Below are 57,671 nucleotides of genomic sequence, written 5' to 3'. Positions count from 1 at the left end.
GGGAGGTGCTTCGCGCAAGTCGGCGGCGACCACCGCTGTCCGCGCCTCGAGGCGTGCCAGGAGGTCCTCGGACGCCCGCGGGGCGGGAGCCGTGTCAAGCCGGCCGAGCAGCGTGACGAACTCGGCGCACTCGCGGCAGCTTTCGCTGTGCGTACGGGCCTCGGTGAGCATCGTTGGGTCCACTGGTTCTCCGTCGCGTGCGGCGGAGAGCACCTCACATACCTGCGGACAGTTCATGCTCGACACCTCCCTCCGGGGCGAAGAGGACTGCGGCGAGCGCACGGCGTGCGCGGAAGACGCGGGACTTGACGGTGCCGACGGGGACATCGAGCGCCGATGCGGCCTCCTGGTATGACAGGCCGAAGAGCGTCACGGCGCCGAGTGCGTCACGATCTTCGGGAGCGAGCGTCGCCATCGCAGCCTCGAGCGCGCCTGCGAAGACCACGTCGTCGGCGAAGTCGGCGGCCGGAATCGGCTCGAAGGTCACGGGATCCACCGGCTGCGGTATGCGGCGGCCGCTGCGCGCCATGTCGAGGCACGCATTGTGCGTCACGCGGTAGAGCCACGTGCTCAACCGGGAGCGTCCGTCGTAGCTGCCGATGGTGCGGAACACCTTGATGAACACCTCCTGCGTCGCGTCCTCCGCGGCATGCGGATCGCCGAAGAAACGCAGCGCATGACCGTACACAGCGTCGGCGTTCCCGCGGATGATCGAGGAGAACGCCGCCTCTTCTCCGCGCGCCGCCGCCTGCGCCAGCTCAAGGTCGCTCATCTCGTGAGTGACCAACATCCACTCCTTTAAGACGCGGCCGACCTGCATCGGGTTCGTTCAGGCACCAGCATACCCCTCGGCCTGCTAGAATCCGCGCATGGCATTCTTCGACTTCACGGTGAGAGCCACCGACGCCACCACTGCCGCACGCGCGGGTTCCTTCGTGACCCCGCACGGTACCGTTCCGACCCCGATGTTCATGCCGGTCGGGACGCGCGCGACCGTCAAGGGCGTCACCCCCGATCAGCTTCGCGGTATCGGGGCGCACGTGGTGCTGGCGAACACCTACCACCTGTTCCTGCGGCCGGGCGCGGAGGTAGTGCGGGACGCGGGAGGGTTGCACTGCTTCATGGGGTGGGACCGCGTGATCCTCACCGATTCGGGAGGCTTCCAGGTCTTCAGCCTCGCCGACACCGTGAAGGTCACCGACGAGGGCGTTGGCTTCCGTTCGATCCTCGACGGCGCCAAGCATTTCTGGACCCCCGAGGACAACATGGCGATCCAGGAGGCGCTCGGCGCTGACATCATCATGCAGCTCGACCAATGCCCCCCGTACCCTGCCGAGAAGTCGTTCGTGGCCGACGCGGTCCGCCGTTCGGCCGAGTGGGCGGAGCGGTGCAAGATAGCGCACACCCGGGAAGACCAGGCGCTGTTCGGCATCGTGCAGGGCGGCGTCTTCGACGACCTCCGGGCCGAGAGCGTGGCGCGTCTGGCCGAGGTCGGCTTTCCGGGCTACGGCATCGGGGGCTACTCGGTGGGGGAGCCGCACGACCTCATGCTGGAAAGCCTGGCTCCCGTGACCGAGTTGCTGCCGGCCGACCGGCCGCGCTATCTGATGGGAGTGGGCAACCCCACGACCATGCTCGAGGCCATCGCGCTCGGCGTGGACCTCTTCGACTGTGTGCTGCCCACGCGTACCGCGCGGATGGGGACCGCGTTCTCCTCGGAGGGGCGGATGAACCTCCGGAACGCGAAGTACACGCGGGACTTCGGTCCGCTCGATCCGGCGTGCTCGTGCCCGGTCTGCAGCACGTACACGCGTGCGTACCTCAGGCACCTCGTCTCCTCGAAAGAGATGCTCGGCTCCACGCTGCTCTCCATACACAACCTGCATGTTCTGATCGATCTGGCGCGCCGTGCGCGCGAGGCGATCGAGTCGGGCACGTATGCGGCGTTTCTTGCCGCATGGAGGAGTGGCCCGGGCGCCGACGACTACTGATGAGCGATCGCGCTCGGGCAGTGGCGCACGCTTCGCGTGATGCTATGATGCGTTGATGCGCGCGCGCTGTCGCGCGCTGTCGTTGTGTGACCGGCGTTTCGGAGGTCCTCCCATGGAGCAGTACGGACAGTTGCTTTCGCTCGCGGTGATCGCGCTCGCCTTCTACCTGCTGCTGATACGACCGCAGCAGAAGCGCAACAAAGATCACCAGGCGCTGATGGCGTCTCTGGCGGTTGGCGACCGGGTCGCCACCATCGGCGGCGTCTATGGCACCGTTCGGACGTTGGATGAAGGTCGCGTGGGCGTGGAGGTAGCACCGAACGTGGTCATCGAGTTCGACCGCGCGGCCGTGGCCAAGAAGCTCGAGCCCGAGGTGCCGTCGCTCGATTAGGAAGTGCCGCATCGGCGGCCAGCACACAGAGTCCGAGAGCGCCTGCCAGGGCGTGACGGGTGAGGAGTGAGCTCAACACGATGGAGTCCAGATCTCGCAACATCATCGCGCTGGTGGTCATCGCCGTGCTTGCAGCCGTTTCGCTGTGGCAGGTGTGGCCGCCCTCCGAGAAGATCACCCAGGGTCTCGACATCAAAGGAGGCCTGTCGGTCATCCTGTCGGCTGAGCCTCTGTCGGGCCAGACCATGTCGGAAGACACCATGCAGCGCGTAGAGGACATCCTCGTCGAGCGCGTGAACGGTTTCGGCGTCAGTGAGGCGACCGTGCAGCGTCAGGGCCAGACTGCATTCCTGATCCAGCTGCCCGGCGTCGACAACGCGCAGGAGGCGCTCAAGCTCCTCGGCGAGCCCGGCAAGCTCGAGTTCATCGACTTCTCGAGCATCACCGACACCGCCACGGCGGGGCTCATCCTCCAGCAGCTTGAGGCGCGCTCGTCCACCGAGCCGACGGCGACTCTGCCGAAGCTTACCGACGAGCCCTACGTGGGCACGTACGAGGCGTTCATGACCGGTGAGGTCATCACCGATGCGCAGATCTCGACGGACCAGTACGGCAACCCCTCGGTGAGCGTCACGATGAGCAAGACCGGCGTTGAGAAGTGGGCCGAGGTGACAACCCGGCTGTCCGCGAGCCAGGGCCAGGTCGTGATTGTTCTGGATGGCATTGCCAAGTCGGCTCCCGCCGTGCAGGAGCCGATCCTCACTGGCGATACCGAGATCAGCGGCACATTCACGGTCGATGAGGCCAAGGCGCTGTCAGCGGTCCTCCAGTCCGGCGCCATGCCCGCCGATATCGAGATCGACGAGTCGCGCGTGGTCGGTCCGACGCTCGGCCAGGACTCGCTCAACCAGGGCCTGCTGGCCGGACTCATCGGTCTCGCGTTCGTTGCGGCGTTCATGGCGCTCTACTACCGCGGTCTCGGCGTCCTGTCGTGGGTCTCGCTCGCGCTTTACGGGGTCATCTTCGGCGGGGTGCTTGCCGTTCTTTCCTCGCTCAACATCTTCTCGATGACGCTTCCCGGCATCGCCGGTATCATCCTCACCATCGGTGTCGCGGCAGACACCTCGATCCTCATCTTCGAGCGCCTGAAGGAGGAGGTCGAGGCGGGCAAGACGTACCGCAGCGCCGCCAAGTCGGGCGTTCGGCACGCGATCGCGACCTCCATCGACGCCGACGTGGTGACGCTGGTCTCCGCGCTCGCCCTGTGGTTCCTCGCGATCGGCCCGGTCAAGGGCTTCGCCTTCACGCTCATCCTGGGCATCATCATCGACCTCGTGGTGGCGATCCTGTTCACCGGACCGGTGGTGCGCATGCTCGCCGAAGGGCTGATGACCAAGACGCCCGCTCTCTTCGGCGTGAAGGGCGGTGGTCAGCGTGGCTAGGCGCGGCATCGACTTCATGGGCAAGCGCAACATCTTCTTCGCAGTGTCTGTGGCGCTCGTGGTCATCGCGGTGGCCGCGCTGCTCATCAAGGGTCTCACCCTCGGCATCGAGTTCCAGGGCGGCACCGTCATGACGCTCGCCCAGGCCGAGGGCGTGGATACCGAGGCCGTGCGCGATGCGCTCGAGACCGCGGGCGTGCCAGACTCGGCCAACGCCGTCATTCAGCCCACCGATGACGGCGGGTTCATCGTGCGCACCGCCGAGTCCGACACGGGCGCTGCACAGGAGGCGTTCTCGGTCATCCTGGACGAGCTGGGCCTCCCTGCGCAGGACGTCAACGTCACGACGATCGGCCCGGGCTGGGGCGCGAACGTCACCAACGCCGCTGTGCTGGCGCTCATCGTGTCGCTCATCGCGATCCTTGCGTACGTCTCGCTCCGCTTCGAGTACAAGATGTCCGTGTCTGCGGTGCTCGCGCTGTTCCACGACGCGCTCATCGTGCTCGGCATCTACGCGCTGGCCGGTCGCGAGATAACACCGAACACGATCGCGGCGCTGCTGACGATCGTCGGCTACTCGCTGTACGACACGATCGTGGTGTTCCACCGCATCCGCGAGAACGCGGCCGGTCTCTCGAAGCGCAGCTTCATGGACATGACGAACGACTCGATCAACCAGATGCTGATGCGCTGGATCAACACCGGTCTCGTGCAGGTGATCCCGGTACTCGCGCTGCTGTTCTTCGGCGGTGAGACGCTCCGGGACTTCGCGTTCGCCATGGCCATCGGTCTGATCGCCGGCGCCTACTCTTCCGTCGGCCTGGCGAGCCCGCTCTACGCGGTGTGGAAGGAGCGCGAGCCGAAGTTCCAGGCGCTCAAGAAGAAGTACCAGGCGCAAGAGGCCAAGTAGGCGGCGCTCACTCGAACGGACACACACGGGGCCGGCACCTCACGTGAGGTGTCGGCCCCGATAGGTAGAATGGAACGATGAACCGTACGACAGGCGCATGCGCTCAGAGCAGGTGGGACGTCGCCCGGGCCGACGCGACCGCCGTTGCCGCGCTGGCCGCCGCGACCGGGCTCTCGGGGATCACCGCATCGATCCTGTTCGGCCGGGGAATCGACACTCCCGAGGGTGTCCGCCGGTTCCTCGAGCCGTCGCTCTCGCGCGACTGGGTGGGCGCGTTCGATATCCCCGGCATGCCCGAGGCAGCAGACCGCGTGGCCGCAGCGGTGCGGGCGGGCGAGCGCATCGTGGTCTTCGGGGATTTCGATCTCGATGGCATCTCGGCAGCCGCAACAGCCACCCTCGGTCTGCGCGCGATGGGCGGTGAGGCCGAGGCCACGGTGCCCCATCGCTTCAGGGAGGGCTACGGTCTCACAGCCGCGTCGCTCGAGCGGCTTGTCGGCCTCGCGCCCGACCTGGTGATCACCGTGGACTGCGGGATCTCCAACGCTGCTGAGATCGCGGCACTCCGGGGGCATGGCATCGACGCCGTCGTGACCGATCACCACGAGCCGGGCGGCGGCGTGCCACAGGGCGTCCCCGTCGCCAACCCCAAACTCGCAGAAGCTGGCCCCGAGCTCTCGGGCGCCGGCGTAGCGCTGGCGCTCGTGCAGGCCGTGGGTGAGCGGCTCGGTCATCCGGACGTCTGGCTCGAGCTGACGGATCTGGCGATGCTCGGGACGGTCGCCGACATCGTTCCGCTCGTGGCGGCGAACCGGGCACTCGTGGCCGACGGGCTCGCGCGTATGAGGCGCTCGCCGCGCGCGGGTCTGGCTGCGCTCGCCGCCGTTGCCGCCGTAGCGACCGAGGCGATCGACGCCGACCGGGTGGCGTACTCGCTCGCACCGCGCCTGAACGCCGCCGGGCGGATGGCCGACCCGGAGATCGCCGTGCAGCTCCTGCTCGGCAGCGACCCGGCCGAGGCCGAGACGCTCGCGCATGCGCTCGACGAGCACAACCGCGTGCGCCAGGCTGCCGAGAGCGACCTTTACGACGCTGCGTTCATCGAGGCGGAGCGCACGTTCACACCCGGCGATCGCGTTCTGGTCGTGGCGGGCGAGGCGTGGCACGAGGGTGTTCGCGGGATCGTGGCATCGCGCCTCACGAGCCGCTTCGGCGTGCCCTCGCTCGTGTTCTGCATCGAGGACGGGCAGGCCCAGGGCTCGGGGAGGAGCATCGAGGGCATCGACCTGCACGCGGCGATCGCGCAGATGGCGCCGATGCTCGAGCGCTATGGCGGACATGCGATGGCGGTCGGCCTGGCGCTTCCTGCTGCCTCGCTCGATGCATTCCGGCAGGGACTCGACGCGCTGCTGGCCTCGCTTCCGGCCGCAGATTTCATCGCGCGGCTTCCGATCGATGCCGAGGTCCCGCTCGACGCGCTCTCGCGCGAACTCGCAAGCGAGCTCGCGCTGCTCGGCCCGTTCGGCTACGGGAATCGGCGGCCGCTTCTAGCCGTGCGCGGCGTCTTCATGAACAGCCGGAAGCGGGTAGGAAAGGCCGAGGAGCACCTCCGCTTCACGGCGTACGACGGTGTGGCCGCAGTCTCTGCCATAGCGTTTCGCTGTCCCGACATCGCGACGCTTGCGGCCGCCGACACGGCCGTGGACGTGGCCTTCGAGCTCGACTGCACCGAGTGGCGCGGCGTCGAGCGCGTGCAGATGCTCGCGCGCGACTTCACGCTGCACGCGAGCGAACCGGAGGCCCCGGCCGCGGCGCTCGTCGAGGACCTCTTCGAGCACGCCGAGGAGATCATCGCCCGCGGCGAGTACGCGGGCATCACCGACGCCGAGTCGTTCCACACGAAGCTCGCCGGCGTGAGCTTCGAGGGACGGCAGGAGATCGTGGCTCGATTGCAGCCGGGGACGCCGCTGCGCCTCGAGCGGCAGCCGGACAACCCGTACGATGCCAACGCGTGCGCGCTGTTCGACCCGTTCGGCGATCAGGTGGGGTTCCTCAACCGCCGTCTTGCTGCAGTGCTCGCTCCAGTTGTGGATGCCGGCGTCGAGTACGACATCGAGGTCACCGAGGTGACCGGCGGAGCCGACGGCACCTCGCTCGGCGTGAACGTGCTCGTCGCGAGGCGCGGGGCGCTTGAGGAGGCCGACGAGGAGGCACGCCGGCAAGCGCTCGAACTGCGTGCGGCGCTCGCGGCGCTCGGCCCTGCCGAACTCGACGAGGCGCTCGTGCGGCACTTCATCGGCGAGCGAGCGCTCCACGCCGCCCAGGCCGAGGCTCTCGCGCACCTGGCGTCGGGTCACCGCACGCTCGCGGTGATGGCGACCGGGCGCGGCAAGTCACTCATCTTCCATGTGCATGCTGCGCGGGAGGCTATCGCGTGCGCCCGGGCATCTGTCTTCGTCTACCCGCTCAGGGCGCTCGTGGCCGATCAGGCGTTCCATCTCGTCGACGCGTTCGCCGCGATCGGCTGCTCCGTGGCCACACTGACAGGCGAGACATCTCCTACGGGCCGCGACGAGGCATTCGCCGCGCTCGCCGACGGCTCGCTCGACGTGGTGCTCACCACGCCGGAGTTCCTCGACCATCACGCGGCGCGCTTCGCCGAGACGGCTCGCGTCGGGTTCGTGGTGGTCGACGAGGCACACCACGTCGGACTGGTGCGTGCGGGGCACCGGCCCGCGTACGGGCGTCTCGACCGTGCGCTCGAAACGCTGGGCGGTCCGGCGCTTCTCGCGGTCACCGCGACGGCGCCGGATGAGGTCGCCGAGGCGATCGCGTCGGTCCTCGGCGTGACCGAGGTGGTGCTCGACGCAACGGTGCGCGACAACCTGCGGATCGCCGACGGGCGGGGGACCGAGGACCGGGTGGCGCGGATCGCGTCGCTCGCGTCGGCGGGCGAGAAGATGATCGTGTACGTGAATAGCCGCGACACGTCGGTCAAGCTCGCGCGGCAGCTGCGCTCGCGGGTTCCCCGGCTGCTGCACCGGGTGGCGTTCTACAACGGCGGGATGACGCGCGAATCGCGCCACGCGGTCGAGCGTGCGTTTCGTACCGGCGACATCACCGTCGTGGTCGCGACGAGCGCCTTCGGCGAGGGAGTGAACATCCCGAACGTGCGGCACGTAGCGCTCTACCATCTGCCGATGGGGGAGGTCGAGTTCAACCAGCTGTGCGGCCGTGGCGGACGCGACGGCGATCCCGCATCCGTGCATCTGCTCTTCGGCCCCAAAGACGCGCACCTGAACCGGATGATCCTCGAGTCGGCAGCTCCTTCGCGCGATGATCTTGCGGCGCTCTACCTGGCGCTGAAGGACATCGCGGGCGAGGGCGACGGCACGGTCGAGACCACGAACGCGGACCTCGCCGAGCGCGTGAAGCGTAGGCGCCCGAAGGCGACGTTGAACGACAAGGGCGTTTCCACCGGCATCGGCGTGTTCCGGGAGCTCGGGCTGCTCACAAGCGAAGGATACGGCGCCTATCGGCGGCTAGTGCTGCTGCCCGCGCCGGAACAGAAGCTCGATCTGGCGAGTTCCGTGCGGTATGCCGAAGGCCTGGACGAGCTCGACGGCTTCGAAGCGTTCCGCGTCCGCGCCCTCGAGGCGCCGGCGGATGAGTTGCTGCACGCGTTCAATCGTCCTATCCTGCCCACACGACCCCCGCAGACCGAATCGTGACGCTCGGAGACCCTCGATGTCGGTGACGCTCGAAGGCATAGAGGCGCAGATCCGCTCCTACAACCCCTCGGCAGACCTGCAAGGGATCGAGGAGGCGTACAACTTCGCCCTCGAACACCACGCCGGGCAGATGCGCAAGAGCGGTGAGCCGTTCATCAGCCATCCGCTCGAGGTCGCGATGATCCTCGCGGGACTCAACCTCGATACCGCCACGCTCCAGGCCGCGATCCTTCATGACGTGGTGGAGGACAGCGCGGTGAGCATCAAGGAGATCCGCGAGCTGTTCGGCGACGAGGTGGCAGTGCTCGTGGACGGCGTCACCAAACTCGGACGCATCAAGTTCTCATCGCTTGCCGAGGCGCAGGCGAACAACATGCGCAAGATGCTCATCGCGATGGCGAAGGACATCCGCGTCATCCTCATCAAGCTCGCCGACCGGCTGCACAACATGCGCACGCTCGCCGCGCTCTCCGAGGAGCAGCGGCACCGGAAGGCCATCGAGACGATGGAGATCTACGCGCCGCTCGCACACCGCCTCGGCATCAGCTCGATCAAGTGGGAACTCGAGGACCTCGCGTTCTACTACCTCGAGCCGAAGAAGTTCGCGCAGATCCAGAAGATGGTGGCCGAGAGCCGGGACGCGCGCGAGGCGTATCTGCACCAGGTGATCGACCAGCTCTCGAGCGAGCTCGAGGCGATCGGCGTCGAGAGCGACATCTCGGGGCGGCCGAAACACCTGTACAGCATCTACCAGAAGATGACGTACCGCGGTAAGGACTTCTCCGAGATCTACGACCTCATCGCTCTGCGCGTGATCGTGGAGTCGGTCAAGGACGTCTATGGCGCGCTCGGCACGGTGCATTCCATCTGGAAGCCGGTGCCGGGCCGATTCAAAGACTACGTGGCGATGCCGAAGTTCAACATGTACCAGTCGCTGCACACGACCGTCATCGGACCGGCAGGCCGTCCGCTCGAGATCCAGATACGCACCGAGGAGATGCACCGCACAGCCGAGTACGGCATCGCCGCCCACTGGCGCTACAAAGAGGGCGGCCGCGCTGACGAGGCGTTCGACGAGCGGCTCTCGTGGCTGCGCCAGATGCTCGAGTGGCAGACCGAGCTCAAGGATCCGCGCGAGTTCATGGAAGCGCTCAAGATCGACCTGTTCGAGGACGAGGTGTTCGTGTTCACGCCGAAGGGCGATGTGGTGTCGCTCCGCCGCGGTTCCACGCCGATCGACTTCGCGTACATGATCCACACGGAGGTGGGTCACCACTGCGTGGGCGCGAAAGTGAACGGCTCGATCGTCACCCTCGACTACGAACTCCAGATGGGTGACCGCGTCGACATCCTCACCAACAAGAGCTCCTGGCCAAGCCGCGACTGGCTGAACGTGGTGCGCACGTCCTCGGCACGGAGCAAGATCAGGAGCTACTTCTCCAAGGCAAGCCGCGAAGACGACCTCGCGAAGGGCAAGGACGAGCTCGGCAAGGTGCTCCGCAAGCAGGGGATGCATGCGGGGGCGAACGCGCTCGGCAAGGCACTCGACGTGGTGGCGCGTGACATGAACCTCTCCGAGGGAGACGATCTGCTCGCCGCGATCGGCGGCGGCAAGCAGAGCCCCAAGCAAGTCGTCACGAAACTCATCAAGGTGCTGGCCAAAGACGAGCCGGTGCCGGTGGTCGAGCCCGAGGTATCGCTTCCGGTGCTCCAGCCGTCGCGGGCGGCATCGCGCCGCAGGAGCGCCACAGGCGTGCGTGTGAAAGGCATCGACGACGTGCTCGTGCGCCTCGCGCACTGCTGCAATCCCGTGCCTGGCGACGCGATCGTGGGCTTCGTCACGCGCGGCCGTGGCGTGTCGGTTCACAGGGCCGACTGCCCGAACGCACGTGAACTCGTGTCATCGAGCGGCGAGCGGATCCTCGATGTCGAGTGGGACACCGAGGCCTCGAGCACGTATCAGGTCGAGATCCTCATCGAGGCGCTCGACCGGACACGCCTGCTGCAGGACGTCTCGATCGCGCTCGCCGATGCTGGCGTGAACGTGCTGTCGGCAGCCATCTCGACCGACCGGCAGGGCGTTGCCTACCTGAAGTTCCTCTTCGAGCTCGGTCACATGGACCAGCTGCAGCGCGTGCTGAGCCAGGTCCGCGCTGTAGACGGGGTCTTCGACGCGCAGCGCACGATGCCCGACAGCGGCAAGAGGCGGGGTGGCGAGGCGTGAGGGTGCGCCGACTCACGCTTGGGCCGCTCGACACCAACTGCTGGCTCATCGATGACGGAGATGGTGGTCCGGTGCTTGTGACCGACCCCGCCGATGAGGTGGAAGCCATCGTCAGTGCGCTCGATGATGCTCCGGTCGAGGCGATCGTGCTCACACACGGACACTTCGACCATATCGGTGCGGTTGCCGAGCTCATTGGGCTTACTGGAGCCCCCCTTCTCATCCATGAGGCCGATGCGGCCTCGATCACGAGCGCGGCGGGTTCGGGCGGCGCGCTCTTCGGATTCGACGTGAGCGCGCCTGCGGCCGACCGGACCTTCGGCGACGGAGACACGATCGTGGCTGGAGGCGTGATGCTCACGGTGCTCCACACGCCCGGGCACACGCCCGGCTCGGTCTGCCTGTTCTCGGATGGCCATCTCCTCAGCGGCGACACGCTCTTCGCCGGCAGTATCGGCCGCACCGACTTCCCCGGTGGCGACATGATCGCAATGCGCCGCTCGATCGCCCGATTGGCGTCGCTTGCCGACGAGACACGTGTCTACCCGGGCCACGGCCCCGAGACGACCATCGGCCGGGAGCGGCGGGTCAACCCGTTCTTCCCGCGCGCATGAACCACAGGCCCGCCTCGGAGCTGAGAGCCTCCGCGCGCCGGGCGACGACGTCGGCTAGGGCCGAAGACGAGAGGACATGATCGTGCTCGACATCCTGATCATCATGAACAACTACTTCCACGACGTGGCCACTGCCACGCTCATCGGCGCCGCGGTCATCATGTGGACGCTCGAGCGCCGGGCCCGTCGCGGCGCGCCCGGGGATCTCGAGGCGCTCGCACGCGCCTACCCCACGCTCACACGCTTCGCGAATCTCGCGCTGATCTGGATCGTCATCGGCGGCATCCCGCGGGTCATCACGTTCAACACGCACGACCTCGGCGCGCTCGGCGGGGACCTCGTGCCCGCGATCATCGTGAAGCATGTGGTCGAGGTTGCTGCGGTCATCGCAGGTGCGCTCATGTGGCGGCGCGTGAGGCGAAGCGTCGCGAGCGCTGCTTCGCACGACGGATAGGGCGACGTCTGCATCCGATAGGGACGTGAGCCACGGCATGGTCTACACTGTGAACCCGCAGGTATCCCTCCCGAAAGGCGCTCGTCAGTGAACGCTCGTGCACCCAAAGGCACCGCCGACATGCTGCCCGACGTGGCGCGTGCCTGGGAACACCTGCAGCGCACCGCCCAGGAGCTGTTCGCGCGGTACGGGTACGAGCCGGTGTACACGCCGCTGTTCGAGCACACCGAGGTCTTCACGCGCGGGATCGGCGAGGCCACCGACATCGTCTCCAAGGAGATGTACACGTTCCTCGACCGCGGTAACCCGCCGCGTTCGCTCACGCTGCGTCCCGAGGGAACCGCGAGCGTGGTGCGCGCGGCGCTCGAGCACAACCTGACGGCCAACGGCGCTCAATCCAAGCTGTACTATGCCGGGCCGATGTTCCGCTACGAGCGACCCCAGAAGGGCCGCATGCGGCAGTTCTGGCAGATCGGCATCGAGCTGCTCGGCGCCGCCGGGCCGACCGCTGACGCCGAGGTCATCACGGTGCTCTGGCGGTACTTCGAGGCACTCGGCATCCCGGCGGACACCATGCGGCTGCTCCTCAACTCCATGGGCGACGAGCACTGCAGGCCGGCGTACCGCGCGAAGGTGGCAGTGCACATCCGCGACCATTCGGCGGACCTGTGCGAGGAGTGCAACCGCCGCGCGGACACGAACCCGCTACGCGCGTTCGACTGCAAGAACCCCGGCTGCGTGGCCGTGATGGCCGCCGCACCGCTGCTGCGAGACGAACTCTGCGACGACTGCGCGGCGCACTACGCGGCCGTGAAGTCGCTTCTCGACGGACTCGGCATCCCGTACATCGAGGAGCCGAAGCTTGTGCGCGGGCTCGACTACTACACGCGCACGGTCTTCGAGGTCCAGGTGGACGCTGGCCTCGGCTCGCAGAACGGCATCGGCGGGGGAGGGCGGTACGACCGCCTCATGGAGGAGTACGACGGGCCTCCGACACCCGGCCTCGGCTGGGCGCTCGGTTTCGAGCGTACGCTGCTTGCCATGGAGGCCGCCGGCGTGGGCATCCCGGCGCCCGCGCGCGCCGAGGTGTACGTGGCGCGGGTGGACGAGAGCGTGTCCGCCGAAGTGTTCGCGCTCGCGCAGGCGCTCCGCGACGCTGGGGTGGCGACCGAGCTCGACCACCAACAGCGCAGTCTGAAGGCGCAGTTCAAGCAGGCGGACCGGCTGGGCGCACGCTTCGTGGCCGTCGTCGGCCCCGACGAACTGGCTTCCGGCGAGTTCACCTTGCGCGATATGGGCACCAAAGAAGAGACACGTGTGGCGTTCGGCGCGGTCGCGGCCGCCGTGACCGCCGCACTCGGCTAAGAGGAGACCCATCCGGATGTTCGACGCACGCTACTCCATCCGCACGCACACGGCCGGTTCGCTCACGGCAGCCAGCATCGGCGAGACCGTTACGCTCGCCGGATGGGTGGCCAAGCGCCGCGACCACGGCGGCCTCATATTCATCGATCTTCGCGACCGCAGCGGCATCGTGCAGGCCACCTTCGATCCAGACACCGCGGGTGCGGCGTTCGTGACCGCCGAGACGGTGCGTCCCGAGTGGGTCGTGAAGCTCACCGGCATGGTGCGCCGCCGTCCCGACGGTACCGAGAATCCGGGCATGGTCACGGGTGAGGTCGAGGTCGTGGTGACCTCGGCCGAGGTGCTCAACGCGAGCGAGACGCCGCCCTTCGAGATCGAGGCGGGCATCGAGACCGACGAGGTCACGCGCATGCGCTACCGGTATCTCGACATCCGGCGCCCCGAGGTCTTCTCGGCGCTCGCCCTGCGCGATCGCGTTGTGCAGCGCTTCCGGCGTTCGCTCGAGGGCCGCGGCTTCATGGAGGTGGAGACCCCGATCCTCGGCAAGTCCACGCCCGAAGGCGCACGCGACTTCATCGTGCCGAGCCGCATGAGTCCGGGCAAGTTCTACGCCCTCCCGCAGTCGCCGCAGCTGTTCAAGCAGCTGTTCATGGTGGGCGGCATCGAGCGCTACTACCAGATCGCCCGCTGCTTCCGCGACGAGGACCTGCGCGCCGACCGCCAGCCCGAGTTCACGCAGGTGGACATCGAGATGTCGTTCGTCACCGAAGACGACGTGCTTGCACTGATGGAAGACGTCATGCACGAGGTCATGAAGGAAGCCGACGTCGACCTCCAGATACCGCTGCGCCGCATGACGTACGCCGAGGCGATGGACCGTTTCGGCTCCGACCGCCCGGACACACGCCTCGGCATGGAGCTTCACTGCCTGAAGGGCGTGTTCGCCGCAAGCGAGTTCAAGGTGTTCGCGGCCGCACTCGCCTCCGGCGGTCGCGTCAAAGGGCTGAACGCGAAGGGCGCCGGCGACTGGAGTCGCGGGAAGATCGATGCGCTGAACCAGGTGGCGCTCGACGCAGGCGCGAAGGGCCTCGCGTGGGTCGCGTTCCCGTCGGCGGGTGACGTACGCTCTCCGATCGCCAAGTTCTTCACCGAGGCCGAGATGGAGGGCATGAAGGAGGCGCTCGCCATCGAGCCGGGCGACCTCGCGCTGATGATCGCCGACGAGCACGACCTCGCGAACGAGGTGCTCGGCGTGCTGCGCCTGAAGATGGCCGACGAGCTCGAGGTTCCACGGCACGGCTTTGACGTGCTGTGGGTCGTGGACTTCCCGATGTTCAAGTACGACGCCGAAGAGGGACGGTACGCCGCGAACCACCATCCCTTCACGATGCCGCGCTCGGAGGACATCGAGAAGATCGAGTCTGCGCCGCTCGAGGTGGGCTCGTACAGCTACGATCTCGTGATGAACGGCTACGAGATCGGTGGCGGCACGCTCCGCATCCACAACGCCGACCTGCAGATGCGCGTCCTCTCACGCCTCGGCCACACCGAAGAAGAGGCCCGCACGCAGTTCGGCTTCCTGCTTGAGGCGCTCGGCTTTGGTGCACCGCCCCACGGCGGCATCGCGCTCGGGCTCGACCGTCTCATCATGTTGCTTGCGGGTGCGAGCTCCATCCGCGACGTGATCGCGTTCCCGAAGACCTCCTCGGGCGCCGATCCGCTCACCGGTGCGCCGGACGTGGTGAGCCAGCGGCAGCTGCGCGAAGTCCACCTGAAGACCGACTAGGGGCCTGCAATGTCGCTGACCACCATAGTCGCGGCTGCTATCGTGATCGTCGCCTCGGTGGCGCTCGTGTTCATCGGCAACTTCTACCAGTGGAACCTTTCCTCGATCGGCTACGGCCGGTGGACCCGGATCGTGGGCGCCGTCTCCGTCGTCGCGCTGGCGGGGGTGGCCGCGTGGAGCCGCATCGAGACGCCGCTCGTGGCGGCGCTCATCGTGCTCGCAGGTGTCGCGCTTGCGGCAGGCTACGTGCTGTTGCACCGCAGGCTGACCGAGCAGCTGACAGCCGTCACGAAAGACCCCGACGGAGCGTAGCGTGGGCGTTGGACGTCGTGAGCCAGCGGCAGCTGCGTGAGGTGCACCTGAAGACGGACTGAGCGGCGCATGCGGTTCCGATACTATGGTCGAAACGCCGATTCCGGGAGGCCGCTTCATGACCGTCAAGGACGAGACCGCGCCGTTCCCCCGTGCTGCGTGGATACCGCTCCTCCTCCTGCCTGTGCTCGTGCCGATCATCACCGTCAACCTGAGCGGCTTCGGCCTGTCGTCCGCTCTTGCGTACGACACGATCCGCTCCCCCAAGGTGCTGACGATGGCCCTGCTCGTCTTGATCGCGGCCGTCGGCTGGGGTAGGACCGCCATCGCCCGCAAGGACGGCATCAGGTGGACGCCCGCTCTGTGGCTGCTGCTGGCACTTGCGGGGATTGCGACGGTTTCGGCCCTGGCTTCACTGAACCCTCCCACCGCGATCTTCGGCAGCTACCAGTACCGGCAGGGTCTGCTCACGCTGCTCGTGCTCGGCGGCCTGGTCCTTCTCGTCGTGCAGATGGCCTCTGACGCTGCGGCCAGGCGACGCCTTGCGACCGCTGTTGTGCTCGGCGGCGTGCTTGTCGCCGCCTATGCGCTCCTGCAGGCCGCCGGGCTGGACCCCGCCTCCTGGGGCGCCCCGGACTCGGCGCTGGCCCGCACCATCGCAACGATCGGCAACAGGGACGCACTCGGCGGGTATCTGATCCTGCCGTCGGTTCTTGCGGCCGGTCTCGCGCTTTCCGAGGACAAGGGCCGTCTCCGTCTCGCCTGGTGGGCGGCCTTCGGGATCTGCATCGTCGCGCTGCTGCTCACGCAGGTGCGTGGCGCCTGGCTCGGTGCGCTTGCGGCCGGAGTGGTCGGCGTCGTCCATCTCGTACGCTCGAAGACCCGGTTCGAACGCGCAGACCTCATCGCGATCGCTCTTGTGCTGTTGCTCCTTGTCGGGGCCGGCGTCACGGCCCGCGAGGGTATTACGCGACGCGTTGCGGACATGTTCTCCGGCGACCGCGATTCGGGCTCGGGCCGCATCGTGATCTGGGAGACGGGGATCCGTGTCGCGGCCGCACATCCGTTGCTCGGTGTCGGCCCCGACTCGTTCCGCTACGGGCACTACGAGACTCGCTCCACCGAGCATGAGATCCTTGGTGGGTACAAGAACATCATCGACGATGCGCACAACCTGCCGATCATGGTAGCTGCGACGCTTGGCGTACCGGCGCTTCTCGTGGGACTCGCGTTCCTCGCGATGATCGCCGCGGGTGCGGGCAAGGTCGTGTTTGCGCGGGGCGGAGATCCCGACCGGACGCTGTACGCCGCATGGTTCGCGGCGGTGCTCGGCCATGTCGTCTATCTCCTCTTCGGTCCCTCGTCCATCTCCTCGAATGTGGTCATGGCGCTCGGTCTCGGCGTGCTCATCGGCATGGTGGCGATGCGGGTCGCCGAGCCCGGGAAGAACGCCCTGAGCGGGATTGCTGCCGGGCTTGTCGTGATTGCGCTTGCAGCCAGCGCTGTGGGGGGTCTCACCCTGGTTGCGGAGAACCGGTACGTGCGCTCGCTTGAAACCACCGGAGAGCGTGCGCTCGAACTCGCCGAGTCTGCGGTCTCGTACTCGCCGTGGACGTACGAGTATCGCGTGCGGCGTGCAGGGATCCTCGCTGTTGCGGCGCTTGAGGCGTCAGAGCCCGTCAGGGACGATGACGCCGTCAAGACCGCGGTCATGGCCTACGAAGACCTCGTCCGCTTCTCCCGGGCCGAGTACCTGACCTATGTCCGCTACACCCGGTTCCTGCTCGATCTCCCTGACGTGCAGACCCGGGATTACGAGCTGGCACTCGATGTTGCGGCACGGGGCATCGAGGTCTACCCGAGCGGCCTCGAAGCGCGGACACTCGGCGCCTTTGCCTGCCTGCAGCTCGAGCGCTACGAAGACGCCCGCCTGCTGCTCGTGGACGATTGGGATTCTGATCCGGACTACGCTGAGCCCGGCATCATGTACGCTCGCACGCTCGGGTCGCTCGGCCAGCTCGACGATGCCGGGGCTGTACTCGACGTGCTCGAGGAATCGTTCCCCGACGACGATCGCATCGCGGATCTCCGGGCGGCGCTCGACGCGTCGCGCGCGGGGGACGAGTGACCGCGCTTCCCGGGCCGGCGGTACCGGCGTCGCCAGCGGGGACGGATGCACTGCGGTGTGCAGGGTGCTACCATGATGGTGCCTTGCCTTGCGTGGAATCGGTGTCAGCGGTTGAGCCAACACTTCTTGACCGGGAGCCCTACATTTCGTGAGGAACTGGTAGCCCTTCGGGGAAGCACGAACTCACGGTGCGGGCACCCACCTGCTTAGGCAGGTTCACCCGGCCGACCACGCAGGGCGGGGTTCGGCTGTGCCATTCGGCAGTGGAGGACCCAGATGCGCAAGATCGTCGCAGCACTACTCGTAGCAGCGCTCGCACTCACGCTCGTCGGTTGTGGCGGCGAGGAGGCCCCCGCCGAGGAGGAGGCTACCGAGACCGACGCGGCAACGCCCGCAGCGGACCCCGAAGAGGAAGTGGTCGCCGACAAGTCGGCGAACGACTCCGACCTCGCTCCGATGGCCTTCCCGTCCTTCACCACGACCGACACTCCGGCCGTGTTTACGGACAAGCTCGCAGCGGGCCGCCCGATGATGATCGTCTTCTACGACGACGGCCAGCAAGTCACAGCGACCGTGCTCGCGGAGATCGACGCGGTCATGGGCGAGTACCGGGGCCTCATCGACCTCGTCACCTTCAGCGTGGGCGCCGACAACAACAACCCGGCTACCCTCGGTGCGGTCACCTACGCCAGCGAACTCGGCGTAGCCAGCACTCCGTACATCATCATCGTGGACGGCGGCGGCTACATCACCTGGCGTTCCAGGGGTTACGCCGAGCAGAAGATCGTGCGGCGTGAGGTGGAGCGGGCAACCCGCTAACCGTGCGCGATCTGTTTGATGACGCAGCCGAGCGGCGCCTCGAAGAGGCTGCCCCACTCGCGGCGCGCATGCGCCCCCGCACCCTCGATGAGTTCGTCGGGCAGGCTGCCGCGCTCGGTCCCGGCACAGTGCTCCGGACGGCGATCGAGCTCGATGCGCTCTCGTCGCTCATCCTGTACGGTCCTGCGGGCACCGGTAAGACGAGCCTCGCCCGCATCATCGCGGGGATGACGCAGGCTCACGTGACCGAGCTCTCGGCGGTGAATGCTGGAGTGAAGGACGTTCGCGCCGTGATCGATCAGGCGCGGGAGCGGCTCAAGATGACGGGTCGCCGCACGGTGCTGTTCATCGACGAGATCCACCGGTTCAACAAGTCGCAGCAAGACGCGCTGCTGCACGCTGTGGAAGACCGCCTGGTGGTCCTCATCGGCGCCACCACCGAGAATCCGTTCTTCGAAGTGAACGCGCCTCTCATCAGCCGCTCGCGTATCGTCGAGTTCGGGCCGCTTGCCGATGACGACATCAGAACGATCGTAAGCCGTGCGCTGGAGGATGCCGAGCGAGGGCTCGGGGAGACGGTCTCGATCGAGCCGGAGGCGCTCGATCTGATCGTGACGCTTGCCGGCGGAGATGCACGTATCGCGCTCACCACGCTCGAACTCGCGGCACAGCTCGCCGGGATGACCCGCCAGGGCGGTGCGATAACCGCCGACGAGGTCACGCGCGCCACGGCAGTGCGCGCGGTGCCGTACGACAAGACCGGCGATGTGCACTACGACATCATCTCGGCGTTCATCAAATCGATGCGGGGGAGCGACCCCGATGCGGCGGTCTACTGGCTGGCACGCATGGTGCACGGTGGCGAGGACCCGAAGTTCATCGCCCGAAGGATGATGATCTTCGCCTCGGAGGACGTCGGCATGGCCGATTCCCGGGCGCTGCTGGTGGCTCACGCTGCGTTCAAGGCTGCCGAGTCGATCGGGTGGCCGGAGGCGCGCATCAACCTCGCGCATGCCGCGATCTACCTCGCGCTGGCCCCGAAGAGCAACGCGGCGTACCTCGCGATCGACGAGGCGCTGCGCGACGTCCGGGAGGGCGAGGGACGGCTCGTGCCCGACCACTTGCGGGATCGTCACCGCCCGGGCGCAGATGCCTACCCGGCGTACCAGTACCCGCACGACCATCCGGGTGCCCGTGTCGAGCAGCAGTACCTCCCCGACGGACTCGCCGGCCGCCGGTACTACCGTCCGAAGGCGGCAGACGACGGTAGTGAGAGCGTCCGTGAAGGCAGCGATCCCGATTCGTGCTGACCACGGCCTTTGCTACACTGAGCGGGTATCGTGCGGCAAGAATCGCAAGGGGGCTCGACGTGGACATCTCAGGCGCGCTCGGTATCGCCCTCACCGTCATCACGATCGTTCTCGTGATCGCGGCCATCTACGTGCTCCGCGTGCTGCTCAAGGCCGTGCAGCGGTTACTCGAGGCCGTCGAGGACGTTCGGAGTCGGCTTGTTCCGCTGCTCGACAAGGCGGACATCACGGTGGATGCGCTCAACGCCGAGTTGTTGCGCGTGGACGCGATCGTCACGCAGGCCGAGGAGGTCGGGGACGCGGTTTCCACGGCAACCGGCATCATCCGGGCACCTATCAACTCGCTCGCCAGTGGCGTCGCACGGGTCGCGCGGTCGTTCCGCAAGTCATGAAGCACTTGGTCGGGGCGCATGCCTCAAGGAGGACCCATGAGTAAGGACCGTGTCACGCTGGTCGTTCCGGCGCGCAGTGAGTACGCGCGGACCGTGCGGATGACGGCGGCGGAGCTTGCGGCGAGGCTCGGCATGTCTTACGACGAGGTGGACGACGTGCGGATGGCTGCCGAGGAGGCGTTCGTCTACGCGTGCGAGTGCGCGGGCGATCAGCCCGACGTGACGTTCGCCTTCATCCTTGATGACGGCGAGCTGCGAGTCGAGGTCGGCCCTCTGCCGGAATGCTGCACTCCCGAGGGCGGGCACACTACCTCCGGCAGCTACGCCGAGTTCATCCTGCAATCGGTGTGCGATGAGTTCGCCATCTCTCACGAGGCCGGTGCATGCACGCTCCGGCTCTGCCGCCGTGTCTCGTCGTCAGGAGACGACGTTGCCTAGGAGCGCCAAGCGACAGGAGCGGCGGCTCGTCTGGGACAAGGTCCGCACGCGCGAGCTGTTCATCCACTTCCACGAGCATGGTGATGAGGAGTCGCGGGACGAACTCATCACCATGTACCTGAACCTTGTGAAGTACCTTGCGAGCCGCTTTCGCAACCGGGGTGAGCCCATCGACGACCTCATCCAGGTCGGCACGATCGGCCTCATCAAGGCGATCGATCGCTTCGACACGGACCGCGAAGTGGAGTTCACGACGTACGCCACACCTACGATCGTGGGCGAGCTCAAGCGATACTTCCGCGATAAGGGCTGGGCGATCAAGGTGCCCCGCCGGCTCCAGGAGCTGTCGTTCAGGGTGAACCAGGCGGTGGACGCCCTCACGCAGCAGCTGCAGCGGTCCCCGACGATCATCGAGATAGCGGCGTACCTGCATGTCACAGCCGAAGACGTCCTCGCAGCGCTGGAGACGAGCGAGGCCTACAACTTCGTATCCCTTGAGAGCGACCGGAACGTAGACGGGAGCGACTCGTTCAGCATCCTCGAGTACATCGGCGAGGACGATCAGCTGATGGCGCTCGTTGACGACCGCACCACGCTTGCCGAAGCGCTCAAGTTCCTCGCTCCGCAGGAGCAGCGGGTACTGTACCTGCGGTTCTTCCAGGGGCTGACGCAGACGGAGATAGCCACGACGCTCGGTATCTCGCAGATGCAGGTGTCGCGGCTCCTGCGCAAGACGCTCCGCGTCCTGCGCGAGCACATCGTCATCGAGGAGGTCTGAGTGTCCACGTTGTTGCGCCACGAGCCGCGTGACCGGTGGCTGCAGGCCCTGATCGTGACCTGGGCCATCGTCGGCATCTGTCTGCTGCTTGCGGGAGCGGGGTGGCTCCTCGGCAGGGTGTCGAGCGCGCTCGTGCCGTTCCTGCTGGGCATCGTCATCGTATTCATGCTTCGCGCGCCTGTGGCCGCTCTTGAGCGACGCGGGATGAAGCGCGGCCTGGCGGTGGGTCTGTGCTACCTGATCGGTTTCGCAGTGCTCGGCGTAGCGCTCGGTTTCCTGGTTCCGACGCTCGTGGAGCAGGTGCGGCAGTTCATCGTCGCCTTCCCCGAGTACTACGAGAAGGCCAGCACCATGCTTCTGGACCTCGAGGGCCGATACCAGGCACTCATCGTGCCACCCTGGGTGGACGAGGCACTGGCGAACCTGCAGGACACCATCGCCGAGCAGTCCGCCCAGTGGTCGGCGACGCTCGCCAAAGAGGTCTTCAGCGCGGGCGGCTCGGCCGTTTCACTCCTTGCCAACTTCGTGCTCGCGCTCGTGGTCGGTTTCTGGATCCTCAAGGACCTACCGACGATCAACAAGGAGGCGGTGCTGCTCGCCGGCCCGCAGCGTCAGGAAGAAGCGAGCGTCGTCACGCACAAGGTGTCGCGGATTCTTGGCGGCTACCTGCGCGGGCAGCTGATCCTCTCCTCGGCTACCGCGGCTCTCGTCGCGATCGGTCTGTCGGTCGTTGGCGTGCCGTACTCTCTCGTGATCGGTCTGCTTGCCGGTGTCTTCAACGTCATCCCGTGGATCGGACCTACACTCACTGCGGTCATAGCCGTCATCGCCGCCGCCTTCGTGAGTCCGCTGCACATCGTGGGCGCACTCGTCGTGTGTCTCGGCGCGCAGCAGATCACCGAGATCTTCGTGCAGCCGCGGGTCATGTCCGAACAAGTCGACCTGCACCCGCTCCTGGTGATATTCTCGCTGCTCGCCGGTGGTACGCTCTTCGGCTTCCCGGGCCTCATACTCGCAATCCCGGTGGCAGCCATCGCTAAGGGCCTGTTCGTCTACTACTTCGAGAAGTACACCGACTCGAAGCTGTCCTCGGAGGACGGCGCGTTCTTCCGCACGTCGGACGACGCCGCCGAGTGCTCGACGGACGACACCTCCGAGTGCCCGACGGACGACACCTCCGAGTGCTCGACGGACGACCCGGAACCGCGCGCCACCGCCAACGATGATGTCAAGACCCCCGAGGAGAACGCCTAAGTGAAGTCCACCGACATCAGAGAGTCGTTCCTGTCTTACTTCGAGAGCAAGGGCGCCAAGCGCCTGCCGTCGAGCTCGCTCATTCCCGATGATCCGTCGCTGCTGCTCACCTCGGCCGGCATGGTGCAGTTCAAGCCGGTGTTTCTCGGCGCGCGCGACATCGGCGTGACGCGGGCGACCACCTGTCAGAAGTGCGCGCGGACGACGGACATCGACATCATCGGCACGACGGGCCGGCACCACAGCTTCTTCGAGATGCTCGGCAACTTCAGCTTCGGCGACTACTTCAAGAGCGAGGCGTGCGCCTGGGCGTACGAGTACTCCACGAGCGTGCTTGGCATGGATCCGGAGCGGCTGTGGTTCTCGATCTACGAGGACGACGATGAAGCCGAGGTCATCTGGCGCGATGAAGTAGGCGTGCGTGCCGATCGGATCGTCCGGATGGGGGCCAAGGACAACTTCTGGAGCGCTGGCCCCACCGGTCCGTGCGGGCCGTGCTCCGAGCTCTACTACGATCAGGGACCAGAGGTGGGCTGCGGCCTGGAATCGTGCGCGCCCGGCTGCGACTGCGACCGGTACGTGGAGTACTGGAACCTGGTGTTCATGCAGTACGACCGCGCCGAGGACGGCACGCTCACGCCACTGCCGAAGAAGAACATCGACACCGGCATGGGGCTCGAGCGCGTGGCCGCCATCATGCAGGGCGTGCACACCAACTTCGAGACCGATGATCTGCGCGTGCTGGTATCGGCCGCCGAGGACATCACGGGTGCGTTCCTGGGTTCGAGCGCGAAGACCGATGTCTCCCTTCGCATCCTCGCCGACCACGCGCGTGCCGTGGCGTTCCTGATCGCCGATGGCGTGCTGCCGTCCAACGAGGGCCGCGGGTACGTGCTGCGCAGGCTGCTCCGGAGGGCCATCCGTCACGGGCGGCTCCTGGGTGTGGAGGACGCATTCATGATGCGGCTCATCGACACCGTCATCGAGCGGTGGGGCGCACCGTACCCAGAACTCCTCGAGCACGCGGACCTCATCCGGGGCATCGTCGCTGCCGAGGAGGAACGCTTCGGCACGACGCTCAGGCAGGGACTCGCGTTCCTCGCGTCGGCCATCGAGCGCACGCGCTCGGAGGGGAGCAGCGTCCTCGACGGGAACGAGGCGTTCACGCTTCACGACACGTACGGCTTCCCGTATGAGCTCACGAGCGAGATCGCTGCTGAAGCGGGCCTCGAGGTCGATGGCGATACGTTCGCCGTCGCCATGGAGGCGCAGCGCGAGCGCGGACGCGCCGCGGTGAAGGACGACTCGTGGTCGACCATCGGCAGCGCGTTCGACGAGATCGCGCGCGGCGCGGAGCGCACCGAGTTCCTCGGCTATGGCGCCGATGAGGCCGACTCGGTGATCGTCGGCATCGTGGTCGCGGGGTCAGCGGTACAGATGGTGGAAGCCGGCATCGCCGCCGACATCGTCCTGGCAGCAACGCCGTTCTACGCCGAGCAAGGCGGCCAGGTGGGGGACTCAGGCATGATCGTCGCAGGCGGTTCAGCCTTCGTGGTGACCGACACTAAGTTCCCCGTCCCCGGAATCGTGGCGCATGTGGGGATGCTCGAGGCGGGCGCACTCGCGGTTGGCGATTCGGTGCACGCGGCGATCGATATGATGCGCAGGGAGCGCATTCGTCGCAACCATACTGCCACGCACATTCTCCACTGGGCGCTGCGCCGGATACTCGGCGATCACGTGCGGCAGTCCGGCTCTTACGTGGCGCCCGACCGGCTGCGCTTCGACTTCACGCACTTCGAGGCGGTCACTGCCGAGCAGCTGGGCCGCATCGAGGAGATGGCGAACCACAAGATCATGGAGAACCACCCGGTGCGCAACTACGAGACATCACTCACCACTGCTCGCGAGATGGGCGTTACCGCGCTGTTCGGCGAGAAGTACGGCGAGATCGTGCGCGTGCTCGAGGTCGGCAACTTCAGCAAGGAGCTGTGCGGCGGCACGCACGTGGGGCGCTCGAGTGAGATCGGGCTCGTGAAGATCACCTCCGAGGGTAGCGTGGGCGCCAACCTGCGCCGAATCGAGGCGGTCACCAGCTTTGATGCGCTCGTGTATCTGGATCGCGTGGAAGCCGAGCTTGTTGAGTCAGCCGCAGCGCTCAAGGTGGCACGGTTCGAGGTCGCCGATCGAGCCGCTACGCTCGTCAAGCGGGCGAAGGACCTTGAGAGTGCGGCTAGCCGTGCAAGGAGCGCGGCCTCAGGCTTCGACCCGTCAGCTGTCGCGACGTTCGATGTCGGCTATCAGCTTGCCATCGGCCGCGTTCCGTCTATGAACTCGCAGGAGCTTCGGCAGGCGGCCGACGCAGTCCGCACCCGTGCCGGTGAGGCGAGTGGTGTCGTGCTGGCTTCGGCCGACCCCGAGACGGGTGCCCCGCTCCTCATCGCGTCCGGCACCGCTTCGGCAGTGTCGAAGGGCTTCGACGCCGGTGCGATCATCCGGGCGATTGCGCCCCACATCAAGGGCGGCGGCGGTGGGCGTGCCGAGATGGCTCAGGCCGGAGGCAAGGACGCAGGCGGGATCGACGCCGCGCTTGCCGAGGCGAGACGCGTCTTGGGAGTGGAGTAGCGCCGATGCGAGCGCTGGGCCTCGACATCGGGTCCGTGCGAGTCGGCGTGGCGGTCTCCGACCCCGCGGGCGCGGTCGCGTCTCCGGTCACGGTGCTGGATGCGAGCGACCTCGACTCCGGGCGGCTTGCCCGGATCGTGGAGGACTATGAGGCGGAGATGCTGGTGGTCGGTCTGCCGTTGACGCTCGCTGGCGAGGAAGGCCCGCAGGCGGCGCTCGTACGTGATACTGCCGAGCGACTCGCGGCACGGCTCGGCCTGCCGCTTGCGTTCGCCGACGAGCGGAACTCGAGTGCGGAGGCGAAGCGGGCGATGCGGTCAGCGGGCATGAGCGACAAGCAGCAGCGCGGGATGGTCGACAAGGTGGCCGCCGCGCTCGTGCTCCAGTCGTGGCTGGATGCCGGACACGGACGGGCAGAGTCATGACCACTCTCCAGCAGTCGGACGGCGAGAGGGGAGTCCGCCGTCCCGACGCGCGCTCGCGACGCCGGACGCTCACCACGGTGGTCGGAATCGTGGTCGCTGTCGTCCTCGTCGGCATTCCGGTGTACGGCGTCTGGCAGCTCTTCGGCGTGCCCCATGTGGAGGTGACGCCCGGCGAGCCGGTGCAGCTGGAGATTCCGGCGGGCACGGACACGGGCGACATCGCCGGGATTCTTGAGAAAGCGGGAGTCATCGACAACGCGGCCATGTTCCGGGTGCGGGCGCGGCTGGACGGCGTGGACAGCGAGTTCCGGTCCGGCGTCTACGATCTCACCACCGGGATGGCCTACGAGGACGTGCGTGACGTGCTCGTCGCGGGACCGCCCATCGACTACGTCACCGTCACCATCCCCGAGGGCTTCACGGTCGAGCAGATCGCCACGCGCCTCGAGGAACAGGCGGGTGTCCCGGCCGCCGAGTTCATCTCGCTGGCGAAGGGCCAGGCGGCGGCATTCCAGCCGGCCCATCCGTACCTGGCCGACGCGTACGACGGTTCGCTCGAGGGCTACCTGTTCCCGAAGACCTACCGGATCATCCGGGGTTCGGCTCCGGCTGATGTGATCGAGCTCATGCTCGCGCAGTTCGACAAGGAGATCGCGCAGGTTGACCTCACGTATCCGTCGTCTCTCGGCATGTCGCTCCACGAGATCGTCACGGTCGCCTCGATGATCGAGCGGGAGGCGCGTCTGGCCGAGGAGCGTCCGCTGGTGAGCTCGGTCATCTACAACCGGCTTGCGATCGGGATGAAGCTGGAGATCGACGCCACGATCGAGTACGTGATCAAGAAGAACCGCCCGAGGTTGCTCAACAGCGACCTGGCGGTGGATAGCCCGTACAACACCTACCTGTACGCGGGGCTGCCGCCCGGCGCGATCGCGAGCCCCGGGCTTGCCTCGCTCGAGGCGGCGGCTGCGCCTGCACAGACCGACTACATCTACTACGTGCTCACCGGCGAGGACGGCTCCCACACCTTCTGCGTGACGTTCGAGGAGTTCCTGGTGGCGAAGGAGAAGTCGAGAGAGGTGACACCGTAGCGATCATGAGCGACCCCTCAGTCCGGGCCATCCATGTGCAGGGTGCCCGAAAGGCGTACAAGCCGATCGTCGGGGCACCGTCCCGGGATGCGGTTCGCGACGTTTCGATCAGCGTCGAGGCCGGCACCATCCACGGTCTGCTCGGCCCGAATGGCGCGGGCAAGACCACCACCTTGAAGATGCTGCTCGGCCTCGTCCGGCCCACTGCCGGGACATTCCGGATCCTCGGCGAGGATTCGACCCGCCCGGCAGGGCGCAGGGGCGTCGGCTTCATGCCCGAGCAGCCGTACTTCCCGCAGCATCTCACCGCGAACCACGCACTCAAGCTGTACGCACAGCTCTCGGGCGTGCCGAAGGATCAGATCGCGCCCCGGACGGCCGCGCTTCTCGAGCGGGTCGGGCTGGAGGGCCGCGATCGCACGACGCTCTCGACGTTTTCCCGCGGCATGCTCCAGCGCCTCGGCATCGCTCAGGCGCTCATCAACGAGCCTATGGTGGTGGTGCTCGACGAGCCGGCCTCAGGGCTCGATCCGGTTGGCCAGCGCGACGTGCGCAACTTGATGCTCTCACTCCGCGACTCCGGCGTGACCGTGCTGCTCTCCTCGCATCAGCTCTCCGAGGTGGAGGCCGTGTGCGACGAGGTGACGATCCTCAACGCGGGGCTTGTCGCCGCAGAGGGCGACCTCGACGCACTGCTGAACGTCGAGGGCCGCACGTCGATACGGGCCCGTGGGTTGAGCGACACCCTGCCTCCATCGCTGGAGAGGCTCGCGGGCAGCGTGGCCGCATCAGGCGGTCTGTGGGTGTTCTCGGTGGCCGACGATGCGGTGCGCGCCGCGGTTGACGCGGTGGACGACGCCGGCGGACGTGTGGAGTCCGTTTCGCCGATGCGCGACTCGCTCGAGGAGTACTTCTCCCGGCTGCTCGTGCAAACCGCCGAGGAGGTGGGCGCACGATGATGACGCGCATCTGGCCCATTGCGCTCGGCGTGGTCACCGACAGCCTTCGGAGGAAGGTCGTCTACGTCGTGCTCGTCTTCGCGGCACTGCTCGCATTCGCCATTCCTTCGCTGCCGGACTACGGCCTCGGGGTGGAGGCGGCGGTGTTCCGGGAGGTCGCGCTCGCGCTGTCATTCGTTACAGCACTTGTGGTCACGCTCTCACTCGCGGCGAATCGCATCCCCAGTGAGCTGGAGCGACGTACGATCTACAACGTCGTGGCAAAGAGCGTGAGCCGCTGGGAGTATCTCGTGGGCACATGGCTCGGCATCTTCATCGTCGCCGGTGGCGCGATGGCCGCATTCACCGTCATCGAGCAAGCCGTCGGTCTCATCACCTACGGCGAGCCGATGTGGCGGCTCTGGCAGGGGGCGCTCGCGATCTGGCTTGAGATGGGCGTGGTCGCGGCGTTTGCGGTGGCGATCTCGGCCGTGAGCGGGCCGGTGGTCGTGGTGACCGCCACGCTGACAGCGCTGTTCATCGGCCACTCACGGAGTACGCTTCTGGGAGGGGAGGGTGCGCTTGCACTGCAGCCCTTCATGCCGTCGCTCGACGCGTTCAACGTGGTGAATCCGGTCGCGCATGGCACAGGTGTACCTCCGCTCTACCTCCTGAGCATGGTGGTGGTCTTCGTTGGTCTGTCGGGGATATCGCTGCTCGTTGGCGGTCTGCTTCTGGCGCGAAGGGATCTGTGACGGTGACAGATCGGAGGACACTGCGGGCGGCAGCAGCTGCGATCGCGGTCTGTCTCGCACTGGCGCTGGGCGGACAGGCGCTTGCGGATGCTCTCGTACCGGACGCATCGGGCGCAGACACCGGACGCGCGGTCGGCAGTGCCGCGTCATCGTATCTCACGAGTCTCAAGAGGTACGCAGCATCGGCGCTGTGGAACCGGCTCGATCCGTTGATGCACGGCTACTACGCAGGCAAGACGCTACCCGAGCAGCGATACATGCTGAGCACGATCGCGCTGATCGAGGAGCTCGACCCGCAACTTGTGTTCGCCGTTCCGGTGGGTTGCTGGATTCTGCTAGAGAACGGCAGAGTCGGCGATGGCCTTGCCATGGCGGAGCGGGGCGTGGACGCCAACCCGAGCTCGGGCCTGCTGTTGAGCAACCTGGCGCAGCTGGAGTACCTGTACGGTGACGACCTCGTCGGGGCGGCGGAAACGGCTGAGCGCGCGCTCGGCGAAGATGTCGTGTGGACCGACCTGCACGAGAAGCATCAGTGGTATGGGATCTTAGGGGACATCTTTCGCCAGGCGGGACGCGACGACCTGGATGCGATCGTGCAGGATGAGCTCGTCCGCCTCGACATCGAGCTCGGTGACGAACTGAGCGCCGAAGAGCACGATCACGACAACGACGGCGTGCCCGATCACTAAAGGAGCGATGCATCCTGTTCCATCCCGACCACTACTACACCGACGTGCGCGCCATCGACCTCGACGCCCTGCGCGCCGAGGGAGTGAGGGCGCTGCTGCTCGACATCGACAACACGGTGTCACCCCACCACTCGGCCGAAGTGGTTCCGGGTATGCCCGAGTGGCTGGCTTCGCTGCCGAAGGCCGGATTCGGTGTCCGCTTCGTGTCGAACAACTGGCATGCGGATCTTGCCGACCGTGCCGCCGCTCTCGGCTTTCCTGCGGTAGGGAAGGCGAAGAAGCCGCTGCCGTTCGGGTTCCGTAGGGCGGCCCGCGAACTTGGCGTGCAGGTGAGCGAGTGCGCGGTCATCGGGGACCAGCTGTTCACCGACATCCTCGGCGGCAATCTCGCCGGAGCCGTCACGGTGCTCGTCGATCCGCTGACATCGGCCGACATGGCGCATACGCGTGTACTTCGGCGTATCGAGCGGGTCATAATGAGAAGACGTGCTCCCGAAGCGTAGCGCGCATCGCGGGGAGGAACCTGAGGGCTTGGAGATCAACGGACGCACGCGACCGACTGCGGTCATCGGCTGGCCGGTGGCCCAATCGTTGTCGCCCGCCATGCACAATGCCGCGTATCAGGCGCTCGGGCTCAACTGGGTGTGCCTGCCGCTTGCGGTCCCCGACCAGCGCGCACTCGTGTCGTTCGTCGAGGCAGCCCGGCGGCTGCCGTTCGTGGGCTTCAACGTCACGATGCCGTACAAGCAGGCAGTGGCGGAGTTGTGCGACGAGGTCGCAACGCTCGCGCAGATGGCTGGCGCCGTCAACACGGTGCACTGCGTGGACGGGCAGCTCATGGGCTACAACACCGATGGGCGCGGCATGCTCGAGTCGCTTGCCGACGACGCGGGTTTCGATCCGGCGGGCAAGGCCGTTGCGGTCATAGGCTCCGGCGGTGCGGCTGGGGCAGCGGTGACCGCTCTGATTCTTGCGAAGGCGGGCAGCCTCGCCCTCATCAACCGGGACACCGACCGCGCCGAGCAGCTCGTCGAGCGGGTGCGCGACCGGCTGCGCGGGATGTCAGTCGGCGTGCATCGCCTGGACGATTCGGCCGCCGAGGCGGTTCGCAATGCGGATCTGGTCATCAATGCAACGCCGGTCGGGATGGGCGCCGAAGACGCGAGTCCCGTGCCGCAGTCGTGGCTCCACGAAGGCCAGGTCGTGCTCGATATGGTCTACCGGCCCGGATCGACCGCGCTCGTGCGTGAGGCCGGTCAGGTTGGAGCGAAGGGCTTGAGCGGACTCGGGATGCTCGTGGCGCAGGGAGCTCTTGCCGTCGACATCTGGGCCGGGGCCGAGCGCGCACAGGTGCGAGCACCGCGCGACGTGATGCGTGCCGCTGCCGAGGCTGCGATGAACCAGGTCAACGCGCCGCGGGAGGACGAGGTATGAGCGCCGCCTCGGGCAAGCGGCTTGGCCGCGTTCTCGTCAACGCCGGGCTCATCACCGAGGACCAGCTCGGTCTTGCGCTTGCCGAGCCTTCGGGCAGGTCCCTGAGCGCCGTGCTCGTGGACCAGGGCATCGCTGACGAGATGACGATCGCCCGCTCGATCGCCGAGAACATGGGCCTGGCCTTCGTCGATATCGGCGCGGTCGATATCGATCCCACCGCGACGACGCTCCTGCAAGTCGATCTGGCTCGCCGGCACATCTGTCTGCCCATCAAGATCCAGGACGACGAGCTCGTGGTCGCCATGTCGGACCCGGCGAACATCTTCGCTATCGATGACCTGCGCATCGTCACGGGCTATGACATCCGCCCCGTTGTCGCACCGGAGAGCGACCTTCTGCAGGCGATCGATCGCTTTGCCACCATGCAGGAGAACGTCGACGACATGATGACCGGCGTCGAGAGCATCACCGCCACGGCAGGCGAGGACGAGGAGGGCGGGGCTGACGAGGAAGCGCCGGTCGCCAAGATCCTCAACCATGTGGTGACCGAGGCGATCAGGCAGGGCGCCGGTGACATCTACATCGAGCCCGGAGAGAACGACATCCGTGTTCGGTACCGCATCGACGGTGTGTGCCAGGAGGTCATGCGGAGCCCGAAGAAGATCCACCGGCAGCTCCTCAGCCGCCTGAAGATCCAGTGTGCGATGGACATCTCCGAAAGGCGCATCCCGCAGGACGGCCGTTTCGGCGTGATGCTCGACGGCAAGTCGGTCGACTTCCGCGTCGCCGTTCTGCCGACCGTCCAGGGCGAGATGTCGGTCATGCGGCTCCTGCGCAAGGACGCCATCATGATGTCGCTCGAGGATCTCGGCTTCCTCGAGCAGCCGATGCTGCGCATCCAGGAGGCGCTCGACAGGCCGTACGGCGCGCTGCTCGTCACCGGTCCGACGGGCTCAGGCAAGTCCACCACGCTCTATGCGGCGATCAACAAGACCACGAAGCCCACGGTGAACCTGATCACCGTGGAAGACCCCGTGGAGTATCGCCTCGAGGGTCTGTCACAGGTCCAGGTGCATGAGAAGGCCGGTCTCACCTTTCCGGCGGCGCTGCGCTCGATCCTTCGCCAGGACCCCGACGTGGTGATGATCGGCGAGATCCGTGACAAGGAGACGGCGACGATCGCCATCGAAGCCGCCCTTACCGGCCATCTGGTGCTCTCCACGCTGCACACCAACGACGCGCCCTCGGCGCTCACCCGACTTACCGAGATGGGTGTCGAGCCGTTCCTCTCGGCCTCGGCGATCAACTGCGTCCTCGCACAGCGCCTCGCGCGGCGGCTGTGCAAGGAGTGCAAGGAGAAATACACGCCGGACGAGGAGGCACTGCAGCGGATCGGTTTCCCGTATGAGCCGGGTCATCCGCCGCAGCTGTTCCGCGCTGTGGGCTGCAACAAGTGCAATAACATCGGCTACAAGGGCCGCATGGGCATCCACGAGGTCATGTCGATGACCGAGGAGATCGAGCGCGCGTGCGTCGAGCACGCCTCTGGCGACGAGATCGGTCGTATCGCCGTTCAACAGGGGATGCTGACCCTCCGTGATGACGGATTCGCGAAGGTCCTTGCGGGCACCACCTCGATCGAAGAGGTCATGCGGGTCGTCGTCTGACGCGTCCTACCTGCGTGTTCACGGTTGTTTCGGCATACCCGTCGTGAGAAACTGAAACCGTTCGCCCGAGGGGCCGGACGGCTGTCGTGCGCCATTACGACGGTCAGGGGGCCCATCGTGTCGCGTCTGATGGAGCGAGGAGACCATGGTAGATAAGGGCGTTGGCGACTACTTCATCAGTGACACAGACGACGAGTCGCTCGAGGACGATGACCTGCTCGGCGCTCCCGTCGTGGTTCCCGTGATCCCACAGCGAGCGACACAGCAGGTGCCGGCCGCGCCGGAGCCCGCTGCTCCTGCGCCCGCACCGGTGGCCGCGGCACCCGTCGCGGCCCAGCCCGCCTACGTGGCGCCCGCCTCGACGCCTCGTCCGCAGGTGGCCACTCGGCAGGCCACGCGTGAGCAGCTGCTCGCCGAGGCGCTCGACGATCTCATGCGCAACGACCCCGACATCCAGGCGTCGGCGCTCGTTAGCCTCGACGGTTTCACCATGGCTTCGGCGCTGCCTGCCGGTATGCAGGCCGACCGCGTCGGCGCCATGTCGGCTGCCATCCTGGGCCTGGGTGAGCGCGCGGCCGCAGAACTCGGCCGTGGGCATCTCTCGCAGGTCTTCATCGAGGGGGACACCGGCTACGTGCTGCTGATGGCTGCCGGTGAGCGCGCCGTTCTCACGGCGATGGCGGATCCCGCCGCCAAGCTCGGACTGGTGCTTTACGACATGAAGTCGGCTGCGGAGCGCATCAGTCAGATCCTTGGCTAAGCTCCCGGGTATGGCCCGTACCACACGATGCGCCGAGGAGTGACAGCAAGAATCAATGGCACTGCGCGGTAACCTCAAGGACTTCAGCCTTCCCGATGTCTTCCAGCTCGTTCAGTTGAGCGGGAAGACCGGTGTGCTGCGCATTGTCGGATCCGAAGCCGAGGGCAGCATCTGGTTCCGCGAAGGCGACGTCTTCTTCGCGCAGTCCAACTGGCGTCGCGAGCAGTTGGGCGAACGCCTGGTGAGCGCGCAACGGATCACGCCTGCGGCGCTCGCGCGGGCGCTTGAGGCCCGTGAGGCGGAGGGCGAGGGCGGACGTCGCCTGGGCCAGATCCTGGTTGGAGAGGGCTACATCACCCAGCAGGTGCTCGAGACGTTCGTCCAGGAGCAGATCCAGGACACCATCTTCGACCTGATGCGATGGGACGAAGGGGAGTTCGACTTCGAGGTCCTGCCCGAGGTCGTGCATGAGGACATCGGTCTCGCGGTCTCGGTCGAGAACATCGTCATGGAGGGCAGCCGCCGTCTCGAAGAGTGGCAGCGCATCAAGAAGAAGGTGCCCTCCACCGACATGGTGTTCAAGATGGCCACGGCTCCGGGCGAGGGTACGTTCGAGATCTCGCTCAAGCCGATCGAGTGGGCGCTTCTGCTTCTGATCGACGGCACACGTTCAGTGCGCGAGCTGGCCGTCGAAACGCACAGCACCGACTTCGAGGTCGCTCGCGTTGTGTATGGCCTGTTCTCGGCCGGACTGCTGGAGGTCGCGGCCGACGATGAAGTCGAGCGGCTTCGCGCGGACCGGGCGCGACGTGAGGACAAGCGCGCCATCCTTGAGGCCGACCGCGCTGCGCGCGATGCCGAACAGCAAGAGGAGGCTCTCGAGCTCGAGGCGAAGCTTGCGGCCGACGCCGAGGCCCGACGCGAGGAGACCTCCCAGGAGGCTGCAGCCGAGGCGTCTGTCGCGCAGAAGGCGTCTGTCGCGGAAGAGGCGCCCGTGGCATCGGCTGAGCCCGAGGAGAAACCGGAACGCGTGGTCGAGGAACCCGAGTTCCTCGCCTCGGGCGCCGAAGCCCCGTCCTCGGACGACATGGCCGTCTTCGAGCAGATGATGGCCTCGGTCCTGTCGCCGCAGGTCGTGACTACTCCCATCGCCGAACCGGAGGCGGAGCCCGAGGTCGAGCCGGCACTCGAGGCGGTTCCCGAACCCGAACCCGAACCCGAACCCGAACTCGAACCCGAACTTGAGGCCGAACCCGAACCCGAACCCGAACTCGAGGCCGAACCCGTTCTCGAGTTCGAGGCCCCTGCGGTCTCCATGCCGGAGGCCGACGTCGAAGCTCTTCAGGAACTCATGGCTGAACCGCAGCCCGAGACTGAGTTCTTCATGGTGTCCGAGTACGAAGCGGTGCCGGTGGTCGAACCCGCTCTGGAGACTCCTGAAGGCGCCGACATTGCCCCGGAAGGGGAGCTCACGATCGCGGAGATCGAGGCTGCTCTTGCGGCTGAAGCCGGGATCTCACTGGAACTGGGCGTGCCGGAAGCCGAGCTGCCCGAACCGTCGGCCGAGGACGCGTTCGGATTTGGGGCGATCTCCGAGGCGGATCTCGACGCCATTCCCGCGCCGCCGGTTGCCGAGACCGAGGTAGCGCCGGCGGGGGAGATCTTCGCGCCCAGTGGTGACTTTGAAACGGATCTCCGGTCGCTCGGCCTGGGTGAATACCCCGAGGAGCTGCTCCAGCCCGAGCCGCCGGCTGAGGCTCGCCCGCCGATGTCCGAACTCGAGGGTCCATTCGATTCCGTGCTCGACTCTGAAGTGGAAGTGGAGGCGCCCGAGGCGCCGTTCGAGCCTACGCTCGAGGCAGCCGCGGAATCGGAGTATGCCCCACAGGTGGAGGAAGCGCCCGGCGATCAGGACCTGGACTCGCTGCTCGCATCACTCGAGGGGGATTCGGGCGCCGCAGGCCTCATCGCCTCGGAGACCGACTACGGTCCGGAGGCCGAGCCCGAAGGCGTCATCTCGACCGATGCCTTCCTCGCGGAGTTTGACGATGTCGGTCTGTCGGCAGGCCTCGGAGACGAGTTGACAGCGCTCACCGGAGGTGCGAGCGGACGGTCTCGTCCGGTGGCGACCGTCGCGAAGCTTCCCGATACGGGCGAGACCCACATGCTGCACCGCGACCAGATGGTCGATCGGACACTGCTCGAGAAGATCATCGAAGGCGTAGAGAACCTCTAAGAGGGACGGAGCTCTGAATGCAGTCTGTCAAAGTCGTGATCACCGGCCCGTTCAACGCCGGTAAGACGACCTTCATCAAGGCGGTCAGCGAGATCACCGTGCTCTCAACCGAGAGGCAGATCAGCGATAGCTCCGGAGAAGGTGCGGGCGAAACCACCGTCGCGATGGACTTCGGCCGCATCACGATCTCCGACGACGTCGTGCTCTACCTCTTCGGCACGCCGGGGCAGGAGCGCTTCTCGTTCATGTGGGAGACGCTGTCGGAGGGCATGCTCGGATTCGTGCTTCTCGTCGATGCCGACGATCGCGAGTCGTACGAGGATGCCAAGTCGATGATCACGTTCTTCCGCAATATGTCCGATGTGCCCTTCGTGGTGGCGGCGAACAAGGTGTCCGCCACCGACATGAAGACGCTCCGGGCGGTGCGCAACGCTATCGAACTCGATGATGAGATCCCGCTGCTCCCGGTCGACGCGCGCGAGAAGGAGAGTGTCAAGGCGGTGCTGCTCGGGCTGCTCTATCGGATCCTCGACAGCATGAACTGACGGCGGTGGACGAGCGCTACTACATGCTCGCCGGGCTGGGACTGCTCCTGGTCGTTCTCGTCATCTACTTTGCGGTCGCGCTCGCGCGGTACCGGTCGGCGGTTCGGCGCGCGCGGGGCGTGAAGCCCACTGCAGACAGCGAGGGCGAGGAGCGCTACCTCGCGTCGTCCGCCGAGCATGCAGAGGACGTGTTCTCCATGCCGGTGGCCGAGGTGCCCGGGGTCTTGGGCGTGCCCGACGCAGCCGTGGCGCAACCTCACGAGTTCGCGCTTCCGGAGATCCATCCCGTCGGTGGGACCGTGACGGCGCCGCCCATCACCGAGACGACCTTCTTCGCCGAGCCACGCTGGGAATCGCAGCCCGCGCCGGTGCCCGCACCCGAGCCCGCACCTGCACCCGAGCCCGAGCCCGAGCGCGAGCCCGCACCCGAGCCTGCACCCGAGCCCGCGCCCGAGCCCGCACCCGAGCCCGAGCCGGTGCCCGAGCCTGCACCCGAGCCCGCACCCGAGCCGGCACCCGAGCCTGCACTCGAGCCCGAGCCCGAGCCCGAGCGCGAGCCCGCACCCCTCCCGGGCTACTCGCTCGCAGACGATCTCGAGCGGCTGATGGCGGCTGCCGAGCAGGCAGCGCCGCTGATGACCGCAGATGAACATGACGCGGTCGTGACGCCGTCCGTGCCAGCACCCGCAGAACCCGACTTCACGCCGGCGATCCCGCCGCTCTCGCCGCCCCCTTCGGTGGGGCAGGTCCTGTCATCCCCGGCCGCGACCGCGCCAGGCCACACGGTGCCCATCTTTGAGCCTGAGCCAGCAGCTCCTGCTTCAGCCGCGATCAATCCAGCGGCAGTGGTCACATCGACCCCCGTGCCGCCCGCACCCGCGCGGCCGGCACCCGCCGCGACAGCGCCGTCGGCCGCCGAGTACGCGCTCGTCGCCCCAGTCGAACTGCACTTCACCGGCGGCAGCGGGCGGATCGGCGTCAAGCCGGGCACGCGCAGCTTCGCTGAGTTTCAGCGGCTTGCCGGTATCCTGCTCCAGGACCTGCGTACTGCCAGAGGCTGGTAGTCCAAGCCCGGCGTTGCGTCTGTCGCGCTCCTGGTCATCTGTCGTACTATCGTTGCGGAGGCGCGTCCGCGTCCCCTTATGATGGCCCGGACGGAGTGGTGCTCCAGTGGCGGAGGCGGGTCAGCGGCTCGGCGTGCTGCTCATGCGCGCCGGCATCATAACCGAGCGACAGCTCAACGACGCCCTCGAGGTCCACAAGGCCACAGGGAGTCCGCTCGGCCGTGTTCTCGTCGACCTGGGCTACGCCACCCAGGGTGGCATCCTCTCAGTGATGGCCAAGCAGATCGGCATCCCGTACATCGACTTCTCGGTGACGCGCCCCGACGCCAACGCCATCGCCGTCGTGCCCAAGGACCTCGCGACCCGCTATACGCTCATGCCGGTTGAGATAGTGAACGATGAACTTGTCGTCGCCATGGCCGACCCGCAGAACGTGCTGGCGCTCGACGACCTCCGCATCATCACCGGTTACGAGATCAAGCCTGCGATTTCCACCAAAGACGACATCGTCGCGACCGTACAGGAGTTCTACAAGGTCGCGGCGACCCTCAGCGAAGACGAGATGGGCGGTGCCGATGAGCTCGAGGGCATGTCGCTCGAGAACCTGACCGAAGTCACCGACGAAGCTCCGATCGTCAAGCTCGTGAACTTCATCATCAACAAAGCGGTTGCGGACCGTGCAAGCGACATCCACGTCGAGCCGCAAGAGAAGGACCTACGCGTCCGGTATCGCATCGACGGTGTGCTCCACGAGCTGATGCGCAGCCCTAAGGGCACGCAGGCAGCGATCCTCTCGCGCTTCAAGATCATGGCGGACATGGATATCGCCGAGACCCGCAAGCCGCAAGACGGCCACTGCGGGCTCACCATCGGCGGTCACAAGATGGACTTCCGCGTCTCCACGCTTCCCACCGTGTACGGTGAGCGGATCGTCCTGCGAATCCTGCGCAAGGACAACATCATGTTGCGTCTCGAGGACCTCGGCTTCCTGCCGTCGGCCCTCGAGCGTTTTGAGTCGTCGTTCCGGAAGCCGTACGGCGCCATCCTCGTGACCGGTCCGACCGGCTCCGGTAAGTCGACGTCGCTCTACGCCGCAATCAACGTGCTGAACGACCCGGGCAAGCATATCCTCACAGCCGAGGATCCGGTGGAGTACCGTCTACCCGGCGTCAATCAGATCCAGACGAACGTGAAGGCGGGGCTCACGTTCGCGCGCGCGCTCCGTTCGTTCCTGCGCTGCTCGCCCGACATCATCCTTGTCGGTGAGATTCGCGACCAAGAGACCGCGCAGATCGCCATCGAATCCGCGCTCACGGGTCACCTCGTGCTCTCAACGCTGCACACGAACGACGCCGCCGGCGCTATCACACGTCTCACCGAGATGGGTGTCGAGCCGTTCCTGGTGGCGTCCTCTGTGGACTGCGTTCTTGCACAGCGGCTCGCGCGTCGGCTCTGCCCGGACTGCAAAGAAGAGTACAAGCCATCCAAGCAAGTGCTGTTGGACGCCGGGTACCCCGAAGATAATCTCCCAGAGAAGCTGTTCCGCGGCAAAGGCTGCAAGAAGTGCGGCGGCACCGGCTACCGCGGGCGTCTCGGGGTGCACGAGGTCATGCTCGTCTCCGAGGAGATCGGCGAGCTGTGCGTGCGCGAGGCCACCGCCGAGGCGATCCGGGAGGTGGCGATCGAGCAGGGCATGCTGACGCTCAAGATGGACGGGCTCGAGAAGGTGCGGATGGGCCGAACCTCGATAGAGGAGATCGCCCGGGTCATCGTGTAGGACCGCCCCCAACCTGCCGATAACCGTACGTGTGGTATCGTCACGCTGTTAGTCACAGGCGGAAGGGGCAAGCGTCATGGCCACCGTGACCTTCAAGTACAACGTCCGCGACAAGACCGGCAAGGTCGTCAGCGGCAAGCTCGAGGGCGAGAACCGCGAAGCTGTTGCTACCAAGCTACGCCAGATGGGCTACATCGTCCTCGACCTCGACGAGGACCGCCTCGCCAGACTGAACAAGATCCAGTTCGGCACCACGGTCAAGACCAAGGACGTCACCATCTTTTCGCGGCAGTTCGCCACGATGATCAACGCCGGCCTGTCGCTCACCAAGTGCCTGAGCATACTGGGTGCGCAGTCCGAGAGTCGCGAGCTCCGGGAGGTCATCGCCCAGTTGGGCCGGGACGTGGAAGCAGGCCAGTCGCTTTCCGAGGCGATGGTGAAGCATCCGAAGATCTTCCCGCCGATCTTCTACAACATGGTGCGCGCGGGCGAGACGGGTGGTGTGCTCGACGAGGTCCTGCTCCGGGTGGCGGATCTCTTCGAGGCGGATGCGAGCCTCAAGGGGCGCATCAAGTCCGCTATGACCTATCCCATCGCCATGCTCGCGCTCGTGTTGATCATTCTGGTCGCGATGATGATCTTCGTCGTGCCCACCTTCGAGAAGATGTTCTCGGACATGGGCGGCACACTGCCGCTTCCGACGCAGATCCTCGTGAACATCTCAAACGGCGCGACCAGCTGGCCCGGTCTTGTCGTCGTTGCGGTGATCATCATCATCGTGGTCGCGTTCAAGATGTGGGTCGCGACCGATTCGGGCCGATTCATATGGGACGGGATACTGCTGCGCATGCCCATCGTTGGTCCGTTGCAGCGCAAGACGGCGATCGCCCGCTTCACGCGGACCTTCTCGACGCTCGTAGCTGCGGGCGTGCCGATTCTCTCTGCCATGGACATCGTTGCGGACACGGCAGGTAACGAGGTTGTCGCCCGGGCGCTCAAGAACGCACGCGGTGCGATCAAGGAAGGCGAAACGATCGCCAAGCCACTCTCTGAGTCCCCGGTCTTCCCCTCGATGGTGGTCCAGATGGTGGCCGTGGGTGAAGAGACCGGCGCGCTCGACCAGATGCTGAGCAAGATCGCAGACTTCTACGACGAAGAGGTCAGCCAGGCCGTGGATGCCCTGACCTCCGTTATCGAGCCCGTCATGATGGCCACGCTCGGCGTGATCGTCGGTGGCATGGTCATCGCACTCTACATGCCGATGTTCCAGTCGATCACGCTCATCAAGTGATTTCGGCGAACTCCCGCTAAAGTCCCCGTTCCGGTTGCCGATACTTATTGCAGCGGGCGATTGCCCGCGGAGATCCGCTAGTGGAAAGGGAGGTGAACATCAATGCGGATGTTCAAGAAAGAGGAGGGCTTCACCCTCGTCGAGCTCATGGTCGTCGTTCTGATTATCGGTATCCTTGTTGCTATCGCCATTCCGGTCTTCAATGCAGCTCAGGATTCAGCTCGCAAGAGCGCCTGCCAGAACAACCTGCGTGTTCTTGACGGTGCGACCCAGCAGTACCTTGCGGCCGACCCCGACAACGCTGTTGACGACGTCGACGCCGATCCCGAGGCTGTCCTTGGCGAGTACGTCAAGGAGTGGGATCCTTTCTGCCCGGCCGACGCCACGAGTGAGTACTCGGTCGCGAGCGGCGACTTCACCTGCGACTTCGACACCGAGCACAACTACGAGTAGCGCTTGCGAGGTCGATTCGACCTGGCGAACGTGAGCAAAGGGCCGGCGGGCAACCGCCGGCCCTTCATCATGCTCGGCATCGACTGCGCTATCCTGGGCGCGGACAATCCACTCGATGAGAAGGCGCCCGATGACCGCGTACATGCCCCTCTGGTTCTTTGCGATGAGCATGGGGTTGTTCGGGCTGCTCTTCGGCAGTTTCGCGAACGTCGTCATCTGGCGCGTGCCGCGAGGGGAGTCCATCGTGAGCCCCGGCTCGCACTGCCCGCGCTGCGAGACGGCCATCGCCTGGTACGACAACATCCCCGTGGTGTCATGGATGGTGCTCCGCGCGCGGTGCCGCACGTGCGGTGAGTCCATTGCGGTGCGCTATCCGCTGGTAGAGGCGGCAGCAGGCGTGCTGTTCGTGGCTGCAGCGCTCCGCTTCGGTGTGTCAGGGGCGGCGATCGTAGCGGCGGTGCTCTTCTGGTTCCTGCTCGTTCTCTCCGTGATCGATCTCGACACCATGCGCCTGCCGAACGTGCTGGTCGGTGCACTCGCTGGCGTCGGGGCGGCGGCTGCGATCGCCGGGCAGATCTCCGGGCTGCACCTGGCGCCATTGGTGGGAACAGCCGCATCGGGGTGGCTGTCCGAGCCTGTCCCGGCCGCCCTGCTCGGGGCGGCGATCGGGGTCGCATTGCCCGGGGGACTTGCGGCGCTGTACGGGCTCGTGCGACACAAGCGGGGTCTGGGCATGGGCGATGTCAAGCTTCTCGCCGTACTCGGAATCTTCGTCGGCCCGTATGTGGTGATGTGCATGTTCATCGGCAGCCTGCTTGGCCTCGTGGCGGGGCTCGCAGCAGCACGAGGTCGCTCAGCGGCAGACACGCGCATACCGTTCGGCCCGTGGCTGGCAGCCGGCTGCGTCCTGACCGTGCTTGCCGGTCCCGCATTGTGGGTGTGGTACCTGGGCATCGTCGGCCTGGCCTGACGGCTGGCGGGCCAGACAGGAAACGATGAGCGGCGTAAAGCCATGTGTGACATGTGCCGATACTGTCGCTGTCGGCTCGAGGCCGGTTATGACCCGAGCAGGCCAGACGACAAGCGGAAGTGATGCCGATGCGCGACATGGGCCGCAAGCATCGCGACGAGGGCATGACCTTCGTCGAGCTCATGGTGGTCGTCGCGATCATCGGAACGCTGGTGGCGATCACCGTGCCCGTCTTCAGAAATGCGCGGGCCAGCGCAACGAGAAGTGCGTGTCAGTACAACCTCCGCGTGCTTGACGGTGCAGCGCTGCAATGGCTGGCCGCCGATGCAGACCACGACGTCACCGCTCTCGGCAGCACGGCCACCGACGCAGACGAGCTTGTGGAGTACGTGACTGATTGGGAGGCGACGATCACGTGCCCGCTTGACGCGACTCAGGAGTACAGCGTCGTGTCCGGCGACTTCACGTGCGGTGTTTGGGCGGACCACAACTACGAATAGTTGCGGCTCCGGGTCGTGTCGCCACAACGGTTGACGCCCGCAAGCCCTTCATGACCCGGTGTTAAGATACGGTTGAGCGTGGGCAACCGCATAAAGCATTGTGGCGAACCTGCCGATAGTGACGTTGACGGCGCATAGGGGCGACCGTCTGCATGACGTGGTTCGAATGGAAGTGGGATAGATGAGGGGCGTCTGGTACCGGCTCAACCGGGATGACGGCATGACGATCGTCGAGGTGATGATCGCTGCTGCCATCTTCTTCATCATACTGACGGCGGTGCTCGCGCTTGTCGGCCAGACCACGCAGATGGGCCTGCAGGCCAAGCAGAAGAACATCATGACCAACACCCTCAACGCATACATCGAGTCCGTGCACGCACTTCCCTTCGAAGATGTCGCCCTGATCGCAGACGGGGGCACCCTCGAACCGGAGCGGGTCGAGACCATCGCTGGCTACACCGTCACGATCAATCCGACCGTCACTGTCGTGAGCGGCAACACGGCGCTCAAGAACCTCCGGGTGGATATAAGCATCAGCGACCCGCGGGGTGTCGGAACGAGCACATTCACCCGGGTCGTGATACGCGACAGGACTCAGTTCCTCACGCAGGAGCAGAGCACTCCGATGACCGACCCGGCTGTCGAGTTCTTCGGGCTCACTCCCCCCAGCGGAACGGTGGTCTGGGGCTCGGAGTGGGAGGGTGGTCCGCTGTACCTTGACGTCAGGGCCGAGGCATCCGAAGGAAGGATCGTGAAGCTCGTGCGTATCTCCTTCGGAGGGCTTACCTGCGAGGATGCGAGCGACCCACCGAAGTCGGCGGTTTGGACGCCCGATGAGCAGTCCTGGACGTCCACGAGCGAACTGTTCACCTGGAACACGGAGCAGTTTGAACTCGTCGAACAGGCGGACGGCTCTTTCGAGTCCATGCCCTTGGTGACAGACGGCATGCGGACCATGCAAGTGCGTGTGACCGATGACGCCGGCATCGAGAAGACCGACGAGATTTACCTCCTGGTCGACAACTACGCGCCTCCGGCGCCGTCCGGCCTCGCTGTAACCGTGACATCCGCCCGGGCTGCGTCCGCCGTATGGTCCAAGACGATGGACGGTGACTACGGTGCTGACAGCTACGCACTCCAATGGGTCAAGCAGGGGGCGGGCCACACGGATGACGACATCTCGCCGTTCGGTCTATGGGGTGAAGCGGGCACCTATGAGTTGCCTGACGCCAGTGACCTCGCGGCGATAGATCCCTACGCGATGACAGTCGTGCCGTTCAGTCGCTATGCGGCTCGCGTCCAAGCCGTGAGTCCGAGGGACCTCGCGTCGGGATGGACAGAGACAACGCCTTTCGTATCGCGCCCGTTGTTGAGCGGCAACTACGTGGTTGTGCAGAAGTCCACCGGCAACCCCAAGTACTGGAAGGTCACCTCCACGCTCAGTGTGACGACGCCCACGTTTCCCACGACCGGTACGACCACATACGCGTTCTACCGGGTCGACGGCTCGACGCCCACGCTCATTCAGTCAGGCACATCAACCACCTGCACTGATGCGGTGCAGGTGAACGTGAACCCGAGCAGCAGCAACTTCCCTGCGAGGTCATACAGGGTTGTTGTCTCGTACACCCCGGATGGTTACGCTGGCGGCTCGCTGGAGCAGGCAACATCCAACACCGTGAGCACGATGTACAACCCGGCAGGGACATACGCATTCGCTGAAGGCACGTGGTGAAGATGGTGCGGCTGCAGCGTGACGAGGGGTTCACTCTTTCCGAACTCGTGGTGGTCATGGGTCTACTCAGCCTGATCATGGGTGCCGCATACGCGGGCTTCCAGATCGCGAGAAGCGGGAGCGATCTCAGCAACCAGCAGTCGCTGATGAGCCGCGAGATCGGGGCACCGCTGCAGCTCGCTGATCGCGTCATCACACAGGCGAGCGGGTTCGATACCACCTATCCGGGAGTGACCAAGTACCGCTGCGCCTTCTACACGGACCAAGACGCGGACGGGTACGCGGAGCGCTTCGTGATCGAGGTCTCGGGCACCAATCTGCTCGTGACGAACGAGGAGGCGAACGGCCGCGCACGCCAACAGGCCGTATGGTCCGACTCGAATGCGAACATCGCCGAGAACGTGGCCCTCTTCCGCTACTACGATGCGGATGGGGTCGAGATCACCGACATGGGCGAGGTGTCGCAGAGTGCGACGCACATCGTGGTCACGATAGTCGTGTCGTACGACGACACCACGCTGCAGGACGCCAGAACCGTGTTCATGAGGAATCACTGACGGAGCGCAAGAAGGAGCCGACCATGGATACGAAGAGGCGCGGTGTGCTGCACGACGAGAGCGGTGTCGCCCTGCTGACAGTGTTGGGTGTCGGTCTGGTCATCACGATACTGGCAATCGGCTCCTTCACGCTGGCAAAGCAGTCCCTGCATGAGGCGTCCCTCGTGGAAGATGATACGCAGGCGTTTCGGGCCGCTTCGAGCGGCATGGAGGGTGTGCTGTCCACCTTCAGCGAGGCGCAGGCCGTCACCATGCTCGCCGGCGAGCCGATCGAAGGGTCGACGCCAGACGGAGAGTATGTGGTGACGATCGAGGATCTACCGGACAACGAATGGGTGTTGACCTCGGTGGGCACAGGCCCTGACGGACAGATCGAGACGGTTCAGCAGAGGTTCTACTTCCTTGACCTCTGGAAGATGAACCTTTCGACTGGATCCGACTCGCTGATGAGTGGCTCCTCGGGCCTCCACGGCACATCGAGCATCGTCGGCCCGTTCTACATGAAGGGCGACCTTGAGATTCAGGCGAATATGGCGGTCCTTGAAGGACCCCTGTTCGTCAAGGACGGCATCATCACGGTGAAGAATCCGAACTCATGGCTAGGCATGGTAGACAAGCAGATCAAGGTGTACTGCGACGGTTCCCCTCCCAGCGGAGGGGTCTCGATCCCGCTCAATACGGGCACGGGCTCGGGTAAGGGCACCGGCATCTATGTGTCGAGCCGAGTGCTGAAGGTGCCGGACATCCAGCTACCGCCACTGACTCAGGCGAAACTGAACGAGTGGGCCGAGGCGGCCAAGCGCGAGTCGGTCGACAACATCATGGGCACCACGACGCTCTCGAATCTCGAATCGAGTGACGGCAGCGCCGACTCCTACGAGACCATGCGGCCTCCCAACACAGCGACATGGAGTCGCAGTAGGGCCAAGGCAGGATCGTCGCTTCCTTACAAGTTCATCGGCTCCGAGACCGGCGCGGTCAGCGACAAGGGTGAGGGGACGACGAATCTTGTGATCGGTGGCAGGGACTTCGGCTCATGGGGATCGGTGAGCACTGCCGACGGAGTATCGATCACGGGACCGGGGCCTGTGGGGGCCGTTTCGTATCCGGCCGACCGATGGGACGACTTCGCCTACGACGATACCCGCAACATCCTGTACATCAGTGGGACCGTCTTCGTGGACGGCGATGTGACCTTCAGCGAGGACATGCGCTACGTCGGCAACGGTACCATCGTTGCGAACGGCGACATCGTGCTGAATGGTGATGTGCTGCCCTACGGCACCAATGCGAACGGTGAGACGAATGAGTGGGCGCTGGGTCTCGTGACGCCGGGCAACCTGACCTTCACCAAGGGTGGCAACAACCCGATGGCGGGGACCAGCGCGGCCGACCGCGAGTCTCTTCGCACGATTCTTCCGAACTACGCAGGCGCGTTCTACGTCGAGCGAACAGCCACGTTCGATGGGAATAACATGCTCGTCCGGGGCACGGTGCTCGCGGGCCAGATGGAGTTCCCGTCCAACAACTGTCTGCTCGTGACCAACCCGCTTCTTCCCAGCTACTTGCCGGACTCACTTCCAGGCGCTGGCACGGGCTTCCTGTCGCCTGGTCTGTGGTCCAGGCTGTGAGGCCCGGCGTGTCTCGCGGCCTCCTGCTCTTGACAATATGGGATGCGGTGAGGTTGGATAGTGTTCGGCAGGCGTCCATGGAGCATGTGTGGGGTTGTGGTCGTGCTGCAGTTCGGTTCGAGGGGACAGCCGCAGTTGCACTAACAGTCGCAGTCTAGTCGCAGCAGTAGAAGGAGGACACCGTTGGGTTCCCTCTCCTTCGGTTCGAGCCAGAGCGCAGTCGGCCTGGACATCGGCACCGATCACGTCAGAGTCGCCCAGGTCAAGTCGACCGGGTCCGGCCCTGTCCTGACTGCATACGGGCGGGTCGACGTCCCGATGGGCGCAGTCGCCGACGGTGAGATCGTCGACGCCGCAGCCGTGTCCTCGGCGATCAAAGAACTGTGGCGGGTCTCCAGCGTGCACGGCAAGGATGTGTGCACGGGCGTCTCGAACCAGCGCGTGATCGTCCGCCTCGTCGACCTTCCGTTCATGGAGCGTGGCGAGCTGCAGAGCGCGATCCAGTACCAGGCGCAGGACTACATCCCGATGGCGGTTGAGGACTCGATCCTCGACTTCCAGATCATCGGCGACTACATGAGCCCGTCGGACGAGCACATGATGGAGGTGCTGCTCGTCGCCGCGCATCGCGAGATGATCGGCAACACCGTCTCGGCCATCGAGGGCGCCGGTCTCAAGCTTACGCAGGTGGACGTCTCGTCGTTCGCCATCGTCCGCGCGCTGATGGGCGAGGGTGGCGCGGTCCTGCCGGAGGACGAGGGGCAGGCCACAGCGATCGTTCACATCGCCGCGGGCATCACGAACATCGCGGTCGTAGAGCGCGGTATACCGCGGTTCAACCGCATCTCGTCGCTTGCCGGCGGCACCTTCACCCAGGCGATCGCCAACGTCATGAACATCGGTTTCGACGAGGCCGAGCAGCTGAAGATCCTTGTCGGTCTGCCGAACGTCGAGACCGGCGAGAGCGACATCACACCCGGTGTCAACCCGGAGCAGCTTCAGGTCGTACACCAGTCGCTCGAGCGCGAAGTGAACAAGTTCATCGCTGAGGTCAGACGGTCTTTGGACTACTACCTCACGCAGACCTCGCAGGTTCGAACGATCCAGAGGATCCTTCTCACCGGAAGCGGCTCGCAGCTTCGCAACTTCAGCTCATATCTCGAGAAGGGCCTGCAGGCGCAGGTGCTGCTCGGTGATCCTCTCGAGCGGATCAGCGTGGGCGGTTCGGCCACGCAGGCCGTACACGCTGACCGAATGGGTGCAGTCACGGCCATCGGCCTCGCACTGGGAGGGCTGCAGTCATGATGCGCATCAACCTGCTCCCTCCGGAGATACTCGAGCGCAGGAAGGCCGAGCGGCGCTTCGGCTGGATCATCGTCGCGGCGGTTCTAGTAGCGGTCGTGTTGGCGGGTACCTGGGCGTTCGCCCACTTCCGCCTGCAGGCCCGGCAGGACGAGCTGGCAGAGGTTCAGCAGCAGGTCCAGTCAACCAACGCTCAGGCAGCGCACCTTGCGGTGTTCGAGGAGCGAGCGGCAACGCTCGAGACTCGCAGGAGTACCGCCGCGCTGGCGCTCGATGGCCGGCGGAACTGGGGGAGGCTCTTCAGTGAGCTCTCCCTCGTCATGCCTTCGGACATCTGGTTGAACGCGCTGACCGCCGAGGAGTCGGCTGTCACGTTTGCGGGATGGGCGGTTGACTCGCCGACCGATTCCCCGGACGTTGGACACAAATCGATGGCGAAGTTGCTCGTGCGTCTCGCCGATCTCGAACAACTGTCCAACGTATGGTTGACCAGCTCTGAAAAGGGCCAGTTCGAGGAACAGCCGGCTATCCAGTTCACTGTGACAGCGGATGTCTCAGAACCCACTGCGGGGAGTGACACGCCGTGACGTGCCAACACAATAACCATCCGCGACGGTCGAGCCTGCCCCGCCAAGTACGCCTGACCCGATGCGGAGGACGCTAGCCATGGGCCGACTATCAGCCCAGAATCAGATGTACATCGCGATTGCTGTGATCACAGTGGTGGCGCTGGCCATCGTCTTCCTGGTCATAGTGCCCCTGTTCCAGGAGGCGACGGGCGTCGATGCCACGATCCAAACGGAAGAGGGCAACCTGGCCGCCGCGGAGGCGCTTCTGGCTCGTCGACAGAGCGCGAAGGCCCAGTCGGCGGCAGACGAGGTCGAACTCATGCGCATCGCGAATGAGATTCCAGAGTCACCTCAGCTCCCATCGGTGATCATCGAGCTTCAGGACGTTGCGAACGCGTCGGGGGTCGACTTGATTGCCTTGAAGCCTGAGGATCTGCAGGCCGGAAACGCGGAGACCGAAGGCGGCGTCTCGGACTATAGCGCAGTGCCGATCACCCTGACGCTCGAGGGCGATTGGGCCGAGTACATCGATCTCTTCCGTCGAATCGAGGCCCTGGATCGTGGCGTGCGCGTGGTGACCACGACGTTTTCCTACGTGCCAGAGACCGACACGGCGCCTGCGTACGTTGCAGCCACGATCGGCATCGAGGTGTACGTGATGGCCGCGGTGGAGTCCAAAGCCGCGCCGGAGGCCGTGCCGTCTGAAGCGACGACGCAGACCCCCTGACAGAGCGAACGCGAGGAGGTGACGACGGTGTCTGATGAGCTGAACACCCCCGGTGCACTACCGCCGGCCGGCGATGACGCATCCGGGAAGAAGCCCGGGTTCCTGTCAACGACCACCGGCAAGATCGTGGCCATCGTCGTCGGTCTTGGCGTGCTCGGGATCATCGCGGGAATCGCCGTTGCGATCGTGCTCTTCGTCTTCGGATCGCAGGCGGTGGACAGTCTCGAGGATCAGATGGGTGAGACGACCATCACCGAGACCGCTGAGTCTGATGGAGATAGTGTGGCCGTGCAGGCCGAGGCTCCGGCGACCGAAGTAGCGAACTCGGAGGTATTCACGTTCCGTGACGTCTTCATTCCGCTGCTGAAGCCGGTGCCGGACGCAACAACGACCACGACGGGGACGACAACAGACGGCAGCACCACGGGCGACACCGCGACCCCCACCGCGAACGACACTCTGTACCTCGATGGCGTCGTGACCCAAGACGGCGTGATGATGGCGGTCCTGCGCTACAACGGCGTGACCTACACACTGGGCCCCGGTGGCGTGATACCGAACTCACCATGGCAAGTACTGCGCGTGTCTTCGTCCAGCGTGACGATGCTCTATGGAGATGTGCAGGTCACCCTGTCGGTGGGCCAGGGCATCACGAAGTAGCCGCTCATCGTCTGTGTGAAGAGGTCCGGGCGTCGCTTCTGCGGCGCCCGTGCGCGTTCCGGTCAGGCAACCTGGGGTAGAATCGGCTGATGACGCGAGCGGGAAGGGGCGGGCGATGCGCTATACCACAGCGGGGGAGTCGCACGGGCGCGCGCTCGTGGCCATCGTGAGCGACGTTCCTGCGGGTGTGCCGTTCGTGCGTGACGAGCTCGACGCGGACCTTGCGCGGCGGCAGGGCGGATACGGGCGGGGCGGCCGGATGCGCATCGAGACCGACACAGCCACCGTGCTTTCGGGCGTCCGGTTTGGCCGCACGCTCGGCAGCCCGGTAGCACTGTTGATCGAGAACCGGGATGCGGCCAACTGGGCCGAGATCATGGATCCATGGGGAACCGGCTCGGGCGTAGAGCGCGTGACAGCGCCGCGTCCTGGCCACGCCGATCTTCCCGGGGTGCAGCGGACGGGTTCGGCCGACGTGCGGGACATCCTCGAGCGCGCAAGCGCGCGGGAGACTGCTGCGCGGGTCGCGGCGGGTGCCGTCGCCAAGGCGCTTCTGAGAGAACTCGGGGTCGCTGTGCGTTCATGGGTCGAGGCGATCGGCGGCGAGAGCACGGGGCCGCTCGATCCTGCATCGGTGGACGTGGACGTCGTCGCTTCGAGTGACGTCAGCTGTCCGGATGAGGCTGCGGCGGCGCGGATGCGCTCGGCGATCGACGCCGCGCGTGAGGGCGGCGAGAGCGTCGGCGGCGTGTTCGTCGTGGTGGCCGAGGGTTTGGTGCCGGGAATCGGCGACTACGCAGAGGCGGTGTCGCGCCTGGACGCGCGTCTCGCCGCCGCAGTCATGTCGATACCGGCCGTCAAAGGCGTCGAGTTCGGTGACGGCTTCGCCTGTGCGGCACGGCCGGGCTCTCAGGTGCACGACGAGATCCTCCCCGGCGATGGCGCGCCGCGCCGTGCGACCAACCGAGCCGGGGGCATCGAGGGTGGTATGTCGAACGGCGAGCCACTGGTGCTCCGCGCTGCGATGAAGCCGATCCCCACGCTCATGCGTCCGCTTCACACAGTGGACATCGCGTCGGGTGAGGTTGCCGATGCCGCTCGAGAGCGCTCCGATGTGTGTGCGGTCCCCGCGGCGGCGGTCGTTGCGGAAGCGGAGGTGGCGCTCGTGCTTGCCGACGCGTATCAGGGGCTCCTCGGCGGAGCCTCACTCGACGACATGACACGCTCGCTCGCCGCGTACAGGGCGAGGATCGGCTGGTGAACCACCTGTTCATCACGGGCTTCATGGGAGCCGGCAAGTCGACCGTCGGACAGCTTGTCGCGGCGCAGCTTGGCTGGCCATTTGCCGACACCGATGCGGTGATCGAGCGGCGCGAGGGCGCAACGGTCTCCCAGGTGTTCAGCGAGCGCGGTGAGGACGGCTTCCGGGCGGCGGAGCATGCAGCGCTCGAGTCGCTCGTCGCGCAGGAACCCTCGGTGATCGCGACCGGTGGCGGTGTGGTGCTGCGCCCCGACAACCAGGCGCTGCTCAAGCGCATGGGAACCGTCGTCTATCTCTCGGTCACGCCCGAAGAGGCGCTCGCGCGGCTCGGCGACGCAGGTGATCGCCCGCTGCTCGCGGGAGGCGGCCTGGCGGCTGCCCAGAGCATCCTCGAGCCACGTCTGGCGCTCTATCGGGCGACGGCCGATCACGTCGTTGAAACGACCGGGCGGACGGCTTCCGAGGTCGCCGAGGAGATGATCGCCGTGCTTCGCGGTTCGGAAGAACGTGTCGTGTCCGTGGGCACGGCCGCCGACGCATACGAGGTCCGGGTGGGCGCGGGACTGCTCTCACACGTGGGCGACCGCATTCGCGAGGTGACCGGGACCGCATCGGCTGCGCTCGTGAGCGACGCCACCGTGCATTCGCTGTACGGCGAACGCGTGGCTGCATCCCTACGGGACGCCGGCGTTCGGCTGAGCGAGCACGTCGTCCCCGCCGGCGAGCCGTCGAAGTCGTGGGAACGGGCGGGGATGCTGCTCGAGGAGTTCGCCCAGGGCGGCCTCGATCGCTCCTCCGTGGTGATAGCGCTCGGCGGCGGTGTGGTCGGCGACCTCGCGGGCTTCTGCGCCGCGACGTACATGCGCGGCGTGCCTCTCTTTCACGTTCCGACGACGCTTCTTGCGCAGGTCGACAGCAGTGTCGGCGGGAAGACCGGCGTGGACCTGCGCGCGGGAAAGAACCTGGCCGGCGCGTTCTGGCCGCCGCAGCTCGTGCTCGCGGACACCGAGACACTCCAGACGCTTCCCGCCGCCGAGTGGACGAACGGTCTCGTCGAGATGGCCAAGGCAGCGCTGCTGCAGGGCGGCGGGGCGCTCGACCGCTTCGAAGGCGCGCTCACGCCGCTGCTGTGGCGGGAGCCCTCGGCTGTTGCCGCGGCGGTCTGGGACGCTGTCGCGTTCAAAGCGAGCGTGGTCACGTCCGATCTTCGCGAGAGCGGAATGCGCGAGTGCCTCAATCTGGGCCACACGCTCGGTCACGCCCTCGAGCTAGTGACAGGCTATGGCACGCTCTCGCACGGTCTTGCGGTGGCCGAGGGTATGCGCTTCGCCGCCCGACTCGCCGAGAGCGTTTCGGGTGCGGCGGCTGAGACTACGGCTCGAACCGTAGGGCTGCTGGACGCGGTTGGCGCAGGGGAGGCGATCTGCACCGATGCGTTGGCCCCGCTGGCCGCGGTTCTGGCTCCTCCTGCAGTGCTTGCCGCGATGAAGTCGGACAAGAAGTCCCGCGAGGGCGCGGTGCGGTTCGTGCTCGTCAGGGCCCCCGGGCAGTGGCAGACGGAGGTAGTCTCCGACGAGATTCTGCTGGAAGAGCTCGGACGTTGGGTATCTCGTCTCGAGGGAAGGGAAGCCTGACGATGCTGCGTGTCCTGGTGATGAACGGGCCCAATCTGAACCTCCTCGGCAAGCGAGAGCCGGACGTTTACGGAACGGTCACGCTTGACGAGATCGAGACGATGGTGGCCGAGCGTGCCGCGGAGCTCGGCGTAGACGTGAGCTTCTTCCAGTCGAACCACGAGGGCGCGCTCATCGACCGCCTTCACGAGTCCGTGGGTGTGTGCGACGGCGTGGTCATCAACCCCGGGGCGTACACGCACTACTCCTACGCGATCCGGGACGCGATCGCGGCCACAGGGCTTCCGACCTTCGAAGTGCACCTGAGCGACATCACCGCGCGTGAGGACTTCCGCGCGATAAGCGTCACGGCTCCCGTGTGCATCGGTCAGATCTCCGGGTTGGGTCCCGCGTCCTACCTCGAGGGACTCGAGGCGCTCGTTTCCCGCCTACGCAAGGAGGAGTGATGGACGTTGCCGCGCGTCTCAAGGGACTCCGCCGCAAGCTCAAGGATGACGGCGCACCGGCCGCCCTCATCTCCCTCACGTCGAACCTCAAGTACATCACCGCGTTCGACGGTGTGATCGACCGCGGCATCAACGCGGCGTGTCTCATCACGGACGAACGCGCCGTGCTCTTCACCGATAGCCGCTACATCGAAGCGGCCACCACCGCTGCAGCAGGTGGACCGTGGGAGGTGCGGCTGCAGAAGGAGAACCTGTACGTGGAACTCTGCGAAGAGCTCCACTCCATGGACATGAACTCGCTGCTCATCGAGTCGGGCGTCCCGTACGGGAGGTTCCAGTTCGTCTCCGAGCAGTTCCGCGGTGCGGTCCGGGTGGTCGATCGGTTGGTCGAGACGTTGCGACACATGAAGGAGCCCGAGGAGATCGAGCGGATCGCGGCTGCTGCTGCAATCGCCGATCGCGGGTTCGAGCACATCCTCACCGTGCTTAAGCCGGGAGTCACCGAGGCCGAGATCGCCCTCGAACTCGAGTTTGCCATGCGTCGCGAGGGGTCCGAGGAGATGCCGTTCTCGCTCATCGTTGCGTCTGGCCCGAATGGAGCGCGTCCGCACGCGATACCCGGTGACCGGCGCCTGGAGCCGGGGGACTTCGTGGTGCTCGATTTCGGAGCGCGTGTCGGCGGCTACTGCTCGGACATGACCCGCACCGTGGCCATCGGCGAGATCTCGAAGGAGCACCGGCGCCTGTACGAGGCGGTGCTCGAGGCCAACGAGGCCGGACTGTCGGCGGTGCGCTCGGGAGTGCCCTGCATCGAGATAGATCTTGCTGCGCGTGAGGTCCTCGACCGACAGGGACTAGGCGCGGCGTTCACGCACGGCCTTGGTCACGGGGTCGGCCTCGACGTGCACGAGATGCCCACAGTGGGACCGAAGAGCACGGACGCAGCGCGCGAGAACGCAGTCATCACCATAGAGCCGGGCGTGTATGTCGAGGGCACAGCCGGTGTTAGAATCGAAGACCTCGTGGTGGTGGAGGAGCACGGTGTCAGAATCCTCTCCAGCGCGCCGAAAGAACTCATCCAGATCTAGGAAGGCATAACAGACATGGCTGTCTCCACCAACCAGTTCAAGACCGGCATGTGCATCAGCTACAACGACAAGATGTGGATCATCGCTGACTTCCAGCACGTGAAACCGGGCAAGGGTGGCGCTTTCGTGCGTACGAAGCTCAAGGAGCTCAAGACCGGCCGTGTGGTGGACATCACCTTCCGCGCGGGCGAGAAGGTCGACGACGTGCGTGTCGAGAACAAGCGGCTCCAGTACCTGTACAACGACGGCACGTCGTTCCACTTCATGGACACGTCGAGCTACGAGCAGGCCGAGATCAATGCCGAGATCGTCGGCGACTCGGCCAAGTGGCTGAAGGAGAACGACGAGGTGCAGGTCATGTACGCTGGCGGCGAGCTCATCGGTGTGGAGCCGCCGATGTTCGTCGAACTCAAGGTTGTGGAGACCGACCCCGGCTTCAAAGGCGATACCGTCCAGGGCGGAACGAAGCCGGCCACGCTGGAGACGGGCGCCATCGTGCAGGTCCCGATGTTCGTAGAGTCGGGCGAGACGCTCAAGATCGATACCCGCGACGGGTCCTATATCACGCGCGTGTAGCCTCGGCTATACTGTTTCGACCGACCCGCGGAGGGGTGACCCCTTCGGAGGGTTTTCGCTTACCCGCAGCAAGGACGGTGCGATGCGACCGATACGGATAACGGACACCACGCTGCGTGACGCGCACCAGTCTCTCTGGGCGACCCGCATGGAGCTCGCCGACATGCTGCCCATCCTTCCGAAGATGGACTCGGTCGGCTACTGGTCGCTCGAGGTGTGGGGTGGCGCCACCTTCGACGCCGCACTCCGCTTTCTGGATGAGAACCCGTGGGAACGACTGCGGGTCATCAAGCAGCACTGCCCGAAGACGCCGCTGCAGATGCTGCTACGGGGTCAGAACCTCGTCGGCTACCGCCACTACAGCGATGAGATCGTCGATCGCTTCGTGAAGGCGTCTCACCGCAACGGGATCGACGTGTTCCGCGTGTTCGACGCGCTGAACGACATTCGCAATGTCGAGCCGGCAGCGCGCGCGGTGAAAGAGGCGGGAGCCCACTTCGAGGGCGCCATCAGCTATACCGTGAGCCCGGTGCACACCCTCGACAGCTATCTCACCTACGCGCAGCAGCTCAAAGAGCTCGGTGCGGACACCATATGCATCAAGGACATGGCGGGCATGCTGACGCCGTTTCGCACCGAGAAGATGGTGCGGGCGCTCGTCGACGAGATCGGCCTGCCGGTCCACGTGCACTGCCACTACATCGGTGGCATGGCGCCGATGAACTATCTCAAGGCGGCCGAGGCGGGGGCCGAAATCATCGATACGGCAGTCGTTGCGCTGGCCTTCGGCAACAGCCAGCCCGCCGTCGAGATGATCGTGGCCGCGCTCAAGGAGAGCCAGTACGACAGCGGGCTTGATCTCGATCTGCTCTTCGAGATCGCCGAGTACTGGGAGAACATCCGTCAGCGCAAAGGCCTCAAGCGTGGCGTCACATCGCTGCTGCACATGGAGGTCTTCAGCCACCAGGTGCCCGGCGGCATGATGAGCAATCTCATCAGCCAGCTCGAACTCCAGCACGCGAGCGCCCGTCTGCCCGACGTGCTGACGGAGATCCCCAAGGTCCGTGCCGAGGTCGGCTATCCGCCGCTCGTGACGCCGATGTCGCAGATCGTGGGCACGCAGGCGGTCATCAACGTGCTCACGGCCCGTCGGTGGTCGGTTGTTCCGAACGAGATGAAGGACTACATCCGCGGCATGTACGGCCATGCGCCGGGGCCGATGGACGACCGGATCGTCGCCAGAGTCCTCGGCGATCTCGAGCCGCTTGCCGCCGATGTGCGGCCGGGTTCGCTCGTGACCACCACGTACGCTGACATGGCCGAGGAGATCGGCGATCTGGCTCGCACCGAGGAGGACGTGTTGATGTACGCCCTCTTCCCGAACGAAGCGCGCGACTACCTACAGCGGCACCGGGAAGGCGCCGAGGGTGCCGTCTTCATGCACTCCCGGGACATCGACAGTGCCAGAGAGGATGACTCCGTGAACGTGAACCAGATCCGCGAGCTCGTACAGCTCGTCGAAGAGTCCGGCGTGACTGAGATCGTCGTCGAAGAGGGAGACCAGCGGATCGTCGTGCGCAAGGGCGGAACCTCGGTCGAGCATCCCCACGTCATGCACTCGCACGAGACCGCCGCGGCCGCACCTCCCGCGCCAGAGTCACCGCAGATCGTCGACGAGTCCATACACGGGGGCCGCCCCGCGGGGTGGTGCGCCGTCGTCGCACCCATGGTCGGCACCTTCTACGCCGCCGGATCGCCCGGCGCAGCGCCGTTCGTTTCGGTCGGCGACACGGTGTCCGAGGGTCAGACGCTCTGCATCCTCGAGGCCATGAAGCTGATGAACGAGATCACCGCCGAGGAGGCGGGCGTGATCCGTGAGGTTGCGGTAGAGAACGCCGCCGCGGTGGAGTATGGCACGGTCCTGTTCTACTACGAGCCGGTGGCCTAGTGGCGCCGATCGGCAAGATACTCATCGCCAACCGTGGTGAGGTCGCCCTGCGCATCGTGCGGTCCTGCAAGGAGATGGGTATCCGTTCGGTCGCTGTGTACTCCGAGGCCGATCGCGACTCCATGCATGCGCGGATGGCCGACGAGGCTATCTGCATCGGTCCCGCACAGTCGTCCCTGAGCTACCTCAACATGCCGAACGTCATCTCGGCGGCGCTCGTCAGTGGTGCTGACGCCGTCCACCCGGGCTACGGGTTCCTTGCGGAGAACGCGGCGTTCGCCCGTGCGTGCATCGATTCGGGGCTCATCTTCGTCGGACCTTCGGCCGATGCGATCGACCGAATGGGCGACAAGTCGGTTGCTCGCAGCACGATGATGGCGGCCGGCGTGCCGTGTGTCCCGGGCAGTGACGGTGCGGTGGATACCTACGCCGAGGCGCTTGAGTTCGCACGCGCGGTGGGCTTCCCGGTGCTCATCAAGGCCTCAGCGGGCGGGGGTGGCAAGGGCATGCGCGTCGCGCGCGAAGAGGGGGAGCTCGAGGCGAACATGACCGCCGCTAAGACCGAGGCTGCGGCGGCATTCGGAAACGACACCGTGTACCTCGAGAAGTACCTGACGCGTCCACGCCATGTGGAGATCCAGGTGCTTGCCGACTCGCACGGCAACGCCGTCTACCTCTACGAGCGCGACTGCTCCGTGCAGCGACGCCACCAGAAGCTCATCGAAGAGGCGCCGTCGCCCGCGCTCACACCGGAACTACGGGCCGCGATGGGGGCGGCCGCGCTGACCGCGGTCCGCGCCGTTGACTACCAGAACGCCGGCACCGTGGAGTTCCTGCTCGACGAGGACGGCAGCTTCTACTTCATGGAGATGAACACGCGCGTGCAAGTCGAGCATCCCGTGACCGAGCAGGTCACCGGCGTGGACATCATCAAGGAGCAGATCCGCATCGCGGGCGGCGAGCGGATGAAGCACGCCACACAGGCCGACGTTGTGCTGCGCGGGCATGCGATCGAGTTCCGCATCAACGCCGAAGACCCGTTGCACAACTTCCGCCCGCATCCGGGGCTCGTGACCGGGTTCAATCCTCCAGGTGGCTTTGGAGTGCGGGTGGACAGCCATGTCTACGGTGGCTACACGGTGCCCCAGCACTATGACTCGCTGCTGGCCAAGCTCATCGTGTGGGGCGAGACGCGCGAGGAGGCGGTCGCTCGTGCACGACGCGCTCTAGACGAGTTCATCATCACGGGCATCCCGACGACCATCCCATTCCACCAGTTCGTGGTGGAGGAGGAGCACTTCGTACGCGGCGAGGTCTATACTGACTACGTTGAGAAGCACGTTGATCCGAGCGATCTTGCGGCCTTTGTCACGCATGGCCGCACAGCTGAGGAGGGACGCGGTGAGTGAAGAGATCACCCTGGACGGCATCGGGGTCGCACCCGGCGTCCTGGAGACCATTGCGCTCGTTGCCGCCGAAGGTGTGGACGGCGTCGCGGGTGTTCCGGGCGCCTCAAGCGGGCTTGCCGGTCTCGTCCAGAAGGGGAGCACCCGGGGCGTGTGCGTCCAGGTGAACGAGGACGGAACGCTGGTCTCGGCCGTCCGCATCAGCGCTCACTACGGCCGTCCGCTTCGCGAGATCGCGAGCGACGTTCAGCGCGCCGTCACCGACGCGCTGCTCACCCATACGGGCCAGAAGGTCGCGTCTGTCGATGTCTTTGTCGACGGCGTGGTCTTCCCGGAGCAGTAGCGCGAAGTCGCGCGGACCGAGGAACCCGAGACGATGCTGGAACGCACTCGCGCCCGTCGACAGGCGCTGCAGATCCTCTATCAGCGCGAGATCACCGAACAGACGGTGGCGCAGATCCTCGGCGACAAGTCGTACAGCGAGGAAGACGGCGAGCTCTCGGACTACTGCCGCGAGCTGGCGATCGGGACCGAGCGCAATTCCGAGGCGATCGACGCCGAGATCGAGATGA

54 protein-coding genes and 1 other RNA gene (2 of these 55 running past the window's edge) are annotated in these 57,671 nt (G+C 66.0%); 53 read left to right on the top strand and 2 right to left on the bottom strand.

Translation table 11 applies throughout. The features are described 5' to 3' along the window. Positions 1 to 237, bottom strand: the 5' end (the start) of a protein-coding gene (locus Q7W51_09620) for a hypothetical protein (GenBank protein MDO8848629.1). Its footprint begins 753 nt before the window's first position; the window shows 237 of its 990 coding nt (coding positions 1-237); its start codon is at positions 235 to 237; its stop codon lies beyond the left edge, outside the window. Then, the gene (locus Q7W51_09615) at positions 215 to 787 is read right to left on the bottom strand and encodes an RNA polymerase sigma factor (protein MDO8848628.1); all 573 of its coding nucleotides are present in this window, start codon (positions 785 to 787) and stop codon (positions 215 to 217) included. Before Q7W51_09615 ends, Q7W51_09620 begins: the two co-directional genes overlap by 23 nt. A gap of 82 nt (positions 788 to 869) precedes the next feature. Here Q7W51_09615 and tgt point away from each other — a divergent pair, with 82 nt between their 5' ends. The 53 genes from tgt to nusB form a co-directional block, all read left to right on the top strand. Further along, positions 870 to 1,991, top strand: a complete 1,122-nt coding sequence (gene tgt / locus Q7W51_09610) for a tRNA guanosine(34) transglycosylase Tgt (protein ID MDO8848627.1) — start codon at positions 870 to 872, stop codon at positions 1,989 to 1,991. A 112-nt stretch (positions 1,992 to 2,103) separates the two neighbouring features. Beyond that, positions 2,104 to 2,382, top strand: coding sequence for a preprotein translocase subunit YajC (gene yajC / locus Q7W51_09605; protein ID MDO8848626.1), 279 nt, complete (start codon positions 2,104 to 2,106; stop codon positions 2,380 to 2,382). A gap of 80 nt (positions 2,383 to 2,462) precedes the next feature. Continuing rightward, positions 2,463 to 3,824, top strand: a complete 1,362-nt coding sequence (secD, locus tag Q7W51_09600) for a protein translocase subunit SecD (protein ID MDO8848625.1) — start codon at positions 2,463 to 2,465, stop codon at positions 3,822 to 3,824. Continuing rightward, positions 3,817 to 4,734: a protein translocase subunit SecF gene (gene secF / locus Q7W51_09595; GenBank protein ID MDO8848624.1), complete on the top strand. Its 918-nt coding sequence runs from the start codon at positions 3,817 to 3,819 to the stop codon at positions 4,732 to 4,734. The genes secD and secF overlap by 8 nt, the downstream gene beginning before the upstream one ends. A 77-nt stretch (positions 4,735 to 4,811) precedes the next feature. Further along, complete coding sequence (gene recJ, locus Q7W51_09590; GenBank protein ID MDO8848623.1) at positions 4,812 to 8,465, top strand: single-stranded-DNA-specific exonuclease RecJ; 3,654 nt, start codon at positions 4,812 to 4,814, stop codon at positions 8,463 to 8,465. 16 nt (positions 8,466 to 8,481) lie between these two features. Then, a complete protein-coding gene (locus tag Q7W51_09585) occupies positions 8,482 to 10,689 on the top strand; it encodes a bifunctional (p)ppGpp synthetase/guanosine-3',5'-bis(diphosphate) 3'-pyrophosphohydrolase (GenBank protein ID MDO8848622.1) in 2,208 nt (735 codons plus the stop codon). Further along, on the top strand, positions 10,686 to 11,303 hold the full coding sequence (locus tag Q7W51_09580; GenBank protein MDO8848621.1) for an MBL fold metallo-hydrolase: 618 nt from the start codon (positions 10,686 to 10,688) through the stop codon (positions 11,301 to 11,303). The genes Q7W51_09585 and Q7W51_09580 overlap by 4 nt, the downstream gene beginning before the upstream one ends. Positions 11,304 to 11,379: 76 nt before the next feature. Then, entirely contained in the window at positions 11,380 to 11,757 is a 378-nt protein-coding gene (locus Q7W51_09575) for a hypothetical protein (protein ID MDO8848620.1), read from the top strand. A gap of 87 nt (positions 11,758 to 11,844) precedes the next feature. Then, on the top strand, positions 11,845 to 13,122 hold the full coding sequence (gene hisS, locus Q7W51_09570; GenBank protein ID MDO8848619.1) for a histidine--tRNA ligase: 1,278 nt from the start codon (positions 11,845 to 11,847) through the stop codon (positions 13,120 to 13,122). A 16-nt stretch (positions 13,123 to 13,138) separates the two neighbouring features. After that, positions 13,139 to 14,908: an aspartate--tRNA ligase gene (gene aspS, locus Q7W51_09565; GenBank protein ID MDO8848618.1), complete on the top strand. Its 1,770-nt coding sequence runs from the start codon at positions 13,139 to 13,141 to the stop codon at positions 14,906 to 14,908. Between the two features lie 9 nt (positions 14,909 to 14,917). Continuing rightward, positions 14,918 to 15,220, top strand: a complete 303-nt coding sequence (locus Q7W51_09560; protein ID MDO8848617.1) for a hypothetical protein — start codon at positions 14,918 to 14,920, stop codon at positions 15,218 to 15,220. Between the two features lie 118 nt (positions 15,221 to 15,338). Next, complete coding sequence (locus Q7W51_09555) at positions 15,339 to 17,348, top strand: O-antigen ligase family protein (protein ID MDO8848616.1); 2,010 nt, start codon at positions 15,339 to 15,341, stop codon at positions 17,346 to 17,348. Between the two features lie 77 nt (positions 17,349 to 17,425). After that, a non-coding RNA gene (ssrS, locus tag Q7W51_09550) (6S RNA) lies at positions 17,426 to 17,596 on the top strand. 28 nt (positions 17,597 to 17,624) lie between these two features. Then, positions 17,625 to 18,167 carry a hypothetical protein gene (locus Q7W51_09545; protein MDO8848615.1) on the top strand — a complete coding sequence of 181 codons (543 nt, stop codon included), beginning with the start codon at positions 17,625 to 17,627 and terminating at the stop codon, positions 18,165 to 18,167. A gap of 2 nt (positions 18,168 to 18,169) precedes the next feature. Continuing rightward, a complete protein-coding gene (locus tag Q7W51_09540; GenBank protein MDO8848614.1) occupies positions 18,170 to 19,477 on the top strand; it encodes a replication-associated recombination protein A in 1,308 nt (435 codons plus the stop codon). A 59-nt stretch (positions 19,478 to 19,536) separates the two neighbouring features. After that, positions 19,537 to 19,869, top strand: coding sequence for a hypothetical protein (locus Q7W51_09535; GenBank protein MDO8848613.1), 333 nt, complete (start codon positions 19,537 to 19,539; stop codon positions 19,867 to 19,869). 36 nt (positions 19,870 to 19,905) lie between these two features. Next, positions 19,906 to 20,307 carry an ATP-binding protein gene (locus Q7W51_09530; GenBank protein ID MDO8848612.1) on the top strand — a complete coding sequence of 134 codons (402 nt, stop codon included), beginning with the start codon at positions 19,906 to 19,908 and terminating at the stop codon, positions 20,305 to 20,307. After that, positions 20,300 to 21,085 carry a SigB/SigF/SigG family RNA polymerase sigma factor gene (locus tag Q7W51_09525; protein ID MDO8848611.1) on the top strand — a complete coding sequence of 262 codons (786 nt, stop codon included), beginning with the start codon at positions 20,300 to 20,302 and terminating at the stop codon, positions 21,083 to 21,085. Before Q7W51_09530 ends, Q7W51_09525 begins: the two co-directional genes overlap by 8 nt. Beyond that, positions 21,086 to 22,339, top strand: a complete 1,254-nt coding sequence (locus tag Q7W51_09520; protein MDO8848610.1) for an AI-2E family transporter — start codon at positions 21,086 to 21,088, stop codon at positions 22,337 to 22,339. Beyond that, entirely contained in the window at positions 22,340 to 24,964 is a 2,625-nt protein-coding gene (gene alaS, locus Q7W51_09515; protein ID MDO8848609.1) for an alanine--tRNA ligase, read from the top strand. A 5-nt stretch (positions 24,965 to 24,969) separates the two neighbouring features. Further along, the gene (gene ruvX / locus Q7W51_09510; GenBank protein ID MDO8848608.1) at positions 24,970 to 25,389 is read left to right on the top strand and encodes a Holliday junction resolvase RuvX; all 420 of its coding nucleotides are present in this window, start codon (positions 24,970 to 24,972) and stop codon (positions 25,387 to 25,389) included. Continuing rightward, positions 25,386 to 26,480: an endolytic transglycosylase MltG gene (gene mltG, locus Q7W51_09505; protein MDO8848607.1), complete on the top strand. Its 1,095-nt coding sequence runs from the start codon at positions 25,386 to 25,388 to the stop codon at positions 26,478 to 26,480. The genes ruvX and mltG overlap by 4 nt, the downstream gene beginning before the upstream one ends. A 5-nt stretch (positions 26,481 to 26,485) precedes the next feature. Next, positions 26,486 to 27,439 carry an ABC transporter ATP-binding protein gene (locus Q7W51_09500; GenBank protein ID MDO8848606.1) on the top strand — a complete coding sequence of 318 codons (954 nt, stop codon included), beginning with the start codon at positions 26,486 to 26,488 and terminating at the stop codon, positions 27,437 to 27,439. Further along, positions 27,436 to 28,173, top strand: coding sequence for a hypothetical protein (locus Q7W51_09495; protein ID MDO8848605.1), 738 nt, complete (start codon positions 27,436 to 27,438; stop codon positions 28,171 to 28,173). Before Q7W51_09500 ends, Q7W51_09495 begins: the two co-directional genes overlap by 4 nt. Positions 28,174 to 28,175: 2 nt before the next feature. Then, a complete protein-coding gene (locus tag Q7W51_09490; protein ID MDO8848604.1) occupies positions 28,176 to 28,862 on the top strand; it encodes a hypothetical protein in 687 nt (228 codons plus the stop codon). Positions 28,863 to 28,876: 14 nt separating this feature from the next. Next, positions 28,877 to 29,365 carry a YqeG family HAD IIIA-type phosphatase gene (locus Q7W51_09485; protein ID MDO8848603.1) on the top strand — a complete coding sequence of 163 codons (489 nt, stop codon included), beginning with the start codon at positions 28,877 to 28,879 and terminating at the stop codon, positions 29,363 to 29,365. A 28-nt stretch (positions 29,366 to 29,393) separates the two neighbouring features. Next, entirely contained in the window at positions 29,394 to 30,296 is a 903-nt protein-coding gene (gene aroE / locus Q7W51_09480) for a shikimate dehydrogenase (protein MDO8848602.1), read from the top strand. After that, entirely contained in the window at positions 30,293 to 31,963 is a 1,671-nt protein-coding gene (locus Q7W51_09475; GenBank protein ID MDO8848601.1) for an ATPase, T2SS/T4P/T4SS family, read from the top strand. The genes aroE and Q7W51_09475 overlap by 4 nt, the downstream gene beginning before the upstream one ends. Before the next feature lie 406 nt (positions 31,964 to 32,369). Continuing rightward, on the top strand, positions 32,370 to 32,723 hold the full coding sequence (locus Q7W51_09470; GenBank protein ID MDO8848600.1) for a roadblock/LC7 domain-containing protein: 354 nt from the start codon (positions 32,370 to 32,372) through the stop codon (positions 32,721 to 32,723). 55 nt (positions 32,724 to 32,778) lie between these two features. After that, positions 32,779 to 34,959: a DUF4388 domain-containing protein gene (locus tag Q7W51_09465; protein MDO8848599.1), complete on the top strand. Its 2,181-nt coding sequence runs from the start codon at positions 32,779 to 32,781 to the stop codon at positions 34,957 to 34,959. Positions 34,960 to 34,976: 17 nt separating this feature from the next. Continuing rightward, positions 34,977 to 35,504: an ATP/GTP-binding protein gene (locus tag Q7W51_09460; GenBank protein ID MDO8848598.1), complete on the top strand. Its 528-nt coding sequence runs from the start codon at positions 34,977 to 34,979 to the stop codon at positions 35,502 to 35,504. A 5-nt stretch (positions 35,505 to 35,509) separates the two neighbouring features. Continuing rightward, a complete protein-coding gene (locus Q7W51_09455; protein MDO8848597.1) occupies positions 35,510 to 36,568 on the top strand; it encodes a hypothetical protein in 1,059 nt (352 codons plus the stop codon). 142 nt (positions 36,569 to 36,710) lie between these two features. Beyond that, a complete protein-coding gene (locus tag Q7W51_09450) occupies positions 36,711 to 38,345 on the top strand; it encodes an ATPase, T2SS/T4P/T4SS family (protein ID MDO8848596.1) in 1,635 nt (544 codons plus the stop codon). A gap of 76 nt (positions 38,346 to 38,421) precedes the next feature. Then, positions 38,422 to 39,636, top strand: coding sequence for a type II secretion system F family protein (locus Q7W51_09445; protein ID MDO8848595.1), 1,215 nt, complete (start codon positions 38,422 to 38,424; stop codon positions 39,634 to 39,636). A 102-nt stretch (positions 39,637 to 39,738) separates the two neighbouring features. Continuing rightward, a complete protein-coding gene (locus Q7W51_09440; protein ID MDO8848594.1) occupies positions 39,739 to 40,089 on the top strand; it encodes a type II secretion system protein in 351 nt (116 codons plus the stop codon). Positions 40,090 to 40,219: 130 nt separating this feature from the next. Next, positions 40,220 to 41,059: a prepilin peptidase gene (locus Q7W51_09435; protein MDO8848593.1), complete on the top strand. Its 840-nt coding sequence runs from the start codon at positions 40,220 to 40,222 to the stop codon at positions 41,057 to 41,059. 122 nt (positions 41,060 to 41,181) lie between these two features. After that, positions 41,182 to 41,559 carry a prepilin-type N-terminal cleavage/methylation domain-containing protein gene (locus Q7W51_09430; GenBank protein ID MDO8848592.1) on the top strand — a complete coding sequence of 126 codons (378 nt, stop codon included), beginning with the start codon at positions 41,182 to 41,184 and terminating at the stop codon, positions 41,557 to 41,559. A 181-nt stretch (positions 41,560 to 41,740) separates the two neighbouring features. Further along, positions 41,741 to 43,294: a prepilin-type N-terminal cleavage/methylation domain-containing protein gene (locus tag Q7W51_09425; protein MDO8848591.1), complete on the top strand. Its 1,554-nt coding sequence runs from the start codon at positions 41,741 to 41,743 to the stop codon at positions 43,292 to 43,294. 2 nt (positions 43,295 to 43,296) lie between these two features. Further along, a complete protein-coding gene (locus Q7W51_09420; protein MDO8848590.1) occupies positions 43,297 to 43,851 on the top strand; it encodes a prepilin-type N-terminal cleavage/methylation domain-containing protein in 555 nt (184 codons plus the stop codon). Between the two features lie 23 nt (positions 43,852 to 43,874). Next, entirely contained in the window at positions 43,875 to 45,482 is a 1,608-nt protein-coding gene (locus tag Q7W51_09415) for a hypothetical protein (protein ID MDO8848589.1), read from the top strand. Positions 45,483 to 45,665: 183 nt separating this feature from the next. Next, entirely contained in the window at positions 45,666 to 46,787 is a 1,122-nt protein-coding gene (gene pilM, locus Q7W51_09410; protein MDO8848588.1) for a type IV pilus assembly protein PilM, read from the top strand. After that, positions 46,784 to 47,371, top strand: a complete 588-nt coding sequence (locus tag Q7W51_09405; protein MDO8848587.1) for a PilN domain-containing protein — start codon at positions 46,784 to 46,786, stop codon at positions 47,369 to 47,371. The genes pilM and Q7W51_09405 overlap by 4 nt, the downstream gene beginning before the upstream one ends. A gap of 79 nt (positions 47,372 to 47,450) precedes the next feature. Further along, positions 47,451 to 48,080, top strand: a complete 630-nt coding sequence (pilO, locus tag Q7W51_09400; protein ID MDO8848586.1) for a type 4a pilus biogenesis protein PilO — start codon at positions 47,451 to 47,453, stop codon at positions 48,078 to 48,080. A 27-nt stretch (positions 48,081 to 48,107) separates the two neighbouring features. Continuing rightward, positions 48,108 to 48,740, top strand: coding sequence for a hypothetical protein (locus Q7W51_09395; GenBank protein ID MDO8848585.1), 633 nt, complete (start codon positions 48,108 to 48,110; stop codon positions 48,738 to 48,740). 115 nt (positions 48,741 to 48,855) lie between these two features. Then, positions 48,856 to 50,001 (top strand): chorismate synthase, encoded by a 1,146-nt coding sequence (gene aroC, locus Q7W51_09390; protein MDO8848584.1) that lies wholly within the window; start codon positions 48,856 to 48,858, stop codon positions 49,999 to 50,001. After that, positions 49,998 to 51,635: a 3-dehydroquinate synthase gene (aroB, locus tag Q7W51_09385; GenBank protein MDO8848583.1), complete on the top strand. Its 1,638-nt coding sequence runs from the start codon at positions 49,998 to 50,000 to the stop codon at positions 51,633 to 51,635. The genes aroC and aroB overlap by 4 nt, the downstream gene beginning before the upstream one ends. Before the next feature lie 2 nt (positions 51,636 to 51,637). After that, the gene (aroQ, locus tag Q7W51_09380; protein MDO8848582.1) at positions 51,638 to 52,081 is read left to right on the top strand and encodes a type II 3-dehydroquinate dehydratase; all 444 of its coding nucleotides are present in this window, start codon (positions 51,638 to 51,640) and stop codon (positions 52,079 to 52,081) included. Further along, positions 52,081 to 53,169, top strand: coding sequence for an aminopeptidase P family protein (locus tag Q7W51_09375; GenBank protein ID MDO8848581.1), 1,089 nt, complete (start codon positions 52,081 to 52,083; stop codon positions 53,167 to 53,169). The genes aroQ and Q7W51_09375 overlap by 1 nt, the downstream gene beginning before the upstream one ends. 15 nt (positions 53,170 to 53,184) lie before the next feature. Further along, a complete protein-coding gene (gene efp / locus Q7W51_09370) occupies positions 53,185 to 53,745 on the top strand; it encodes an elongation factor P (GenBank protein ID MDO8848580.1) in 561 nt (186 codons plus the stop codon). Positions 53,746 to 53,827: 82 nt separating this feature from the next. After that, on the top strand, positions 53,828 to 55,693 hold the full coding sequence (gene accB, locus Q7W51_09365; protein MDO8848579.1) for an acetyl-CoA carboxylase biotin carboxyl carrier protein: 1,866 nt from the start codon (positions 53,828 to 53,830) through the stop codon (positions 55,691 to 55,693). Then, positions 55,693 to 57,102, top strand: a complete 1,410-nt coding sequence (accC, locus tag Q7W51_09360; protein MDO8848578.1) for an acetyl-CoA carboxylase biotin carboxylase subunit — start codon at positions 55,693 to 55,695, stop codon at positions 57,100 to 57,102. Before accB ends, accC begins: the two co-directional genes overlap by 1 nt. After that, on the top strand, positions 57,095 to 57,442 hold the full coding sequence (locus tag Q7W51_09355) for an Asp23/Gls24 family envelope stress response protein (GenBank protein MDO8848577.1): 348 nt from the start codon (positions 57,095 to 57,097) through the stop codon (positions 57,440 to 57,442). Before accC ends, Q7W51_09355 begins: the two co-directional genes overlap by 8 nt. Positions 57,443 to 57,475: 33 nt before the next feature. Then, positions 57,476 to 57,671, top strand: the start of a protein-coding gene (gene nusB, locus Q7W51_09350) for a transcription antitermination factor NusB (GenBank protein MDO8848576.1). It continues 296 nt past the right edge of the window; 196 of the gene's 492 nt are visible here — the first part of the coding sequence; its start codon is at positions 57,476 to 57,478; the stop codon falls past the right edge of the window.

Source organism: Coriobacteriia bacterium, from assembly GCA_030652115.1.
Lineage (GTDB): Bacteria > Actinomycetota > Coriobacteriia > Anaerosomatales > Anaerosomataceae > UBA6100.
The sequence above is the reverse complement of the archived record's forward strand: the minus strand, read 5'-3'. Positions and strand labels throughout refer to the sequence as shown.

Coding starts and splice junctions, on each gene's coding strand:
- aspS (MDO8848618.1), top strand. CDS start 13,139: ATGTTCGACGCACGCTACTCCATCCGCACGCACACGGCCGGTTCGCTC.
- Q7W51_09445 (MDO8848595.1), top strand. CDS start 38,422: ATGGCCACCGTGACCTTCAAGTACAACGTCCGCGACAAGACCGGCAAG.
- Q7W51_09405 (MDO8848587.1), top strand. CDS start 46,784: ATGATGCGCATCAACCTGCTCCCTCCGGAGATACTCGAGCGCAGGAAG.
- pilO (MDO8848586.1), top strand. CDS start 47,451: ATGGGCCGACTATCAGCCCAGAATCAGATGTACATCGCGATTGCTGTG.
- Q7W51_09450 (MDO8848596.1), top strand. CDS start 36,711: ATGCGCGCCGGCATCATAACCGAGCGACAGCTCAACGACGCCCTCGAG.
- efp (MDO8848580.1), top strand. CDS start 53,185: ATGGCTGTCTCCACCAACCAGTTCAAGACCGGCATGTGCATCAGCTAC.
- Q7W51_09555 (MDO8848616.1), top strand. CDS start 15,339: ATGACCGTCAAGGACGAGACCGCGCCGTTCCCCCGTGCTGCGTGGATA.
- aroQ (MDO8848582.1), top strand. CDS start 51,638: ATGCTGCGTGTCCTGGTGATGAACGGGCCCAATCTGAACCTCCTCGGC.
- ruvX (MDO8848608.1), top strand. CDS start 24,970: ATGCGAGCGCTGGGCCTCGACATCGGGTCCGTGCGAGTCGGCGTGGCG.
- yajC (MDO8848626.1), top strand. CDS start 2,104: ATGGAGCAGTACGGACAGTTGCTTTCGCTCGCGGTGATCGCGCTCGCC.
- Q7W51_09460 (MDO8848598.1), top strand. CDS start 34,977: ATGCAGTCTGTCAAAGTCGTGATCACCGGCCCGTTCAACGCCGGTAAG.
- Q7W51_09420 (MDO8848590.1), top strand. CDS start 43,297: ATGGTGCGGCTGCAGCGTGACGAGGGGTTCACTCTTTCCGAACTCGTG.
- Q7W51_09440 (MDO8848594.1), top strand. CDS start 39,739: ATGCGGATGTTCAAGAAAGAGGAGGGCTTCACCCTCGTCGAGCTCATG.
- Q7W51_09585 (MDO8848622.1), top strand. CDS start 8,482: ATGTCGGTGACGCTCGAAGGCATAGAGGCGCAGATCCGCTCCTACAAC.
- Q7W51_09435 (MDO8848593.1), top strand. CDS start 40,220: ATGACCGCGTACATGCCCCTCTGGTTCTTTGCGATGAGCATGGGGTTG.
- Q7W51_09500 (MDO8848606.1), top strand. CDS start 26,486: ATGAGCGACCCCTCAGTCCGGGCCATCCATGTGCAGGGTGCCCGAAAG.
- Q7W51_09425 (MDO8848591.1), top strand. CDS start 41,741: ATGAGGGGCGTCTGGTACCGGCTCAACCGGGATGACGGCATGACGATC.
- secD (MDO8848625.1), top strand. CDS start 2,463: ATGGAGTCCAGATCTCGCAACATCATCGCGCTGGTGGTCATCGCCGTG.
- Q7W51_09430 (MDO8848592.1), top strand. CDS start 41,182: ATGCCGATGCGCGACATGGGCCGCAAGCATCGCGACGAGGGCATGACC.
- Q7W51_09495 (MDO8848605.1), top strand. CDS start 27,436: ATGATGACGCGCATCTGGCCCATTGCGCTCGGCGTGGTCACCGACAGC.
- accB (MDO8848579.1), top strand. CDS start 53,828: ATGCGACCGATACGGATAACGGACACCACGCTGCGTGACGCGCACCAG.
- aroC (MDO8848584.1), top strand. CDS start 48,856: ATGCGCTATACCACAGCGGGGGAGTCGCACGGGCGCGCGCTCGTGGCC.
- Q7W51_09475 (MDO8848601.1), top strand. CDS start 30,293: ATGAGCGCCGCCTCGGGCAAGCGGCTTGGCCGCGTTCTCGTCAACGCC.
- Q7W51_09545 (MDO8848615.1), top strand. CDS start 17,625: ATGCGCAAGATCGTCGCAGCACTACTCGTAGCAGCGCTCGCACTCACG.
- Q7W51_09375 (MDO8848581.1), top strand. CDS start 52,081: ATGGACGTTGCCGCGCGTCTCAAGGGACTCCGCCGCAAGCTCAAGGAT.
- Q7W51_09575 (MDO8848620.1), top strand. CDS start 11,380: ATGATCGTGCTCGACATCCTGATCATCATGAACAACTACTTCCACGAC.
- mltG (MDO8848607.1), top strand. CDS start 25,386: ATGACCACTCTCCAGCAGTCGGACGGCGAGAGGGGAGTCCGCCGTCCC.
- Q7W51_09560 (MDO8848617.1), top strand. CDS start 14,918: ATGTCGCTGACCACCATAGTCGCGGCTGCTATCGTGATCGTCGCCTCG.
- tgt (MDO8848627.1), top strand. CDS start 870: ATGGCATTCTTCGACTTCACGGTGAGAGCCACCGACGCCACCACTGCC.
- Q7W51_09415 (MDO8848589.1), top strand. CDS start 43,875: ATGGATACGAAGAGGCGCGGTGTGCTGCACGACGAGAGCGGTGTCGCC.
- recJ (MDO8848623.1), top strand. CDS start 4,812: ATGAACCGTACGACAGGCGCATGCGCTCAGAGCAGGTGGGACGTCGCC.
- Q7W51_09530 (MDO8848612.1), top strand. CDS start 19,906: ATGAGTAAGGACCGTGTCACGCTGGTCGTTCCGGCGCGCAGTGAGTAC.
- Q7W51_09465 (MDO8848599.1), top strand. CDS start 32,779: ATGGCACTGCGCGGTAACCTCAAGGACTTCAGCCTTCCCGATGTCTTC.